The following is a 43,134-nucleotide window of genomic DNA, read 5'->3' as shown; positions in this document are numbered from 1 at the left end:
ACGCGTTCGTGGAGCAGTTCCTCGCCGGCGCCTCGCGCGGCCCGCTGGGGATGAACTGAGTCCTGGGGATCCGTCGTCGGGTGGTGTCGGGGCGCCGGTCGGCGCCCCGACGTCGTCCGGGGCCGGCGCCGACGACCGCGTCCCGTGCGCTCGTGCCCGGGTCGGGACGACGACCGCGTCGGCGGATGCGGGTCCCGCGCGGCCGGTGCCGCGCCCGCGTCGGACGACTAGGTCGTCGCGGCGATCCGCACGACCGGTGCGTGCAGGGCGTTCCACACAACGTCGGTGAAGCCCTCGACGAGGGCGTCGACCTCCGCCTCCTCGGTCACGCGGGCGAGGTGCTGATGGAAGACGCGCTCGGCCATCCAGACGAGCCAGGCGGCCGTCTGGTCGGGCAGGAGCGTCGCGTCGACCCAGCCCTCGCGCTGGCCGCGCCGGACGTGCTCGGCGACCGCGCTGCGGTGCGAGTCGATCACCGCGGTCACCTCGACGCGCAGCCGCTCGTCGTAGACCGTGGCGTCGTAGGCCGCGGCCGCGAGCGCGGCATGGGGGCGGTAGGCGAGCATCACGCGACGCAGCGCGTCGCGCAGCGCATCGCGCTCGAACGGGCCGTCCATCATCGTCCACGTCGCGGCGGCCGTCCGGGTCGCCGCGGCGATCTCGCGGGACCACTCCTGCAGCAGGTCGGACTTGTCGCTGAAGTAGGCGTAGAAGGTCGAGCGCGAGAGGTCCGACTCGGTCATGAGCCGCTCGATGCTGATCGACGGGTACGACTCGCCGGCGTCCAGCAGCCGCTCGACGGTCTCCCGCAGCCGCTCCGCGACGCGTGCGCGTCGGTCGCCCGACTCGCTCATCGCGTCGCCGCGTAGAGCACGTTCCACACGACGTCGGTCAGCGAGCGCATGAGCAGCTCGGTGTCCTGCGCGCTCGCCGGGGAGACGAGCTGCAGCAGGCCGCGCTCGGTCATCCACGTAAGCCACGTGGCGGCCTGCTCGGGGTCGACGGTCGGGTCGACGTAGCCGTGCTCCTGCCCGTGGCGGACGTGCTCGGCGACCGCATCGCGGGCGCGCTGCACCAGCGCGCCCAGCTGCTCGGCGATCTGGGCGTCGTACGCCGTGGCCTCGACGACCGCGGCCATCACCACGCGGTGCGTGCGGTACGTGTCGGCGATCCGCTCCATCGCCTCGCGCAGGTCGGCCTTCGTGGCGTCGGCGGGCAGCTGCCACCAGTAGCTCGCGGCCTCGATGACCGCGTCGATCACGTCCTCGGCGAGCGCGCCGAGGAGGTCCTCCTTGTCCTCGAAGTAGACGTAGAAGGTGGACCGGGCGATCCCCGCCTCGCGCACGAGCCGCTCGACGCTGAGCTCGGTGAAGCTCGTCGACTCCAGGCAGCGATCGACGGCCTGGAGCAGCTGGTGGCGGATCTCGATCCGGCGCCGGGCGCGTGAGGTCTGCGAGGTGCGGGTGATCGAGGCCATCGAGGACCGTTCGATCCTAAGCGACCCGCTGGACGAGGTCCATGTGTCCGGGCACCATGTCCGGACACGAGTACCGGCGGCGGCGTGCGGCGTGCGGCGCCGGAGGCCACGGCCACAATGTCTGGACATGCTGTGCGATACTCGTGGACCACCGTAGTTCCCGGACCCCTGAGGAAGCGACAGATGACGACCACCGTGCCGACGGACCCCGTCGACTGGGACGCGCTGATCGAGCACGATCGCGTCCACGGTTCCCTCTACACCGATCCCTCCATCTTCGACCTCGAGATGGAGCGCATCTGGTACCGCACGTGGGTCTTCGTGGGCCACGAGAGCGAGGTCCCCGAGCCCAACGACTACGTCGTCAAGGCGATCGGCCCGCAGCCGATCATCATGACCCGGGACAAGCAGGGCGAGATCCACCTCCTGCTGAACCGCTGCACGCACCGCGCGAACCTCGTCTGCGACGTCGCGAAGGGCAACTCGAGCGCCTTCCGCTGCCCGTACCACGGGTGGACGTTCTCCAACACCGGCAAGCTCCTGGGCTACCCGTTCAACTCCGGCTACGGCGGTCGCGAGAAGAAGAGCGAGCTCGGCCTGGGCCGGGTCGCCCGCGTCGCCTCCTACAAGGGCTTCGTCTTCGGCTCGTTCGCCGAGGAGGGCGAGACGCTGGAGGAGCACCTCGGCGCCGCGGCCGAGGCGATCGACCGCCTCGTGGAGCTCTCGCCGAGCGGCGAGATCCAGCTCTCCGCCGGCTGGCTGCAGCACGAGGCCAAGGCGAACTGGAAGATGCTCGTCGAGAACGAGACCGACGGCTACCACCCGCAGTTCGTCCACTCCTCGATCTTCACGGTCGCCGACTCGAAGATCGGCGAGCTCTACGGCGAGAAGTCGATCGCCGTCTGCCGGGACCTCGGCAAGGGGCACACCGAGAACGACCTGCGCCCGGAGTTCCGCCAGCGGGCAGAGCCGATGAGCTGGTTCGGCACGACCGCCGACCGCCTGCCGGACTACGTCGCCAACCTCGAGGCGGCACGGGGCAAGGAGCGGGCGCGCGAGATCATGATCGACGGCGCCCCGCACGTCATGATCTTCCCGAACCTCTTCATCGCGGAGATCCAGATCTTCGTGATCCAGCCGGTGGCGGTGGACAAGACCGTGCAGCACGTCACGGCGATCCAGTACAAGGGCGAGCCGCAGATCAACCGCCGGATGCTGCAGCAGACGATCGGCTCCGTCGGCCCCGCCGGCATGCTGCTCGCCGACGACACCGAGATGTACGAGCGCAACCAGCGCGGCGTGCACGCGAAGGACCCCGAGTGGCTCGTCATCGCCCGCGGCACGCACCGCGAGCGCCTGGACGAGGACGGCTTCACCGTCGGTGACGCCACCGACGAGGTCCCGCAGCGCGCGATCTGGCGCCACTACCGCGAGCTCATGGAGGCCGACGCGTGATGACCCCCGAGCCGATCGCGGCCACCGCGACCGACGACGCCGTCCCGACCGAGGAGTCCCAGCGGGTCCTCGTCGCCGGCGACGGCCACGGCGGCTACGCCGCCGGCGGCCCGCTCGACATCGAGCTGCTGCACCGGGTCGAGCAGTTCCTCTACCGCGAGGCGCGCCTGGCCGACGAGCACGAGTACGACGCGTGGGAGGCCCTCTGGGCCGACGACGGGGTCTACTGGGTGCCGGCCGGCCACGACGACATCGATCCGACCACGACGATGTCGGTGATCTTCGACAACCGCTCGCGGATCCGGCTGCGCATCCGCCAGTACCACACGGGCAAGCGTCACTCGCAGATCCCGCCGTCGTCGCTGCGGCGCACGATCTCCAACGTGGAGCTGCTCGGCGAGGACCCGGAGGACCCCGACCTGCTGCTCGTCGGCGCGAACTTCCACGTGTTCGAGTCGCGCGAGCGCGGGATCGTCCACTGGGTCGGCCGCTACGACTACAAGCTGCGCCGGCGCGGCGAGAGCTTCGAGATCGTCTTCAAGAAGGTCCGGATCGTGGCGAACGACCGGCCGCTGCACACCCTGGCCTTCCTCATCTGATGACCCAGCCCCGTGCGCGATCCCTCCCGCTGGGCGAGGGCGACGCGACGCCGGTCGAGCTCGTCAGCGAGTTCGCGGCGGTCTCGCTCGTGGTCGATCACCGGGGCAACGGCCCGCGGCTGCGGATCGAGGACCTGCGGACCGGCCAGGTCGGCTACCTCGATCCGCTCGAGCTCGAGACGCTCGCGTGGCTCCCCGAGGGGGCGCTGCACAAGTTCCTCGACCCGTCCTTCCACCGCTGGCGCGAGCGGCCGGACCTCCCCGAGGTCCCCGACTCGCCCGAGGGTCTCGACGCGGGCTGAGCCCGACGTCGGCAGCACGTGCGGCGCGCGGGCGGGCCCTGGCCTCGGACCCGCGGTGCGCCCCGAACGACCGAGGGCCCGGATCGACGATCCGGGCCCTCGGTCGTTCCGGGGTCCGGGGGCGGCGTCTCGCCGCCCCCGGAGGTCCCGGCGCTACTCCGCGTAGAGGGCCTCGATCGTCCCGGCGTACTTCGCGTCGATCGGCTTGCGCTTGAGCTTCATCGTCGGGGTGAGCTCCTCGCCGCCCGGCAGCCACTCGTCCGTCAGCAGCTCGAACTTCTTGATCTGCTCGACGCGGGCCAGGCGCTCGTTGGCCTGCTCGATCGCCTGGGCGATGTGGGCCTGGACGCCCGGATCGGCGGCGACGGCGGCGACCGTCGGCTCCAGGCCGTGCTTCTGCGCGTGGACCGCGGCGATGTCCGGATCGAGGACGAGCAGCGCGACGTTGTAGCGCCGGCCGTCGCCGATGACCGCGACCTGGCCGATCAGCGGGCTGGCGCCCTTGACGACCTGCTCGATGTTCGCCGGCGACATGTTCTTGCCGGCGGCGTTGATGATGATCTCCTTCTTGCGGTCGACGATCGCGAGGTAGCCCTGCTCGTCGAGCTTCGCGATGTCGCCGGTCGCCAGCCAGCCGTCGCCGTCGACGGCCTCGGCGGTCTTCCCGGGCTGGTTGCGGTAGCCCTTCATGACGATCGGGCCGCGGACGAGCAGCTCGCCGTCGTCGGCGATCCGCACCTCGGCACCGGGGATCGGCTTGCCCACGCGCCCGATCCGGAACTCCTCGGGCGCGGCGGAGGCGATGAGCACCGTCGACTCGGACATGCCGTAGCCCTCGGTGATCGGCAGGCCGATCGCCAGGAAGAACTCGGCGACGTCCTGCGAGAGCGGGGCCGCGCCGACGACGATCCACTTCGTGCGGTCGAGGCCGAGCTTCGCCCGCAGCTTCGAGAGGACGGCCTCGTCCATCGCGGCGTGCTTGGCGGCGAGCTCCTCGGGCACCGGCTGGCCCGCCTGCTCGAGGCGGACCTTCTCGATCCCGATCTGGATCGCGCCCTGCAGCCCCGCCCGGCGCTGCTCGTCGGGCTCGGCGGCGATCCCCGCCTCGAGGGCGGCCTTCAGCTTCTCGAGGACGCGCGGCACGCCGCCCCAGAGCGTCGGGCGCAGCGCCGGCAGGACGCCCGCGATCGTCTTCATGTCGGCGATCGAGGTGACCTGGACCCCGAGCGCGAGGTTGTTGTAGTGCGAGGACCAGCGATCGGCGGCGTGCGCCGAGGGCAGGTACGACGTGATCGTGTCGCCCGGCTCGATCGAGAGGACCGACGCCATCGCCTGCAGCGTGTGCAGCATGTTGGCGTGCGTCAGCTCGACGCCCTTCGACGGGCCCGTCGTGCCGGAGGTGTAGATGAGCGTCAGGACGTCGTCGGGGCCGACGGCGCGCCACGCCGCCTCGAAGTCGAGGTCCGGGTCGCCCTGCTCCTCGAGCTGCTCGAGGGTGATCGCGCCCTCGGCGGCGCCGTCGACGGTGACGATCGTCGTCGGGTTCGCGCGGCCCTGCGCGGCGGCCTTCGCGCGGTCCAGGAAGCCGACCTCGGTGACGAGGACGTCGCAGCCGGCGTTCTCGTAGAGGTGCGCGATCTGCTCGGGGGCGAGCGTGTTGTACATCGAGAACGGCGTCGCGCCCAGGTGGAAGGTCGCCGTGTCGACGAGGTGGAACTCGGGGCGGTTCGTCAGGAGGATGCCGACGGTCTGGCCCCGGCGGACGCCGAGCGCGTGGAGACCGCGGGCGATCCGCTCGACGCGCTCGGCGTACTGCCGGTACGTCAGCGAGACGGCGTCGTCCGGCGTGCGGAGGGCGACGGCGTCGCCGTGGGCCGCCACGGTGGCCTGGAACGCCTCGGCCAGGGAGCGGACGTTCGCCAGCGCCGCGACGGCGGACGACGGGGACGGGGCGGTGGTGGCCATGCGGTGATCTCCTCGTTCTCGCGACGGCGTCGATAGTGGACGCGCTGTCCGTTAGCGTATCCGGCGAGTCCGGGACCTGCCCCGGGCAGACTGCCCGGACACACTGTCTGGGCAGTGTAGACGGCCACGGCGTCGCGCGGGGGATTCCAACGCGCCCGATCTGTCCGAATGCGCCAGCTCGGCGCGAGCTCGCCCCGGAACGACGACGGGCCGCCCCGAGGGCGGCCCGTGCGGCACGCGGCCGGCGGACGCCGGCCGAGACCTCAGCCTTCGCGGGTCCCGGGCGTGAAGCGGATCGGCAGGCGGGTCAGCGAGTTGACCCACGGCGAGACGCGGCGCTCGGGCTCCCCGGCGATCTCGATGTCCTGCAGCCGCCGGAGCACCTCCTCGAAGATGATCCGCAGCTCGAGCCGCGCGAGCCCGGCGCCGAGGCAGAAGTGGCGACCACCCCCGCCGAAGGCCATGTGCGCGTGCTCGGGGCGCTCGATGTCGAACGTGCCGGGGTCCTCGTAGCGCTCCGGGTCGCGCGAGCCGGCGGTGTACCACATGACCAGCCGGTCGCCCTCCGCGATCTGCTGCCCGCCGACCTCGGCGTCCTTCGTCGCGGTGCGCACGAAGTACTGCACGACCGACGTCCACCGCAGCAGCTCCTCGACCGCCTGCGGCAGGAGCTCCGGGTTCGCGCGGAGCTTCTCGAGCTGCTCGGGGTGCTCGAGCAGCGCTCGCAGCCCCGACGAGGTCGTGTTGCGCGTCGTGTCGTTGCCCGCGAAGACGAGCAGCGCGAAGAACAGCATGATCTCCGGGTCGTCGAGCTTCTCGCCCTCGACCTCGGCGTTGCGCAGGCGCATCACGAGCGAGTCGTTGTTGCCCTCCGCGATCTGGCGCTCGACCTGCGCGTGCAGGTACCCGGCCATCGCCATGAACGTGTCGACCGCCTGCGCGGGCTCGTACGTGTTCGCGGAGTCCTCGATCGCGTTCGTCCACTCCAGCAGCTGCGGGACGTCCTCGTCCGGCAGGCCCATGAGGTCGGCGAGCACCATCAGCGGGATGCGGACGGCGAGGTCGCCGACCGCGTCGCACTCGCCCTGCTCGATGACGTCGTCGATCACGCGGGTCACGACCGCGCGGACGTCGTCCTCCATCTTGTTCACCGTCGCGGGGACGAAGGCGCTCTGGAGGATCTTGCGGTACTTCGTGTGGTCCGGCGGATCCTTGTAGAGGAGGACCGACCGCTGCAGCTCGAGCGGCGCGACGAGGTCGCGCACGGTGAACACGCCCTCCTGGGCCGAGGAGAACGTGCTGCTGTCCTTGCTGACGGCAGCGATGTCGGAGGCCCGCGTCAGCGACCAGAACTCGCCGAGCTCGGCGGTCGCGTTGCGGCGGACCGGGGCCTCCTCGCGCATGCGGGCGAAGAGCTCGTGCGGAGGGCCGTCCTCGAACCACTTCGGGTCGAGGATGTCGATGGTCGAGAGATCGACCTCGGCGGCGGTCGATGGCGTCACGGTGAGGGCCCTCCTCGGGATGCTTGCGGCGCGTCCGGACATCATGTCCGGACGCAGTGGCAACAGGCTACATCAGCGTCCCGGGCCGGTGGGCGCGAGATCGCGTCGACGCGCGCCGGGCGTCCGCGCGGACCGGGAACGCGAACCGCCGGCGAGGCGCCGGCGGAGCGGGTGCTGCTCGGGGGCGGGCGCGTGCCCGCCCGGCTCAGCCCTGGCGGGCGGGCGCGTAGAGCGTGTTCCAGACGATGTCGGTGTACGCCTCGATGAGCTTCTCGAGCTCGGCGGGGGAGGCGCGACGGACGAGCTGGTGGAAGCCGCGCTCGGCCATCCAGGTGAGCCAGCCGGAGGTCTGGGTCGGGATCAGCCCCTCGGCGACGAAGCCGCCCTTCTGGCCGGCGACGATGTGCCGGCGGAGGCCCGCGACGTTGTTGCGCATCATCGCCGTGACGAGCTCGCGGACGTTCGCGTCGTAGGCGGCGGCGTCGTACGTGGCGGCCATGAGGACCGTGTGAGGCTGGTACGTGCGCACGATGTTGTCGAGCACCCGCTGGACGTCGTCGCGCGTGGCCGAGGCGTCGAGCGTCCACCACTCCTTCGCGGCCTCCGTCAGCTCGGCGCGGATCTCCTCGAACCACGCCGTGAGCAGGTCGCCCTTGTCCTCGAAGTACACGTAGAACGTCGAGCGGGAGACGCCGGCCTCCGAGACCATGCGCTCGACGCTGATCTCGGTGAAGCTCTCGCCCTCCTCGAGCAGCCGCTCGATCACCGCCAGGAGCTTCTTGCGGATCTCCTCGCGCCGATCGGCGCGACTTCCCTGGCGCTTGCGCGTGACCGACGGCATGGCGCCAACCGTACCGGTCCGACGGGCCGGAACGGGCGCTCCGGGGCAGATCGGCGGCTCCTGCTACGTTCCGTCTGGACACCATGTGCAATCGTCGCGACGCTCAGGCCGCCCGGTGACCACGACCGGCATCCGCTCCTACGGCACGTACGTGCCGCGCTTCCGGCTCGACCACGCCGAGATCGGCGAGGCCCTGACCGGGAAGGGTCGCGGCGGGGGCCGGCGCCTCGTCGCGGGCTTCGACGAGGACGCCACGACGATGGGCGTCGAGGCCGCGCGCGCGGCCGGCGATCCGTCCGGGCTCGACGCCATCTGGCTGGCCACGAGCAGCCCCGCCTACGCCGACAAGACGAACGCCACCGCCATCCACGCGGCCCTCGGCCTGGGCCACGACGGCTTCGCCGTCGACGTCGCGGGCGCGCCGCGGGCGGCCGTCGGCGCCCTGCGGGCCGCGGCCGCGGACGGCGGTCTCGCGGTCCTCTCCGACCTGCGCACCGGCCGTCCGGGCTCCGCCGACGAGCGCGACGGCGCCGACGCGGCCGCCGCGTTCCGCTTCGGGCCGGCCGACGACGCCCTCGCGGTGCTCATCGGCCGCGGCTCGGCGACCGCCGAGTTCCTCGACCGCTGGCGCGCCCCGGGCGAGCTCGCCAGCCGCGGCTGGGAGGAGCGCTTCGGCGTCGAGCAGTACCTGCCCCTCGCCGACGCCGCCGTGCGGGCCGCGCTCGCCGACGCCGGGATCGAGGAGGTCGACCACGTCGTCGTCTCCTCGCCCCACGCCCGGGCCGCCGCGCAGCTGGCCAAGCGGTTCCCCGGCCGCACGCCCGCCGCGACGCCGGCCGTGGGCTACGCCGGTGCGGCCGACCCGGGCCTGAAGCTCGCCGACGTCCTCGATCGGGCCGGCGCGGACGAGACGATCCTGGTCCTCGTCGCCGCCGACGGCGCCGACGCGCTCGTCCTGCGCACGACCGGCGCGCTGCCCGCTCGCCGTCAGGCGGTCGCGCTCGCCGCGCAGCTGCAGGGCGGCCGATCGCTGCGCTACGCGACGTACCTCACGTGGCGCGGGCTGCTGGACCGCGAGCCGCCGCGCCGTCCGGAGCCGGATCGGCCCGCCGCCCCGCCGTCGGCGCGCTCGGAGGGCTGGAAGTTCGCGTTCGTCGGCACGCGCTGCCGCGCCTGCGGCATGGTCCACGTGCCGCCGGTCCGCGTCTGCAAGCGCTGCCACGCCGTCGACGAGATGGATCCGGCGCCGCTGGCCGACCGCGACGGGACCGTCGCGACGTTCACCGTCGATCGGCTGGCCTTCTCGCCCTCCCCGCCGCTGATCACCGTCGTCGTCGACTTCGACGGCGGCGGCCGCTACACGCTCGAGGTGGCCGATGCCGGTCCCGACGAGATCGCGATCGGCACGCGCGTGCAGCCGACCTTCCGCCGGCTCTACAGCGTCGAGGGCATCCACAACTACTTCTGGAAGGCGCGACCGGTGACCACCGGCGACGCGCAGGGCTGAGGGGACCACGATGGCCAGCAACGGGATCAAGGACCGGGTCGCGATCGTCGGCATGGGCTGCACGCCCTTCGGCGAGCACTGGGGCCGCTCGGCGGACGACCTCCTCGTCGACGCGGTGCAGGAGTGCTTCGCCTCGACCCCGGGCATCACCGCCGACGACGTCGACGCCTACTGGCTGGGCACCATGAGCTCGGGGCAGTCCGGGATGGTCCTGTCGAAGCCGCTGAGCCTCGACTACAAGCCCGTCACGCGGGTGGAGAACTTCTGCGCGACCGGCTCCGAGGCCGTGCGCAACGCCTGCTACGCCGTGGCCTCCGGCGCCTACGACGTCGTCATGGCGGTCGGCGTCGAGAAGCTCAAGGACTCCGGCTACTCCGGCCTCGTGCGCTCGAACGTCGCCGGCGACGGCACCGCGCCGGAGATGACGGTCACCGCCCCGGCCGCGTTCTCGCTCCTGGACCCGGCCTACTGCGAGCGCTACGACGTCGATCCGGACGCGATGCGCGACGCGATGACCCACGTCGCGTGGAAGAACCACGTCAACGGCGCGAAGAACTCGCGGGCGCAGTTCCGCAAGGAGGTGCCGAAGGAGAAGATCGCCGCCTCCCCGCTCGTCGCCGGCCGGCTCGGCGTCTTCGACTGCTCCGGCGTCTCCGACGGCGCCGCCTGCGCGCTCATCGTCCGGGCCGAGGACGCCCACAAGTACACCGACCGCCCGATCTACGTGAAGGCGCTCGCCTTCGCCGCGGGGCCGGCGAACGGCCCGATGGACCCCGACTACGACTACACGTCGTTCGAGGAGGTCGTGCGGACCGGTGCCGACGCCTACCGCCAGGCCGGCATCGAGGACCCCCGCACGCAGATCGACGTCGCGGAGGTCCACGACTGCTTCACGCCGACGGAGATCGTGCTGATGGAGGACCTCGGGTTCTCCGAGCGCGGACGGGCGTGGCAGGACGTGCTCGACGGCGCCTTCGACCTCGACGGCCGGATCGCGGTCAACGCCGACGGCGGCCTGAAGTCGTTCGGCCACCCCGTCGGCGCGAGCGGCCTGCGGATGCTCTTCGAGTGCTGGCTGCAGTTCCGCGGCGAGGCGGGCGACCGTCAGCTGGCGGACCCGAAGCTCGGCCTCACGCACAACCTCGGCGGCCGGCCGGGCACCTGCGTCTCGTTCGTCTCGATCGTCGGTCGCGACCTCGGCTGAGCCGCGGTCGCCCGCCCTCCCCGTCGCGCGCTGGACCCGCGCCGTCACGTCACCGACCCCGGAGCCCTCATGTCCGACACCCTGCGCCACGCCGTCATCTGCGAGCCGCTCCGCACGCCGGTCGGCCGGTACGGCGGCGCCTACCGGTCGCTCACGGCGACCGACCTCGCCGCGGTGGTCCTCCGCGAGCTCGTCTCCCGCGCAGGGCTCCAGGAGGGACAGGTCGACGACGTCCTGTTCGGCCAGTGCTACCCGTCGGGCGAGTCGCCGGCGATCGGGCGCGTCGCCGCCCTCGACGCCGGCCTCGGCATCGAGACGCCCGGCCTGCAGATCGATCGTCGCTGCGGGTCGAGCCTCCAGTGCGTCGTGACCGCCGCGATGCAGGTCCAGACCGGGGCCAGCGACGTCGTCATCGCCGGCGGCGCCGAGTCGATGAGCAACGTCGAGCACTACTCGACGCAGATGCGCTGGGGCGCCAAGGGCGACGGCATCCAGCTGCACGACCGCCTCGCCCGCGCGCGGGTCACGGCCGGCGGCCGGGACTTCCCGGTCCCGGGCGGCATGCTCGAGACCGCCGAGAACCTCCGCGAGGAGTACGAGATCCCGCGCGAGGAGCAGGACTGGCTCGCGCTGCGCTCCCACCAGAAGGCGGTCGCCGCCCACGAGGAGGGGCGCTTCGCCGACGAGCTCGTGCCGGTCAGCGTGCCGCAGCGCAAGGGCGACCCCGTCGTGGTGGATCGCGACGAGCACCCGCGGCCGGAGACGACGCCGGAGTCGCTGGCGAGGCTCCGCCCGGTGCGCGGCGCGATCGACCCGGCGTCGACGGTGACCGCCGGCAACGCGTCGGGCCAGAACGACGGCGCCTCGGCGTGCATCGTCACGACGCCGGAGAAGGCCGAGGAGCTCGGCCTGCGGCCGATCGCGCGCCTCGTCTCGTGGGCCGTCGCCGGCGTGCCGCCGCGCACGATGGGCATCGGCCCGGTGCCGTCGACGAAGAAGGCGCTGGACCGGATCGGGCTGACGCTCGCCGACATCGACCTCATCGAGCTCAACGAGGCGTTCGCGGCCCAGGTGCTCGCGTGCACCCGGACATGGGGCTTCGGCGAGGCGGACTTCGAGCGCTTCAACGTCAACGGCTCGGGGATCTCCCTCGGGCACCCGGTCGGCGCGACGGGCACCCGGATCCTCGCCACGCTCCTGCGCGAGCTCGACCGGCGCGAGGCGCGCTACGGCCTCGAGACGATGTGCATCGGCGGCGGTCAGGGCATGACCGCCGTGTTCGAGCGCGTCGCCTGACGACGAGGGACCGCGCCGCCCTGCGGGTTCCGGGCTGGACCCCCGCCGCGGGGTACGGCGCGGAACCTGTCGGGCGGCCGGACGTCAGCGGCCCCGCCAGACCGGATCGCGCTTCTCGGTGAACGCTCGGGCGCCCTCGCGGGCGTCCTCGGACTGCATGACCGGATCGGCGATCGCGGCCTGGCGGTCCCAGAACTCGTCGTCGCTCCACGACCACTGCTGCTGGACGATCTGCTTCGCGGCGATCAGCGCGAGCGGCCCGTTGGCGGCGATCCGGGCGGCGAGCTCGCGGGCGGCGGCGACGGTCTCGCCCGGCTCGGTCAGGCGGTTGATCGCGCCGAGCTCGTAGGCCCGATCGGCGGTGATGAGGTCGCCCGTCAGCGCGAGCTCGAGCGCCAGCGACGGCGGCAGCAGGCGGGGCAGGCGCCGCAGCGCGCCGCCGGCGGCGACGAGCGAGCGCTTCGCCTCGGGGATCCCGATCTTCGTGCCCTTCGCGGCGACGACGAGGTCGCAGGCGAGCGCGATCTCCAGGCCGCCGGCGACGGCGAAGCCCTCGATCGCGGCGATCAGCGGCTTGCGCGACGCCCGGCGCACGATCCCGGCGAAGCCGCGGTCCCCGGCCCACGGGCGCTTGCCGGTCTCCGCGAACGCCTTGAGGTCCATCCCGGCGCAGAACCCGCGCCCCGCGCCCGTGATGACGCCGACGGAGAGGTCGGGCGAGGCGTCGAGGTGATCGAGCGCCTCGGCCATCGCCTCGGCCAGCGGCAGGTCCACCGCGTTGCGGACGTCGGGGCGGTTGAGGGTCAGGAGCAGGACCCCGTCCTGCTCCTCGCGCAGCAGCGGCGCGGTCTCGGTCTCGGCGCTCATGACGGCCACGATAGCCGCCGGTCCGTCGGGAGCGACGATTCGTCAGGACAGACTGTCCGATCAGTGCGTATGATGGCGGAGCGGCCACGCCGGGCCTCAGGCGTGGCCGCCGTTCGTTCCCGGCCGGTCGCTCCGGCGGCGGTTCGCCCTCCGCCGCTCGTGCCGCGATCCTGCCGTCGACGGGACGCGCGCCGCAGGTCGCCGGCCGCGACCGCGAGGTCCCTCCGTGACCGCAGGATGCAGGAGCCCGCGATGACCAGCACCGAGTTCGAGTCGATCCGCGTCCACCGGCGCGACGCCGTGGCCACGATCGAGCTGCACCGGCCCGAGGCGCTCAACGCCTGGACGCCGGACATGGGGCGGGAGATCCTCGCCGCGGTGCACGGGGCCAGCGCGGATCCGGACGTCCGCGCGATCCTCTTCGTCGGGGCGGGCCGCGCCTTCTCGGCCGGCGCCGACGTGAAGGTGCCGCGCGAGCTGACGCCCGAGGGCGACCCCGACCTGCACACCCGCCTCGACGAGATCTACAACCCGATCGTCGCGGAGATCCGCCGGGCGCCGAAGCCGGTGATCGCCGCGGTCCAGGGCGCCTCGGCCGGCCTCGGGTTCTCGCTCGCCCTCGCCTGCGACCTCGTGATCGCCGCCGAGTCGGCGTACTTCCTGCTCGCGTTCGTCCACATCGCCGTGATGCCCGACGGCGGCGCGACGTTCAACCTGCCGGCGCGGATCGGGTATGGCCGCGCCGCCGAGCTCGCGATGCTCGGCGAGCGCCTCCCCGCGGCCAAGGCGCTCGACTGGGGCGTCGTCAACGCCGTCCATCCCGACGACGAGCTGCGCGCGGCCGCCGACGCCCTCGCGGACCGCCTCGCGGCGCTGCCGACCGTCGCGATCGCGTCGATGAAGGAGGCCCTCGGCGCCGCCGCGCTGCGCGGCCTCGACGACCACATGGCCCTCGAGGCCCGCCTCCAGCAGCGCCACGCCACGACCGCCGACTACGCCGAGGGCGTCACGGCGTTCAAGGAGAAGCGCAAGCCGCGCTTCCTCGGCCGCTGAGCAGGGTCAGCCGGGACGCCTGCAGGCCGTCGCGCCGGCGGAACCGTCGCGCCGCAGCTGCGCCTCCAGCGCGACGAGCGGCTGCGTCGCCGCGCCGGCCGCCGCGTCCGCTCGCCCTGGCGGAGCCGCCGCCCAGGCCTCCAGCGCGTCCTCGACGCGGCGCAGGGCGCCGTCGCGGCCGGACGCGCCCACGAGCAGCGCGAGGCACGCTCGCGGAATCGCGGCTCGCCGCAGGACCGCTCGGTCATCGCGGGCTGCAGCCCGCCAGCGACGGGCGGCCCGCAGGAGCGCGCGAGGCGGCTCCGCGGTACACGCGGACGAGCGGCACCCGCTGGTGTCGGTGGTGGCGGCGGTGAAGCTCGCGGCGGTGAAGCCCACCATCGCTCGGCAGGTCGCGTCCGCGGCCCGGAGGATCGGACCCGCGGTGCGGCGCTGACGGCAATCGCGGCGCAGGGCGGTCGCCGCTTGCGCGAGCCGCCGCCGGAGGTCCCCGATCCCGCCGATGTCCCCCGCGAAGAGCCGGTCGGTGGCGGTCCAGCGCTCGGTGGTGCGCACGGACCGCGCGAGTGCCCGCCGTTCCGCCGCCGACATCGTCACGCCCCGCAGGCTCGTCGTCGAGGTCGTCGAGGTCGTCGCGGCCGATGGCCGAGCGGTGCGCTCGGCGTCGCTCGCGCCGCCACCGCACCCGGCGGCGCACGCCGCGAGCAGGACGACGAGGAGCCGGATGGGCACGTGACGCATGACGTCACTGGATCATGCGGCGACGCGGTGGCGCGACCGACGTGGCCGGTCGTCCGGTCGGCCGACCGCCGCCGCGCCCTCGCGCTCAGCCGACGTGCCGCTTGCAGGGCCTCGGATCGAGGTCGGCGACGCTCGTCCGGCTCGGCTGCTCGAACAGGACGCCGAGCTGCTCGAGCGCCTGGCCGACCTGCTCCTCCGAGGCGCTCTCGTCACCGAGGAGCCGCACGACGCCGTCGAGGGAGCTGGCCATCTTCCGGCCCTCGTCGAGCATCTCGTCCGTCCCGTGCAGCGCCTCGCGGCACTTCGGCACGAAGCGCGTGTCGGCGAGCAGTGCACGCGAGTCCTCCATCTTGCGGACGCCGACGCGCATCGACGACGCGAGGTCGGCGAACGCCCTGCGCAGGCAGGCCTGGTCGGTGCATCCGACCATCGCGCTGAACGTCGCGCCGAGCTTCTCGAACTGTTCGGCGGCCGCACGGCACGACGGTGCCAGTGCGCGGAGCACCGCCCCGCCTCGCTCGTAGGCGGCGCAATCGCGATGGGCCGCGTCGCTCGCCCGCCCGAAGAGCGCCTGGACCTGCTGCGGTGCGGCGTCGTCGTCGAGCGCCTCCATCTGCCGCTCGACCGACCGCTGCGCGCGCCACGACCGGACGAGCACCTGGTAGTCGCTCTGGGTCAGCCGCGCGTCGGCCGAGAGCTTCGCCGCGGTCGTGGTCCCGCCGCGGTCGGGCTCGTCGTCCCCGCACGCCGCAAGCGACGCGACGCCGAGGGCCAGCACGACGAGGATGGCGCGCGCACGTGAACGTGGCATGGCGTCACCCTATGTCGGGCGTCGGCGTCTGTCCGGGGCCGTCGCGGACCTCCCCTGGCACCATTCCGATCCGTTCGACCGCCTGCGCGTCGCGCGGTCCGCGACCTCGATCACTCGCTCGTCAGCGCCGATGACGCGCCGCGTGCGTGCGACGTGAAGCTGCCCTGGGACGACGCCGACCTCACGGCCGAAGGGGCCGACGTCACCCGACGTCGTCCTTGCAGGCGGTCGGGCGGAGTCTCGCTGCGCGTGCCAATGCACGCTCCATGCGTCGGTCGGCGACGTCCGCGCGTCGGTCGATCTCGTCCTGGCTCGGGGCGTCCGCAAAGCCGCGGAAGGTGGCCGCCATCGCGGCGAACGCGGTGCCGAGCTGCCGCGGGCCGATGAGTGTGTCGCGGCAGCGCGGACCGAGAGGCGAGTCGCGGAACGCGCGGCGTGGCTGCAGGATGCTCTGCGCTGTGGCGTCGAATAGCTCGGCGAGCCGCTCGAGGTGGGCGGCGCATGCGTCCGCGTCGTCGCACTGGGCGCTCTCCCCGCGAGAGAGGGCGAGATCGATGTAGCTCTCGATCCCTTCGACGCCCGACGCGCACGAGGCGGCCAGCGAGCGCAGCACAGGACCGGCGCTTCGGTACTGCTGGCAGTCGTCTCGTGCGCGACGGAACGCTTTGTCCATCGCTGCGCGGACCGCCCCCCGGTCGGTCTCGTCGACGCCCTTCCAGATCGCCTCGACCGCGCGGTCGGACGCGACGAGCAGGTCATACTCACGTTTGCTCAGCGGGGAACGGACGCCCTCGGTCCGGGCGATCTCCTGCCAGCGCTGAGCGTCGGACCCGAGACCGCGCGAATCGCTCCCGGCCCCGCAGCCGACGAGGGCGAGCAGCAAAACGAGGAAGAGGCTTCGCAGGGTGGGGGACACCGCCGAAGAAGCTACGCCGCCGAGCGCCGAGACGCCAGACCGGTGGACGGGCGTCAGTTGTCCGAGGAGCTCAGGCGGAGCCGATGCCCATGCCGCCGGAGACGCCGATGTTCTCGCCGGTGACGAACGACGCCTGCTCCGAGGCGACGAACGCCGCGAGGGCGGCGACCTCCTCCGCCGTGCCGAGGCGCTTGAGCAGCGTGCCGGCCTCCATCGCGGCGACCATCTTCAGGCCGAGCTCGCCCTTCGCCCGGACCTGGTCCATCAGCGGGGTCTCGATCGGGCCGACCGCGAGGGTGTTCGCGGTGATGCCGAAGCGGGCGTTCTCGCGGGCGATCGACTTCGTGAAGGCGATGATGCCGCCCTTCGTCGCCGCGTAGACGGCGTTGCCGGACGAGCCGATCCGCCCGGCCTCGGAGCCGATGTTGATGATCCGGCCGTACCTCGCCTCCTGCATCGCGGGCAGGGCGGCCTTCGTTACGGCGAACATGCCGAGGAGGTTCACCCCGACGACGCGCTGCCAGCGCTCGGGCGTCGTGTCGGTGAACCAGCCGGGATCGTCGAAGCCGGCGTTGTTCACGAGGACGTCGAGCCGGCCGGCCTCGCGCACGACGCGGTCGGCCTGCTCGAGGTCGCCGATGTCGACCTGCACGGCCTCGCCGCCGATCTCGGCGGCGATCTCCTCCGCGACGTCGAGCGTCCGATTGGCGACGATCACGTGCGCGCCCTCGGCGGCCAGCCGACGGCTGATCCCCGCGCCGATCCCGCGCGCTCCGCCGGTGACCAGCGCCCGGCGTCCGTCCAGCATGCCCATGTCGTGCTCCTCGGTCCTCTGGTTCTCGGTCGGGCGTCAGCCCAGGTCGGCGCCGACGGCCAGGCGGCGGCGCAGCAGCGGGGCGACGCGGTAGCGCTCCTCGCCGAGCTCGCGATGCAGCGCGTCGAGGATCGCCACGACGTGCGGCAGGCCGAGCGCGGCCGACCAGGCGATCGGGCCGCGCGGGTGGTTCACGCCGAGCCGCATCCCGGCGTCGACGTCCTCCGGGGTGGCGTCGCCCTGGCCGATGAGGAACGCCGCCTCGTTGATGAGCTGCGCGACGACCCGACCGAGCGCCAGGCCGGGGGCGTCGGCCACCCGCTCGGCGTGGCGGCCGACGCCGGCGACGAGCCCCTCGAGCCGCTCCAGCGCCTCCGGGACGGTCGCCTCCGTCGCCGTCACCTCGATCAGGCGGGAGGCCTCGAGCGGCGCGACCGCATGGAACCCGGCGGCCTGGGGGTCCAGCGCGTGCAGCGAGCCGCGGGCCAGCAGCACGGCGCGCGGCCCGGCGGGCAGCGCGCCCTCGGCCTCGTCGAGCCGCAGGTCCAGCGTGAGCCACGGGTCGGTCGCGTCGGACCCGACGACCGCGAAGCCCGCGCCGGCGGCCGCGTCCCGCAGCTCGTCGGCGAGGGGGATCGACCCGACGATCGCGACCGTCCGCCCGTCGCCCCCGCCGGCCTCCGGCGCCGGGGCGTCGTCGGGCCGGTGCGGCTGCCCGTCGGCGTAGGCGTACCAGCCGCGGCCGGTCTTGCGGCCGAGGTGCCCGGCCTGGATCTTGCGCGCCTGGAGCGGGGAGGGCTGGAAGCGCGGCTCCCCGAACGTCTGGCGGTAGAAGCCCTCGGCGACGGCGTGGTTCGTCTCGATGCCGATGAGGTCCATGAGCTCGAACGGGCCCATCCGGAACCCGGCGCCGCGGCGCATGATCCGGTCGAGCTGCTCGACCGTCCCGATCCGTGCCTGGAGCAGGCGCAGCGACTCCAGCGAGTACGGGCGGTTCACCCGGTTCACGAGGAACCCGGCGACGTCGGCGGCGTCGACGACGTGCTTGCCCATCGCCTCGCCGGTCGCGCGGGCGATCGCGAGCGCCTGCTCCGAGGACCCCTCGCCGGCGACGACCTCGACGAGCTTCATCACCGGCGCCGGGTTGAAGAAGTGGAAGCCGACGACCCGCTCCGTGCCGGGCGTCGACGCGGCGATCTCGGTGACCGAGAGCGAGGAGGTGTTCGTCGCCAGCACCGCGTCCGGCGCGACGATCCCCGCGAGCTTGCCGAACAGGTCGAGCTTGATCTCGAGCCGCTCGGGCGCAGCCTCGATCACGAGCCCGGCCGGCGCGAGGTCCTCGAGCGTCGCCGCCGCCTCGATCCGGCCGGTGATCTCCTCGACCTCCTCGGCGGTTCGCTTGCCCTTCGCGACGAGGCGGTCGAGTCCCTTGCCGATGCCGGCGATGCCGCGCTCCAGCGCCTCGGGGACCGGATCGTGCAGGAGCGTCCGCGCGCCAGCCTGCGCGGCGAGCTGCGCGATCCCGGCCCCCATCGTGCCGGCGCCGATGACGGCGATCGTGTCGGGGACGCGCGCGCTCATGGGCGGGAGCGTACCGGCGGATCGCGGTCCTGCGCGGCTTGCCCACACACCATGTCCAGACGACGCGTTGCGATCCGGATACGATCAGCGGCGATGTCGAGCGCCGAGAGCACCGCACCGTCGAACGAGGCCGCCCCGCCGGTCGTGCTCGCCGAGCGCGACGGCGCGATCGGGCGGATCACCCTGAACCGGCCCGAGGCGCGCAACGCGATCACCACCGAGGTCGGGCAGGAGCTCGAGCGCGCGCTGCGCGAGCTCGGCGGCGACGAGACGATCGCGGTGATCGTCATCCGCGGCGCGGACGGCTGCTTCTCCGTCGGCGGCGACTTCCACCACCTCGAGGCGCTGCGGACCGCCGACGACGCGCGCGAGGCCCTGCGGGGGCTCTTCGTCGCCTTCCGGCGCGCCTGCGACCTCATCGCCGAGCTGCCCGTGCCGGTCGTCGCCGCGGTCGAGGGCTACGCGATGGCGGGGGGCTTCGAGCTCATCCAGTCCTCGGACATCGCCATCGTGCGCGAGGACGCGAAGCTCGCCGACAACCACTCGAACTTCGGTCAGGTGCCGGGCGGCGGCTCGTCGCAGCGGCTCGCCCGCCTCGTCGGCCGCCCCCGCGCGCTCGGCCACATCCTCACCGGCGACCGGCTGAGCGGGAGGCAGGCCGCCGAGTGGGGGCTCGTCTACCGGGCCGTCCCGGCGGAGGAGTTCGACGCCGCCGTCGAGGCGCTGCTCGAGCAGCTCGCCGGCAAGGACCGCGCCGCGATCGCCCGCACGAAGGGCCTCGTCCGCGGGGGCCTCGACGGCACCCTCGCCGACGGCCTGGACCGCGAGCTGGAGACGGTGCTCGACCACCTCTCCGGCGAGGAGGCCGCGGCCGGCATCGGCCGCTTCACCAACCGCTGACGGCCGGCGCCGATCCGTGGCGACGCCCCGCGTCCGCCCGGTCCGGCACGCGGCCCGACCCGATCCCGACGACGCGCAGGAGTCGCCCCCGATGAGCACCACGACCGACGAGATCACCACCGAGGCGCTGATCGCCGACGCCGCCGTCCTGCTCGACCTCGAGTCGACGGGCGTCGCGCGGATCCGGCTGAACCGCCCCGACGCCGCCAACGGCATGAGCGTCCCGTTCCTCGAGGCGCTGAACGCCGCGATCCTCCGCTGCCTCGAGGACCAGCGGGTCCGCGCCGTGCTGATGACGGGCGAGGGCAAGCACTTCTGCGCCGGGGGCGACATCCGCGACTTCGCCTCGAAGGGCGAGGGGCTGCCGGACTACCTGCGCGTGGCGACGACCCTCCTGCAGACGGCCGCCTCCGGCCTCATGCGCCTGCAGGCGCCGGTGATCGCGGCCGTCCACGGCTTCGCGGCCGGCGGCGGCGGGCTCGGTCTCGTCTGCGCGGCGGACCTCGTCTACGCCGGCGAGTCGACGAAGTTCATGTCGGCCGCCACGCGTGCCGGGATGGCGCCGGACGCCGGCACCTCGGTGACGCTGTCGCGGATCGTCGGCTTCCGTCGAGCGATGGAGATCGTCCTGGCCGACCGCGTCCTCACCGCGCAGGAGGCGCTCGAGGACGGCCTGATCAACTGGGTCGTCCCGGACGATCGCCTCGTCGAGGAGGCGCTGGCCTTCGCGCGCCGGATCGCCGCCGGCCCGACGCTCGCCTACGGCGAGGCGAAGCGCCTCATGTGGGAGGGCCTGGACGGGACCGCCGAGGCGCGGATGCCCGACGAGGCCCGCACGGTCTCGCGACTCTCGGGGACCCACGACGCCCGCGAGGGGCTGGCGGCCGTCATCGAGCGGCGCGAGCCGCGCTACGAGGGCCGGTAGCCGGCGCCCGCTCCCGCGTTCGATCTGGCACGGTACCGTGCCAGATCTGGCACGGATCGCCCGCGACCGGCGCTGGACGAACGGCCGTTCGCCCTGGACATGCTGACCGGATAGCATGTCCGTCGGTCTCGGGAATCGCTTGGAGGAGCACTCATGGCCACGAAGCAGCAGATCACCGGCTCCCGCGTGGTCGCCATCACCGGAGCCGCGCGCGGCATCGGCCTGGCGACCGCCAAGGCGCTGCACGCCGCCGGCTGCAAGGTCGCGCTCGGCGACATCGACGCCGAAGAGGCCCGCCGGCAGGCCGAGGGCCTCGGCGAGCGCGCCGTCGGCCTCGCCGTCGACGTCACCGACCCGGCGTCGTTCGCGAGCTTCCTCGCCGACGCGGAGCAGGCCCTCGGGCCGATCGACGTCCTGCACAACAACGCCGGCATCATGCCGATCGGGCCGTTCCTCGACGAGTCGCCGGAGACCGCCGAGCGCGTCCTGCGCATCAACGTGCAGGGCTGCCTCAACGGGATGAAGGCCGCGCTGCCGGGCATGCTCGCCCGCGGCCGCGGGCACATCATCAACACGGCCTCCGTCGCGGGCAAGTCGCCCGTTCCGGGCGGCCTCACGTACGCCGCGTCGAAGGCCGCCGTCGTGTCGGCGACGGAGACGGCGCGGGTCGAGTACGCCGGCCGTGGCCTGCACTTCACCTGCGTCATGCCGTCGTTCACGAACACCGACCTCGTGAACGGGACGAGCGGCACGCGGTTCGTGAAGAACGTCGAGCCGGAGGACGTCGCCGAGGCGATCGTCGACGTCGTGCGGCGCCCGCGGCCGGACGTCGTGGTGCCGAGGATCCTCACCGGCGTGCTGAAGACGCAGCCGCTGCTCGGCCGTCGCCTGCGCGACACGATGAACCACCTGATCAAGGCCGATCGCGCGTTCCTCGAGATCGACCAGCAGGCGCGCGCCGGCTACGAGCAGCGGATCGGCACGACGCCGGCGCGGGCACCGCTCACCGCCGCGCCCGCCGACGAGCCGGCGGTCGAGGTCGACCCCGACGAGGTCCTCGACCAGACCCGATGACCGGCCGGGACGGACGCCCCGACCCGACGGGGTCGGGCGCCCGACCTGCCACCCTCGACGGCATGACCACCGTCCCGCCCGCCGAGCGCGTCCACGCCGTCCCGGGCACGGCGAACTTCCGCGACGTCGGCGGCTACGCCGCGCGCGACGGGGCGCGGGTGGCCCGGGGGCGCCTCTTCCGGGCCGACGGCATCGACGCGCTCGGCGACGCCGGGCGCGCCGTCCTGCGCGAGCTCGGGTTGCGCACGGTCATCGACCTGCGCCAGGCGATCGAGTCCGAGCAGCACCCCGACGACCTCGCCGGGCTCGAGCTCGAGCACGTGCTGATCCCCGTCATGGGCGAGCTGAGCACGGGACGGATCACCGACCTCGGCCGGCTCTACCTGCTGCTGCTCCAGCAGCGCGGCGAGCGCCTGACCGAGGCCGTCCGCCGGCTCGCCGTGCCCGGCGCGCTGCCCGCGCTCTACCACTGCGCCGCGGGCAAGGACCGGACCGGCCTCGTGACCGCGCTCGTGCTCGGCCTCCTCGGGGTCGACGAGGAGGAGATCGTCGCCGACTACGCGCTCACCGGCGAGCTGCTGCGCGGGCCGAAGCTCGACCGCATCCGCCGCCACGCCGTCGAGGCCGGCCTCGACGAGCAGACGATCGCGGTGGCGCTCGACGCCCCGGCGGAGGCGATGCGGCTCGTGCTGGACCACCTCCGCGAGCAGCACGGGGGTGCCCGCGACTACCTGCTCGCCCACGGGGCGGCGGAGCACGAGCTCGAGGCCCTCGCCGACGCCCTGCTCGAGCGGTAGCGACGCGACGCGCGTCGTCCGGTGAAGCCATGGTCGAGGGCCTTCCGCACGACGCGGACCTCGGGGCCGGTCGGACCCCGACGGACCGGGGGAGCGGCTCGGACGGTCTGTCCGCACGGACCGTCCGGGGTGTAGCGTGACCGGCATGCCCTCGCCGTCGTCCCCGGAGCGCCCGTGACGACCCGGATCGCGGTCCCACCGGCACCCTACTTCGAGGATCTCGAGGTCGGTGCGACGGTCGAGGACGCGCCGGTGGTCACCCTCACGGAGGGGACGGCCGCGGTGCACCAGTCGATCCTCGGCTGGCGCCTGCGGCTCGCGCTCGATCGGGGTCTCGCGCGCGCCGTGACCGGCGAGGACGGTCTCCTGGCTCACCCGTCGCTCGTCTGCGACGTCGCCATCGGCCAGTCGACGGCCGTGACCCAGCGGGTCCGCGCCAACCTCTTCTACCGCGGCCTCGTCCTGCTGCGTCCGGTCCGGATCGGCGACGCGCTGCGCACGACGACGACGGTCGAGGCGCTGCGCGAGAACCGTCGTCGCGAGGGCCGCCCGGCGACCGGCTTGGCGGAGCTGCACATGCGGACGGTCGACCAGCACGACCGGCCGGTGCTCGACTTCCGGCGCTGCGCGATGCTGCCGCTGCGACCCGACGCGCCGCCGACCGGCCGCCAGGACGCCGTCGACGCGGTGCCGGAGGACCTCGACGAGGCGGCGCTGCGGGCGGTGACGACCGGCTGGGACCTCGCGGCCTTCCGCGCCGCATCGCCGCACGGCGCGCACGCGGCGGATCTGCGCGAGGGGGAGCGGATCGAGGTCGTCGGCGGGGACGTCGTGAGCTCGGCGCCCGAGCTGGCCCGCCTCGGGATGAACGTCGCCCTCGTGCACCACGACCGCCGGGGCACGGGCGCGCGTCCGCCGCGCCGACTCGTCTACGGCGGCCACACGATCGGCCTGGCCGGCGCGCAGCTGGGCCGGGCGCTGCCGAACCTCGTGACGATCGTGGGCTGGCGCCGCTGCGACCACGTCGGCCCGGTCTTCGAGGACGACACGCTGCGCAGCGTCGTGACGATCGGCGCGTCGACGCCCCTGGCGGACGGCGGCGCGCTCGTCGAGCTGCACGTCGACGTCACGGCTGATCCGCTCGACGACGACGCGGGCGGCGAGCCGCGACACGTACTGGCCTGGGACCTGATCGGAGTGATGGCATGACGAACCAGCACGGCATCCTCGCCGGCATGCGCGTGATCGAGGGCTCGGCCTTCGTCGCGGCGCCGCTCGGGGGCATGACGCTCGCGCAGCTCGGCGCGGACGTCATCCGCTTCGACCAGATCGGCGGGGGACTCGACCACGCTCGGTGGCCGGTCGCCGAGGGCGGCCAGAGCCTCTTCTGGGCGGGGCTGAACAAGGGCAAGCGCTCGATCCAGATCGACCTCCGCCGCCCGGAGGGCCGCGAGCTCGTCGGCCAGCTCGTCGGCGCGCCGGGACCCGACTCCGGGCTCTTCCTCACGAACTTCCCGGCGCGCGGCTGGCTCGCCTACGACGAGCTGCGCAAGCGCCGGGAGGACCTCGTCATGGTCGCGCTGACCGGCAACCCGGACGGCACGAGCGAGGTCGACTACACCGTGAACCCGGCGACCGGCTTCCCGTGGGCGACGGGCCCGCGGAACCTCGCCGAGCCGCTCAACAGCGTGCTGCCGGCCTGGGACATCGCGATGGGCGAGCTCGCCGCCGTCGGGCTGCTCGCCGCAGAGCGCCGCCGGTCGCGCACCGGCCTGGGCACGCTCATCAGCCTCGCGCTCTCCGACGTCGCCTTCGCGATGGTCGGGAACCTCGGGCGGATCGCGGAGGCGCAGCTCGAGGCGCGCGACAGCGCGAAGGACGGCAACTACCTCTACGGCGCGTTCGGGCACGACTTCGAGACCCGCGACGGTCGCCGCGTGATGGTCGTTGCGCTGACCGGACGTCAGTGGAGCGCCCTGAAGGACGCGACGAACCTCCACGAGGCCTGCGCGAAGATCGAGGAGGGCACCGGCTTCGACCTCTCGACCGAGGCCGGGCGGTTCCAGGGCCGCGACTTCATCGCGGCGCTGCTGCGGCCGTGGTTCGCGCGACGCGACCTCGCCGACGTCCGCGAGGCGTTCGCCGGCACGTCGGTCTCGTGGGGGCCCTACCAGACGTTCCGCCAGCTCGTGGAGGAGGACCCGCGCTGCTCGAGCGACAACCCGATGTTCGCCGAGGTCGACCAGCCGGGCGCGGGGCGCTACCTGTCGCCGGCCTCGCCGCTGGAGTTCTCGGCGGTCCCGCGGGTGCCCGTGGCGCCGGCGCCGGTCCTCGGGGCGGACACGGAGCAGGTCCTGGCCGACGTCCTCGGCCTGGCGGAGCACGAGATCGGCCGGCTGCACGACGACGGCATCGTCGCGGGTGCCGCGGCCGACGCGCCTCGCGCGGCCACGACCGCCTGAGCCCCGCCGGGTCAGCCGCCGATCGCGCTCATCGAGCGCGCCGGCGGCCGGAAGCCGGGCCGGTGGATCTCGTGGCCCCACTGCTTCGCCGCGACGGCCTCGCGCACCACGCGGGCCAGCGCGGCGTCGTCGGCGCCCGCGCGCAGGGGCCCGCGCAGGTCGGTCTCGCCGTGGGCGAAGAGGCAGGTCCGCAGCTGGCCGTCGGCCGTCAGGCGCAGCCGGTCGCAGTCCGCGCAGAACGGCTCGCTCACGGACGCGATGAAGCCGACCTCGCCGCCGCCGTCGGCGAAGCGCAGGAGGCGGGCGGTCGACGAGGGCTCCCGCTCGAGCGGCTCGAGCGGCCAGCGCCGGGCGATGATCGCCCGCAGCTGCTCGGCGGTCAGCACGTCGGTGGGTTTCCAGTTGCCCGCGGCGTCCAGCGGCATGACCTCGATGAAGCGCAGCTGCAGGTCGTGCGCGCGGGCGAAGGCCACGAGGTCGAGCGCCTCGTGCTCCGTGACCCCGCGCAGGGCGACGGCGTTGAGCTTCACCTGGCGGATGCCCGGATGCCGGCGCGCCGCTTCGATCCCCTCGAGCACCCGCGGGAGCAGGTCCCGGCGCGTCAGCGCGTCGAAGCGCTCGCGATCGACGCTGTCCAGCGAGACGTTGATCCGGCTGATGCCGGCGTCGGCCAGCGCGGCGACGTGCCGCGCGAGCAGCACGCCGTTCGTCGTCAGGGCGAGCTCGTCGATGCCCTCGATCGCCGCGAGGCGCTCGACGAGCCGGGCGAGACCGGGTCGGGCCAGCGGCTCGCCGCCCGTGACCCGGACGGTCCGGACCCCGAGCGCGGCCAGGAGGGTGACGAGACGCACCGTCTCGTCGTCGTCGAGACGCTCGTCGCGCGGGAGCCACGCGACGCGCTCGTCCGGCAGGCAGTAGCGGCAGCGGAGGTTGCAGACGTCGGTGACCGACAGCCGCAGGTCACGGGCGACCCGGCCGTAGCCGTCGGTCAGGACCGGGGCGGTGCGCGCGGCGGTCGGGGTCGCGTCCACCCCCAGAACGGTAGCGAGCCGCGACGGGGCCCCACGACCCCCGGGGAGGGGTCCGCGCGGGCGTCCCGCCGTCAGGCGTAGTGCGCGGCGTTCTTCTGGATGTAGGACTGCAGGTCGTCGGGGACCTGGTCCTCGCTGAAGATCGCGTCCACCGGGCAGGACTCGGCGCACGCGTCGCAGTCGATGCACTCCTCCGGATCGATGTACAGCTGGTCGGCCTGGTCGTACCCGTCCTCGTCCGGCGTGGGATGGATGCAGTCGACCGGGCAGACCTCGGTGCAGCTGGCGTCCTTCGTGCCGATGCACGACTCCGTGATGACGTAGGTCACTGGTCGTCCTCCTCGAGTTTGCTCTGACGTTGTGTCTGGACAGTATGTCCTGTCAGGCGCTGCTGCGCGAGCGCGGATCTTCGCACCGTGGAACGGGTGGTTGTCGGCTGCCGTGTCGTTGACGCCGTGTCCAGCCATCCCGTACGGTGCGCGGCGCACGCCGGTCAGCAGCAACGCGAGGAGCATGGTGCGACGACTCAACGCCTTCGACGCGCAGTTCCTTGCTGCGGAGTCGGGCAACACCTACGGCCACTACTGCGGCTTGATCGTCTGCGGTCCCCGCGAGGACGGGTCGTCCGTCAGCCGGGAGGACGTCGTCGCGCTCGTGACCGAGCGGATCGACCGCCTGCCCGTGCTGCGATGGCGCCTCGCCCCGGCCCCGCTGGGCATCGCGCACCCGGTGGTGGTGGACGGCCCGGTCGAGATCGACGAGCACGTCACGGAGGAGCGGGTCGACGCCCCGGGCGACGGCCGCGCCATCGCCGGCGTGATCGAGCGGATGCTCGTCGAGCGGATGGACCGCTCGCGACCGCTCTGGGAGCTCCGGGTCGTGCACGGCCTGGCCGAGGGCCGGACGGCGATCGTCGCGGCGCTGCATCACGCGGTGGCCGACGGGCTCTCGGCCGGCTACGTCTTCGCGACGCTGCAGGATCCCGCGCCCGACGCGCCGTCGGGCGAGGTCGTCCCCCGCGCGGCCCCGGGGCGGCCGGCGCTGCTGGCCGGTGCGGTGGCGTCCGCCGTGGCCCACCCGGTCGGCGCGCTGCGGCGGGCGCGGCGGACGCTGGCCAACCTCGACCAGACCCCGACCCTGCGCAGCTTCCCGGGCGTCCGCGCGCTGAGCCTCGGCGCCCGGCGCCGCGCCGGCCGCGACGGCGCGAGCAGCGAGTACGTCCAGGCTCCGCGCACGCGGCTCAACGGCCCGCTGAGCCCCGAGCGGCGGGTCGCGTTCGAGACCTTCCCGTTCGCCGAGGTCCGACGGATCAAGACCGCGCACGGGGTGACGATCAACGACGTCGTCGTGGCGCTCATCGCCGGCGCCCTGCGGCGGCGCCTGTCGGCCACCGGCGACCTGCCCGACGAGCCGCTCGTGGCGTTCATCCCCGTGTCCGTCCGCCCGGTGCAGGAGCTCACCGCGTTCGGCAACCAGTTCTCGTCGTTCATCGTGCCGCTGCCGACGGACCGCGCGACCCCCCTGGAGCGCCTGCGCGGCGCGCACGAGGCGATGGCGCAGGCGAAGGCCCGCCACCGCGACGTCCCCGACACGCTGCTCCCGGACGCCAACGGCCTGATCCCGCCGGTCCTCTTCGGGCCGGTGTCCTCCGCGGCCGTCCGCCTGCTCGGCTCGGGTGCGCTCGCGCCACCGATGAACCTCCTGCTCTCGAACGTCCCGGGTCCGCCGATGCCGCTCACCATGGCCGGCGCGCCCGTCGTCGCCCAGCTGCCCATGAGCCTCGTCCTCGACGGCGTCGGGCTGAACATCACGGCGGTGAGCTACGCCCAGGACCTCGCCGTCGGCGCGGTCGCCGACGCCGAGGCGCTGCCCGACGCGTGGGACCTCATGACGGACCTGCAGGCGGAGCTCGACGAGCTGTCGGCGACCGTCGACGCGGTGGGCGGCTGAGCGACGGGCCGCCCGGCGCGGCCCGGGCTCAGGCCACCGCGTCGAGCGACTCGAGGTCGACCATCGCCTGGCCGGTGCGGCGGATGAGCGTCCGCACGTGGTCCTCGGGCTGCAGCGCGTTGACCTTGCCCACGAGCAGGGTGTAGGTCCAGAAGATGAAGCCGTGGAGCATCTGCTGGCGGTAGGCCCGCCACGCATCGTCGAACGACGGCGCGGGCGCGCCGCGCGCGGCGAGCTCCTCGAGGTAGAGGGCGAGGAGCTCGCGCTCCCAGGCGCGGCGGTCCTCGACCTCCAGTCCCGCGCTGAGCGCGTAGGCGACGTCGAGGGCCCAGTTGCCCATCGCGCAGCTCTGCCAGTCGTAGAGGTTCAGCGAGCCGTCCGCCAGGCGGAACCAGTTCCCCGGGTGGACGTCCTGGTGCAGGAGCGTCCGCGGACCGGCCGCGTTGATCTCGAGCGAGCGCATGAGGGCGCCGCGGATCTCGCCCTTGCGAGCCGCCAGCTCGGCCGGCACCTCGTCGCGCGCGAAGCGAAGCGCGAGGATCGCCCCGCGGTCGAACCCGGTCTTGTCGTTGAAGTTCCGCTGCCAGGCGTGGGTGTCGGGCAGGGCCCACTCGCCCGCCAGCCGCGGGTCCTCCCAGAGGGCCCCGTGGTAGCGGGCCATCTCGCGCACCATGCTCTCGGCGCCCGCGCGGTCCACGTACGTCGCGGCGTTGCCGAACGTCGCCCCGCGCGTGGCGACGATGTCCTCGATGAGGACCATCGAGCGGCACGTGCGCGGGTCCCAGGCCCCGAAGTACCCGGCGGGCGCACCGAGCTCGAGCTGCGGACGGATCCGGTCGTAGAAGAGCGCCTCGGCGCCCGCGGCGCCGGTCACCCCGATGAGCAGCCGGTTCACGAGGCTGGGCGTCGACTTCGAGTAGATCGCGGTCGGCAGGCCCGCGGCCACGCCGGCGTCGTCGTACGTCACGGAGATCGCCCGCCGCGAGCTCGTGCCGTCGGAGCCCGAGCCCAGCTCGAAGGCGGTGACGTGCGCCTCCGGGTGGTCGCGGCAGAGGGCGGAGGTGAGCCACGCCGTCGTGAGCTGGTCGACCGTCGGCGGGACGTCGCCGGGCCGGGCCGGTCGCCGTCCGCGCACGCGCTCGCCGGCGACGGTCGCGGTCACGCGGCCGATCGCCGCCGCGAACGCCAGTTGCTGTCCCAGACCCATCGCTCCTCCACGAGCATTCGCCGTCGAACGAATCCCAATTCTAGACAGCTTGTTCGGTTATGGTGTTCGGAGGGACAATCCGAACAGGCCGAGCGGTCGACGCCGCGCGGCACCCGCGAGGAGGAACGCGCCATGGCACCAGTCGACACCCTGGGGATCGACACCCCGGTCAACGAGACCGGGCAGATCATCTCGACGGTCCTCACGTTCTCGCTCGCGCTCGCGACGATCGCCTACGTCGTGGTCCTCTGGCGCCGCGAGGGGATCGTCTGGCCGATGTTCGTCGTCGCGGCCGGCACCCTCACCTGCCTCATGGAGCCGGCGTTCGACCACCTCTACGGCCTCTGGTTCCGGGAGGAGGGGGCCTGGGCGCTCTACGAGACGTTCGGCAGCCACCAGCCGGTCTGGGTGCCGGCGGCCTACACGTTCTTCTACGGCGGAGCCGCCGTGGTCGTCGCCCGGACGCTGCAGCGCAGCCCGACGATGCGGACGGTCTGGCGGCTGTACTTCGGGATCGCGGCGATGGCGATCGCCGCCGAGATGGCCTACGTCTCGATCCTCGGCGTCTACGAGTACCAGGACAGCCAGCCGTTCGTGATCGCCGGCTACCCCGTCTTCCTCGGCTTCACGAACGCGATGTCCGCGCTCGTGGCGGGCATGATCGCGTCGCGCCTGGCGCCGAGGCTGCGCGGCGCGAACCTCCTCGCGCTGCTGACGATCACGCCTGCGGCCTTCGCGGCCGGCCTGTTCGGCACCGGGATCCTCTACCTCTCCGTGCGGCACTCGGTCGACGACCCGTCGATGGTCCTCGTCTCCCTGGCCGCGCTCACCGTCGTCGGCGGGATCGCCTCCACGGTCCGGCTGCTCGGGAAGTACGTCGTCGTCGGCGAGCCGCTTCCCGCGCCGGCGGAGGCGCCGCCCGTGGCCCGCGCCGCGCCGGCGCCGGCCGCGGCGCCGGAGCGCGAGCGCGCGGTCGTCTAGACCCGGCCGGCCGTCGGCGGGGACGGTCGCCGCTCCACGTCCGCTCCTCCTCGGCCGTCAGCGCGGACGGCCGAGCAGGCGGGCGACCGCCTCGGCGCGGTTCGACACCCCGAGCTTGCGCAGGATGCTCGACACGTGGCTCTTCACCGTCTCGGGGGAGAGGATGAGCGCATCGGCGATCTCGCGGTTCGCCCGACCCTGGACGAGGAGCTCGGCGACGCGCCGCTCACGCGTCGTCAGCGGCCACTCCTCGGCGTCGGCGAGCACCGGCTGGCCGGCCTCGGGGAACGTCCAGCCGAAGCCGTGGTCCTCGGGCAGCGAGACCGGGGCGTCGGCGATCTCCTGCGCGAGGGCGAGCAGCGTCGTCGAGCTGCGGCGCATCTCCGCCCGCATCTCGGCCGCGCGCATCCGGATGACGACGATCTCCATCGCCGCCCCGATCGCCATCCCGTAGGCGACCAGGAGACGCTGCTCGTCGAGTGTCAGCGGGCGGTCGCGCAGGCCCACCAGGAGGGCGACGGCGCGCTCCTCGGGCGCCAGCGGCGCCACCGCGCAGCCGGCGGAGCCGGCGGCGTCCCCGAGCGCGCTGGGCAGCTCGAGCACCCGCGGGTGGAGCGCCGTCTCCGGCCGACGCACGGCCTCCGCCTCGCGCGAGCCGGGGCGCAGGCGCAGGCCGTCGGCGAACCGGCGGCGCAGGCGCTCGCTCTCGGCGTGCTGGAGGACCCCGGTCGCGCTCGTCGTGATCCGGTCGCCGTCCACCCGCAGGGCGAGGCAGGCGTCGAGGCCCATCCGGACGCGGACCTCCTCGACCGATCGCACGAGCATCTCCGAGACGTCCGTGGCCGTCTTGACCCGCCGGTGCACCTGGACGATCGCCGTCAGGACGTCGATCGGCTCGCTCGGCGCGGACATGCGCGGGCATCCTCACACACGGACCGCCGGGGGTGTCGTACGCGTTGTCTGGACTCTCCGTACGAAAATGGTTAGGCTGGCGACCGCCCACCGGTCCGTGACCCCCTGCCACGCCGACCGGAGCCCCCGCGCGTACGGTGCACGCCGTCGCGGAAGAGGAGCGCACCATGACCCCAGAGCTCGTGTCCCGGGACCTTCCAGCCACCGCCATCGTCGCCCGCCTCCGCGCGGCGCTCGCCGACGCCGTGTCGGAGCGCAGCCCGACCGTCGAGCGTCTCGCGCACGCCCGCACGAGCGTCGCCTTCCGCGTCGCGGGCGCGCCCGACGCGGTGACGCTCGACCTCGGTCGGGACCCGGTCCTCGTCGAGGACGGCGACCACGCGGAGATCGTCCTCGACCTCCGTCCGCAGGACGCGCTCGCGTTCACCGACGGCGCGCTGGCGCTGGCCGGCTCGATCATCACGGGCGACGTCGGGCACCGGGGGCCGGTGCGGGAGTACATGGAGGTCGACCCGATCCTCCGCGAGCTGCTGCGCCGCGGCAGCGGCCACGAGGGCGAGGACGCCCGGCGCTCGTCGTGCCCGGCGCGGATCGCGCCGGAGCTCCTGGCGATCGAGAGCCGCGGACTGCAGAAGAGCTTCGGGCGCAACCGCGTCCTCGCCGGCCTCGACGTCCAGATCCCCGAGGGGATGATCTCGGTCGTGCTCGGCCCGTCGGGCACCGGCAAGAGCGTCCTGCTGCAGCACGTCCTCGGCCTGCTGCGGCCCGACGCGGGCGAGGTGCTCATCCGCGGGCGCGCGCTCAGCGGCATGAGCCGGTCCGAGATCATGGCGCTGCGCCGCGAGATCGGCGTGATGTTCCAGGACGGCGCGCTCTTCAGCGCGATGAACATCTACGACAACGCGGCGTTCCCGTTGCGCCAGCACACCGATCTCACCGAGCCGGAGATCGAGGAGATCGTCATGCACCACCTGACGAGCGTCGGGCTGGGCGGGGCGATCGACCGCATGCCGAACGAGCTGTCGGGCGGCATGCGCAAGCGCGCCGGCCTCGCCCGTGCCCTCGTCCTGAACGCCGGCATCGTCCTCTGCGACGAGCCGGACTCGGGACTCGATCCGGTCCGCACGGCGCTGCTCGGGGAGCTGCTCGTCGAGCAGCACGCCGAGCACGGGGGCACGATGGTCGTCGTGACCCACAACATCATGCTGGCGCGGCTCTTGGCCGACCACATGACGATCGTCTGGCGCGGGCGCGTCCTGGAGAGCGGCCTGGCCCAGGACGTCCTGGAGTCCGACACGCCGTTCGTGCAGCAGTTCCTCGCCGGTGCCTCCGAGGGCCCGCTCGGGATGGACGCCTGACCGGCGCAGCGCGCTCGCGCACCCTTCCCGTGGGCGCCCCGTGCGCACGGGTCCCCTCGTCGATCGCGCCGGGCACCGCCCGGCGCTCGCCGTTCCGGCCCCCGGCGGGGCACGACGCGGCTCGCAGTGCGAGCTGATCGGACGCATGGTCGAGAGATTCACCTGTCCGGGGGATGTCTTTCCCCCATCACAACGATGCGGTGGTCACACTGTCCGGCCACGATGTGCACGTGGAGGGAGGAGTCCAGTCGGGCCCGCGCCGCCGTGCGCCATCGGGCGAACCAGCCTTGACCCCGGTCGAGGCCTTCGCGGGATCGGGGGTCTACGAGTCGCTGAAGACCGCGCGCGACACGTTCCTGCTCGCGCCGCGGACGCTGCGCCTGGCGGCGAAGCTCCCGATCCGGTGGGTGCCGGACGCGATCGTCGAGGCGAACGTCAACATCCGTCGCTGCCTCATCCCGCTGACGATCTCGCAGGCGATCTGGATCGCCGGCTTCGGCATCCTGAACTTCGGCGAGGTCGCCTACACGCTGGGCGTCGCGGACCGCGCGCCGGGCGGCGTGTTCGTCGGCTTCACCCGCGAGGTGTCGACCTGGATCACGATGATGATCCTCGCCGGCATCGCCGGATCCGCCCTGGCGGCCGACATCGGCGCGCGGAAGATCCGCGAGGAGCTCGACGCGATGGCCGTGCTCGGCGTGGACACGATGCGCACGCTCATCGTCCCGCGCGTCATGGGGATGGTCTACGCCGCGCTCGTGCTCGGGCTCATCGGCCTGCTCGTCCCGATCGCGACGTACTACGTCTTCACGCCGGCCTTCCTCGAGTACACGCCGTCGGTCTACCGCGAGTCCTGGTACCTGAACATCCAGGCGCTCGACCTGCTCTCGACGTTCTTCAAGCACGCGCTGATGGGCTTCTTCATCGCCATGGTGGCGTGCCACCGCGGGCTCGCGACGAAGGGCGGCGCGGAGGGCGTCGGCGTCGCGGTGACGCAGACCGTCGTCGTCTCGTTCTTCGGGATCTGGATGTTCAACTCGGTGTTCAACATCGGGTTCCTCACGATCTTCCCCGACCTCCTCGTCCTCAAGGGCTGATGGCCGCTCCGCCCCCCACCGTCGCCGCCCCGGCCGGGACCGGCCAGGGCGAGCCCGAGCTCGTCCCACCGCGCAAGAGCCACAGCGGCTTCTTCCACGAGGTCGGCGAGCTCACCGTCTTCTCCGCGCGGGCGATGGTCGCCGCCGCGCTGACGCCGCGCTACTTCTCCGAGGTCCTCGGGCTCACCGCGCGGATCATCAAGCGCACGAGCTTCCTGCTCCTCGCGATGAACGTCTTCCTCGGCTTCAGCGTCGCGAGCTTCGGGTTCTTCTTCCTGCGGACGATCGGGGCCGGCGACTTCGTCGGCGTCTTCACCGGGCTGCTGACCCAGCGCCAGGTCCCGATGACGATGTACGGCTACGTCCTCAGCGCGAGCATCTGCTGCGCGATGACCGCCGAGATCGGCGCGGCGAAGATCCAGCAGGAGATCGACGCCTACGAGTCCACCGGCGTCGACCCGATGCAGCTCATCGTCGGCGTCCGGGTGCTCGCGGCGATGCTCTTCGTGCCGCTGGCGACCGTCATCAGCCTCATCGGCCAGAACCTCGGCAACTACCTCGACATCGTCGTGGTCCTGCAGGGCAACGGGTCGCGGCAGTTCCTGGACGTGACCTTCTCCGTCCAGAGCATGCTCGGGCAGTTCTACACGCTCATCACGTTCTTCTTCATGACGCTCCCGTGCGTCCTCGTGGCGACCTTCTACGGGATGCGCGCCAGCGGGGGACCCGCGGACGTCGGCCGGGCGGTCGCGAAGTCGCTGATGATCAACCTCGTCCTCGTCCACGTGATCTCGGCCTTCTTCGGGGTCTTCTTCTACGGGCGCAACCTCAACATCCCGATCGGCGACTGATGGTCCCTCGTCGCGTCATGCGGATCCTCGCGACGGCCGCGGTCCTCGCCGCCGTCGCGGTCGTCGCCGTCATCGTCCTCGGCGGGGACGACGACCGGGGGCACCTCCTGAGCGCCACCGTCCCCGAGGCCGCCAACGTCATCGAGGGCCAGGAGGTCCGGGCCGGCGGGAAGGTCATCGGCACCGTCGACGGCATGACCGCGGTCGACCGCGGCCGCGCCGCCCGGGTCGTCCTGCGGATCACGGACGAGGACGTGTGGCCGCTGCCGCGCGGCACGACGTTCACCGTCCGCTGGGGCGGCACCGCGACGTTCTACAACCGCCACGTGCTCGTGAAGCCCGGGCCGCGCGGCGCCGGCGTGCTCGCCGACGGCGGCACGATCCCGAAGGGCGACTTCCGGGTCCCGGTCGAGTTCGACCAGCTGCTGTCGAACTTCGACACCGGGGTGCGCCGGGACGTCAAGTCCCTCGTCGACCGCTCCGGTCCGGCGCTGCAAGCGTCGGCCGGCGGCCTCCGACGCACGCTGCGGCGGGCACCCGGCACGCTCGAGCAGGGCCAGCTGCTCCTGAACGAGCTGACCGCCGAGCGCGGGTCGCTCGACGCGACGATCCGCAGCACCGACCGGGTCATCGACGCCGTGAAGCGGGCGAACCCGGGCGTCTCGCCGCTCATCGAGGGGGCCGCGTCGACCTTCGCCGCGATCGCCGACCGCTCCTCCGAGCTCGAGCGCACCGTCTCCGGCCTGCCGCCGGCGCTGCGCCAGGTGCGCGACACCCTGCCGCGGGCCGACCGCACGCTGACGAAGGTCCGCGAGCTGACGGCCGACCTGCGCCCCGGCGTGCGGGAGCTGCGGGCGGTCGCTCGACCGATCGACCGGACGCTCGCGGCGCTGCAGCAGGTCACGCCCGACGCGCGGCGGACCCTGCGGACGGTGCGGACCGACGGCGACGGCATCACGCGCTTCGCGGAGCGCCTGACGACGCTCGCGCCGCAGCTGTCGCGGACCGCCGACGTCGGCATCCAGACGGTCAAGTGCGTCCGGCCTTGGACGCCGGAGATCGTCGCCCTCGCCATGACCTGGGGCGACTTCCTCTCCTGGAGCGACGGCAAGGACAAGATCCTGCGCGCCCAGATCCAGAACTACCTCCCGGCCCCGATGAACTCCATGACGTACACGCCGGCCGAGGCGAAGAGGACCTTCCCGCAGCTGCGCTACGGCTTCCCGCGGCCGCCGGGCTACAACGCCGGTCAGCCGTGGTTCATCGACGAGTGCGGCGCGGGCAAGGACGCCATCGACCCGTCGAAGGACCAGGAGGCGCGCGCGCCGATCACCGCGAAGGGCAAGGGGGTGACCCCGTGAGGCCCGGGACGCTCCTGCGCCTCGCGCTCGCCGCGGTCGTCGCGCTCGTCGCGGCCATCGTCCTGACGGGCGGCGAGGACCCCTACGTCATCGACGTCCGGATGGCGAACGCCAACGGGCTCAAGGACGGCTCGCCGGTCACGATCGGCGGGGTCAAGATCGGCAAGGTCGAGATGGAGGTCGATCCGCGTCGCGACGACGTGATCGCCCACCTGCGGATCGATCGCGACAAGGGCCCCGTCGGCCGGGACGTCAAGGCCGTCATCGCGGCGCAGAACCTGCTCGGCCAGAAGCAGATCGAGCTGCAGGCCGGTGATCGCTCGAACCCCGCGCCCGACGGCTACGTCATCACGGAGCGGCGCGTCACGCAGGCGACCGACCTCGACCGGGTGCTCAGCGTCCTGGACGGCAACACCCGCGCGCGGCTGGCGATCTTCGTCAACGAGCTCGGTGCGGCGGTGACCGGGCGCAAGGCCGACTTCCAGCGGATCCTCGAGGAGCTGCGTCCGGCGATCGCCCGCGGCACGAACCTCGTGGCGGAGCTCGCCGACGACAACGCCGAGCTCGGGCGCCTGCTGGACTCCAGCGATCGCTTCGTCGCCGAGGCCACCGACCGTCGCGCGGACATCACGCGCGCCATCGACCGCTTCGGCCAGGCGGCCACCGCCGGCGCGGAGCGACGCGTGGCCCTCCGCGGGACGCTCGCCTCGGCGCCGACGTCGCTCGCGACCCTCCAGCGCTTCCTCGGCGAGCTCGAGCGGACCACCGAGCCGCTGCGCGGCGCCGCCCAGCAGGTCCGCCGCTCGGCGCGGCCCCTGCGCGGGGTGCTGGCCCAGCTCGAGCCGTTCCGCCGCAGCGCGTCGCCGGCGCTGGCCACCGCCAGCGACATCGCGCCCGACCTGACGAAGGTCGCCGAGCGGTCCACGCCGGTGCTCGCCGAGGCCCGCGCGACCGCCGGGCTGCTCGAGCGGACGAGCAGCCAGGACCTTCCCGTCGTGTCGGAGATCGCCGACCGCGCGATCGACAACACGCTCGCGGTCGTCGGCAACTGGGCGGGGGCGATCCAGTACCGCGACCAGCTGTCGCACATCTTCCGCGGCGAGGCGTCCGTCGGGCTCGACACGGTCGTCAGCCTCCTCGAGCGCGTCGAGCGGGGCGCAGGCTCGTCCCCGGCGAAGGCCCGCGCCTCGGCCCGGCGGGCCGCGAGGGCGCTGACCCGGCGGCGGACCGTCGCAGCGGACGCCGCCCGACAGGCGGCCGGAGCGTCCACCTCGGCGGACGCGACGTCGCCGGCGCCCTCCGCCGGCGCCGGGAACCCGGTCGCCGACGGCGTCCGGCAGACGGTCGACGGCGTGCAGGGATTCGTCGACGGTCTCGTCGGCCAGCTCTCCGGCGGCCGCGATCGCCCGGCCCCCGGCCGATCGCCGAACGCCCTCCTCGACCTCCTCCTCGGCCCATGACCACCCGCTCGCCGTTCTCCCGTCGTCGCCGCGGGCGCAAGCCCGAGCCGTCCGTCCCGCGGGTGGCGATCGGGGGCCTCTTGGTCTTCGCGGCGATCGCCGTCTTCGTCTGGCAGGCGATCAAGATCTACGACGGCGTCCCCGGACGCGCCTACTCGACGGTCTACGTCTCGACCCCGCAGGTCGGCAACCTCCTGAACCACGACCCGGTGCGGATCGCCGGCGCGCGGGTGGGCCAGGTCGCGGCCCGCGACATCGGCGATGACGGGCGCCCCCGCCTGGAGCTCCAGATCGAGCCCGGCGTCGAGATCCCGAAGGACACGAAGGTCGCGGCTCGCGGAGCCGGTCTGCTCGGCGCCCGCTACATCGAGCTCATCCCGGGCCAGAGCGCGGAGAACCTCGCCGACGGCGGCCTCATCCGCGGCGACGACGAGAGCTTCACCTTCGGCCTGCCGGAGGCCCTGGACACCTTCGACCGCCAGACCCGCGGCGCCCTCGGTGCCTCGGTCGGCGCGCTCGGACAGGGCGTCCTCGGGCACGGGGAGGCGCTGAACGACGCGATCCGCGCCGTCGCGACCCGCGGCAAGCCGTTCGGCGAGTTCGCCGCGACGGTCCTCGAGCGCGACGGCGCCGCCGGTCGCCTCGTTCCCGCGCTGGAGTCCGCCGTCCGGCCGCTGGACCGCGAGCGCCGCGACCTGACCGCGCTCCTGCGCGAGGGCGCGGACGCCGTCGAGCCGTTCGTGACGAAGCGCGACGAGCTCCAGGAGACGCTCGACGTCGCGCCCGGCGCGCTGTCGGCGATGACCGCCGGACTGCCCTCCGGCACGCGGCTCGTCGCGAGCCTGCGCCGCGCCGCCGGCGCCGCCGAGACGACCCTCCGACCGGCGCCGGCGGCGCTGACGGGCCTCCGCTCGTTCCTCGCGCAGAGCCGGACGCCGCTGCAGCGCACCGACGCGCTGCTGCGCGCCGCGCGGCCGGCGCTGCCCGGGATCACGCGGATCACCGACGGGCTCCAGCCGGCGCTGAAGCCCGCCAACGAGCTGCTCGAGGACGTCCACCCGATCGCGCAGCGAACGAAGCCCTACATCTGCGACGTCGTGACGTTCGGGACGTCGATGCGCAGCATGACCGGGTTCATGCAGCCCGGAGACGGCCCCTACGGCCCGTCCCAGGCCTTCCGCCTGCAGCTCTCGCTGCCGACGTCGGGCGCGGTGATCGGGGTCAAGGATCCGGGTGAGCTGTCGGACCGCGAGTCGTTCGGCAACGCCTGCAAGTACCCCTCGCGGGACTACCCGCAGTTCGTCCCCGGGAGCGACCGATGAGCGCCCTCCGCCGCCTCCACGACCGCTTCGGCCTCGCCCCGCTGGGCGCGGTCGTCATGGCGCTGATCCTCTTCGTCTCCGCGTTCTACTACTTCGGGTGGGCCCAGAAGGTCTTCTACGACAAGGGGGAGGAGCTGCGGATCGAGTTCTCGGCGACGCCGCAGCTCCAGCCGGGCGACCTCGTGAAGGTCGACGGTCGCGACGAGGGCCGGGTCCAGGAGATCGAGGGTCGGCCCGACGGGCGCGGGTCGATCGTCACCGTCGACATCCAGGAGGACGCGGGGCCGCTCTATCGCGACGCGCGCGCCGAGGTCCGCTGGAAGCACCTGCTCGGCGGCTCGTTCTACGTGAAGGTCGACCGCGGCACCCCGTCCGCGGGCCCGCTCGACGACCGCTTCATCGCCCAGGACCGCACGATCAAGCAGGTCGAGGTCGACGACGTCACGAGCATCTTCGACGGGCGCGCCCGTCAGGGCCTCGTGACGCTGCCCGGCGAGCTGCGCGAGACGCTGCGCGATCCGCAGGTCCCCGCGCGGCTGTTCGACACGGTGGCCACCGAGGCGCCGTCGCTCGAGCGCGGGCTGCGCGCCGTCCGCGGGCAGGACCCCGGCCGCGACCTGCAGCGCGTGCTGGACGGGGCGACGCGCACGATGCGCGCCCTCGACGCGCCGAACGACGAGCTGCGCCGGCTCGTGTCGGGCGCCGCCGCGACGCTGCAGACGACCGCCGCGCGCGGGAACGACCTGCGCGCGACGCTCGCCGACGGTCCGGCGACGACCCAGCTCGTCCGCGCGACCCTCGCGCGGCTGAACACGACGCTCTCGGGCGCCGACCGGCTCGTGGACCGCCTCGACGACGCGGCCGGCGACGTGGCGCCGACGCTCGCGGAGCTGCGTCCGACGCTCGGACGCACGAGCGGCCTGCTCGGCGACGCTCGTCCCCTCGTGCGGCACCTGCGGCCGGCGGTCTCGTCGCTGGCGCAGCTGAGTGCCGGCGGCGTCCCGCTGCTCGACGCGATCCAGCCGAGCATCGACCGACTCGAGCAGAAGATCCTCCCGTACCTCAACGAGAAGGACCCCGAGACCGGCAAGCCGACGAGCTCGATGATCGGCGGCACGGCCGCCGGCTTCGGCGGTGCGGCCTCCCAGCAGGACGAGAACGGGCACTTCATCCGCTTCCCGGCCTCGGCCGGCACCGGCTCGCCGTCCGTCCACATCCCCTGCCAGACGGTGATCGTCGACCCGAGCGTCAAGCAGCTGCTCGCGTGCCAGAGCCTCGACCAGATGCTCGGGACGTACCTCCAGTACCTGCCCGGCGGCGACAGCGAGCGACCGAAGGACCCGGACTACCCCGGCACCGACCCCCGGTTCCCCGAGAGCGCGAAGGAGGGCTCGCGATGAAGGACCCCCGCGATCGGATGACCCACGGGGTGACCCGGGGTCGGCTCCTCCTCGAGCTGCGGCGCTCCACGCGCGCCATCCCGGTGCTGCTCATCGGCGCGGTGCTCACCGTCGTCGGCGCAGCCCTCATCCTCAGCCAGCTGACGAACACGCTGTTCAAGTCCACCCGCGAGGCGCGCTTCGCGGTCAGCGACGCCTACGGCGTGCTCGAGGGCGTGGACGACGTGCGCTACCGCGGCGTGCCGGCCGGCACGATCCAGGAGATCGAGCGGGTGGGAGAGCAGCCCGTCCTGCGGATCAAGCTGCGCGACGACTACCCGGTCTACCGCGACGCGCGCGCCGAGCTGCGCCCGGAGACGCCGCTGAACGACCAGTACCTCGACATCATCGATCCGGGAACGCCGAAGGCCGGCCGCCTGCCCGACGACGAGGTCGTCCCCGCGTCGCGCACCGCGGTGAACGTCAAGATCAACGACGTTCTCAACACGCTGCAGGCGAACGAGCGGACCCGGCTGGCGGCGCTGCTGGACAACCTCGGCAACGGCCTGCAGGACGGCGGCGCGGAGCTGCGCAGGACGCTCGACATCTTCACCCCGTTCGTCCGCGAGGCCGGCACCATCACCGACGAGCTCGCCAAGCGGGAGACGCTCGTCAAGCGGCTGATCGGCAACGTCGGCACGCTGACCGCGTCGCTCGGGGACCGGGAGCAGCAGATCCGGTACCTCCTGCGCGACGGCAGCGCGGTGCTCGGGACCCTCCAGGAAGGCTCCGCGGACCTCGATCGGACGATCCGCGCGCTGCCCGGGACGACGGGCGCGATCAACGCGAGCCTCCGCGCGGTGGACGGCGTGCTCGGCGACGTCGACGGCGCCATCGGCGACCTCACGCCGATCGCGGACGGCCTCCCGGCCAACCTGCGGACCGTGCGCGATCTGCGGGCGGTGCTCGATCCCGCGGTGCGCAAGCTCGCCGAGCCCGTCGAGCGACTCGTGCCGCTCGCGCGGACGCTCGATCCGCTGGCGACCGACATCGACGCGGCGGTCGCAGCCCTCCGGCCCCAGACCGACTCGCTGAACAAGGTCACCGACAGCCTCGTGAAGTGCGAGAAGGACGTCCGCGGGTTCTTCCAGTGGAACGCCTCGCTGTCGAAGTTCGGCGACGCTCGTGGGCCGATCCCGCGCGGCAACCTCGCCGTCGGCATCCCGGACGTCGGGCTGCCCGGCGTCCCCCGCCGGCCGGCCGCCAAGAACTGCGCCGGTGGCAAGACGATCGGCGGGCGCGCCGCCAGGAAGGCGGACGAGGGCTGATGCCGCGCACGACGTTCCCCCGGCACCTGCTCAGCCTCGCGGCGGTCACCGCTGTCGCGCTGGCGTGGGCGCTGTTCATCTTCGCCAAGGGCGACGCGCTGCCGAAGCTCGGCGGCGGGGACGAGTACGAGGTCTCGGTCGTGACCCCGACCGGCGCCGCGATGGCGGTCGGCTCGCGCGTCACGGTCGCCGGCGTGAAGGTCGGGCGGGTGACGTCCGTCTCGCGGCTCGGGATCGGCGCGAAGATGGAGCTCCTCATCACCGACCCCGACGTCACCCCGCTGCCGCGCGACTCCCGCGTGCAGGTCCGTCAGCACACCCCGGTCGGCGAGAACTACGTCGCGATCAAGGTCGGCCGCTCTCGCGAGACGATCGCCGACGGCGGTGGCCTCTCGGTGCAGCAGACCGACGAGTTCGTCGACGTCGACCGCCTGCTCAGCGTCCTGAAGGGCGGCACCCGCGAGCGCGCCCGGGACACGATCCGCAGCCTCGGTGCGGCGGTCGGGACCGAGGGCGAGGAGCTCAACGGCACGGTCGGCGGCGCCACGAAGTTCCTCAAGGCCGCCGGCGACCCGGGTGGGCTCGTCGACGTGCTGCGCCGCAATCGCGACCAGACGGCGCGGCTCGTCCAGCAGCTCGGCGACGTCACGGCGTCGATCGGGCAGCGGGACCAGGCGATCACGACGCTCGCCGACCGCGGCCTGACCGCGCTCACCGCGCTGCGGCGCAGCGACCGGGCGCTGGAGGCGACGATCGACGAGCTGCCCGGCACGCTGCGCGACGTGCAGCGCACGTCGGGCGTGGTGCGGTCGACCTCGAGCGTGGCGACGCCGGTCGTCGACGAGGCGTCGAAGGCGCTCGTCGCGCTGCGCCCCACGGTCGGGCGACTGCCGGCCGCCACCGCCGACGGTCGAGCCCTCATGCGCGAGCTGTCGCCGGCGGCTCCGGTCCTCGAGCGGACGCTGCAGCAGGTCGACGCGCTGTCGGGCCCGTTGGCCGAGAGCCTGCCGAAGCTGCGCAAGACTATCTGCGAGCTGACGCCGGTGACGCGCTACGCCGAGCCGTACTTCCCGGAGGTGCTCAGCATCGTCCAGGGCCTCGGGTCCTCGTCCAACAGCTACGACGCGACCGGCCACCTCATCCGGCTGGCGCCGATCGTCACGCCCGACAACTTCCCGTCCGGCCTGCCCGACGTCATCTCGAAGGGCCTGGCCGACTTCGTCCACCGGATCCCCGGCATGGCGTTGAACTTCGACCCCTACCCGAAGCCCGGCTCCGTCGGGCGGACGCGGGCGAAGGGCACCACGCCGCTCGGCCCCGACGAGGTGCCCAAGTCGGGGTACACGTACCCGCGGATCACCGCCGACTGCTGATCGGCACGCGCCGGCTCCCGCCGGCGCGTGGCCATCGACGCGCCCGCGCCGCGCCCGGAACCCGGGCGCACGCGGGCGCTTCGTCGTGGACGGGTCGACCGCCGAAGCGCCAGAACTCTCTGTACGAACACATTGTTCGAACACAGCGTGTGATTTCGGCTATGCTGCCCGCGTGCTTGGGGACGGAGCCCGTCCGATCGGTGCCTGCGGGCGCCCATCGGGCCTCTTGAGCAACGGGTGGGGAGCCCGCTGATGGCCGGCGGCGCGTCGACCGCTCGCAGCCTCTCGCTGCCCGCTCCGCCGCGGGTGGTGGTGGAGATCGGTGGGATGTTCCACCTGGCGTGGATGGTCCTCGTCCGCTCGCTGCGGCCGCCGTTCTCCTACGGCCCGGAGTTCGTGGCGCAGTTCCGGTTCGCGGTCCAGATCGCGATCGTG

The 43,134-nt window shown here is 73.4% G+C and carries 39 protein-coding genes and 1 pseudogene; 25 read left to right on the top strand and 15 right to left on the bottom strand.

Features of this window, described 5'->3' with window-relative positions; genetic code table 11:
- Positions 1-227: 227 nt before the first annotated feature.
- The gene (locus SK069_RS19330) at positions 228-854 is read right to left on the bottom strand and encodes a TetR/AcrR family transcriptional regulator (protein ID WP_319955905.1); all 627 of its coding nucleotides are present in this window, start codon (positions 852-854) and stop codon (positions 228-230) included.
- Entirely contained in the window at positions 851-1,477 is a 627-nt protein-coding gene (locus SK069_RS19325) for a TetR/AcrR family transcriptional regulator (protein WP_319955904.1), read from the bottom strand. Before SK069_RS19325 ends, SK069_RS19330 begins: the two co-directional genes overlap by 4 nt.
- A 183-nt stretch (positions 1,478-1,660) precedes the next feature.
- On the opposite strand from SK069_RS19325, the gene SK069_RS19320 reads away from it, so the two are divergent.
- Genes SK069_RS19320 through SK069_RS19310 form a run of 3 tightly spaced genes read left to right on the top strand, consistent with a single transcriptional unit; the run spans position 1,661 to position 3,833 of the window.
- Positions 1,661-2,932 (top strand): aromatic ring-hydroxylating oxygenase subunit alpha, encoded by a 1,272-nt coding sequence (locus SK069_RS19320; RefSeq protein WP_319955903.1) that lies wholly within the window; start codon positions 1,661-1,663, stop codon positions 2,930-2,932.
- A complete protein-coding gene (locus SK069_RS19315) occupies positions 2,932-3,531 on the top strand; it encodes an aromatic-ring-hydroxylating dioxygenase subunit beta (RefSeq protein ID WP_319955902.1) in 600 nt (199 codons plus the stop codon). The genes SK069_RS19320 and SK069_RS19315 overlap by 1 nt, the downstream gene beginning before the upstream one ends.
- Positions 3,531-3,833 carry a hypothetical protein gene (locus tag SK069_RS19310; protein ID WP_319955901.1) on the top strand — a complete coding sequence of 101 codons (303 nt, stop codon included), beginning with the start codon at positions 3,531-3,533 and terminating at the stop codon, positions 3,831-3,833. Before SK069_RS19315 ends, SK069_RS19310 begins: the two co-directional genes overlap by 1 nt.
- Before the next feature lie 153 nt (positions 3,834-3,986).
- On the opposite strand, the gene SK069_RS19305 is transcribed toward SK069_RS19310, so the two are convergent.
- From SK069_RS19305 to SK069_RS19295, 3 genes are all read right to left on the bottom strand, one after another.
- Entirely contained in the window at positions 3,987-5,798 is a 1,812-nt protein-coding gene (locus tag SK069_RS19305) for an AMP-dependent synthetase/ligase (RefSeq protein ID WP_319955900.1), read from the bottom strand.
- A gap of 263 nt (positions 5,799-6,061) precedes the next feature.
- Complete coding sequence (locus tag SK069_RS19300; RefSeq protein WP_319955899.1) at positions 6,062-7,300, bottom strand: cytochrome P450; 1,239 nt, start codon at positions 7,298-7,300, stop codon at positions 6,062-6,064.
- 205 nt (positions 7,301-7,505) lie between these two features.
- Positions 7,506-8,141, bottom strand: a complete 636-nt coding sequence (locus tag SK069_RS19295) for a TetR/AcrR family transcriptional regulator (RefSeq protein ID WP_319955898.1) — start codon at positions 8,139-8,141, stop codon at positions 7,506-7,508.
- 115 nt (positions 8,142-8,256) lie between these two features.
- Between SK069_RS19295 and SK069_RS19290 the strand changes: the two genes are divergently transcribed.
- The 3 genes from SK069_RS19290 (at position 8,257) to SK069_RS19280 (ending at position 12,148) form a co-directional block, all read left to right on the top strand.
- Positions 8,257-9,648: an OB-fold domain-containing protein gene (locus SK069_RS19290; protein WP_319955897.1), complete on the top strand. Its 1,392-nt coding sequence runs from the start codon at positions 8,257-8,259 to the stop codon at positions 9,646-9,648.
- A 10-nt stretch (positions 9,649-9,658) separates the two neighbouring features.
- Positions 9,659-10,852: an acetyl-CoA acetyltransferase gene (locus tag SK069_RS19285; RefSeq protein WP_319955896.1), complete on the top strand. Its 1,194-nt coding sequence runs from the start codon at positions 9,659-9,661 to the stop codon at positions 10,850-10,852.
- 69 nt (positions 10,853-10,921) lie between these two features.
- Positions 10,922-12,148: an acetyl-CoA C-acetyltransferase gene (locus tag SK069_RS19280; RefSeq protein WP_319955895.1), complete on the top strand. Its 1,227-nt coding sequence runs from the start codon at positions 10,922-10,924 to the stop codon at positions 12,146-12,148.
- An 84-nt stretch (positions 12,149-12,232) separates the two neighbouring features.
- Here SK069_RS19280 and SK069_RS19275 read toward each other — a convergent pair whose 3' ends face one another.
- Positions 12,233-13,015, bottom strand: coding sequence for a crotonase/enoyl-CoA hydratase family protein (locus tag SK069_RS19275; protein ID WP_319955894.1), 783 nt, complete (start codon positions 13,013-13,015; stop codon positions 12,233-12,235).
- A 252-nt stretch (positions 13,016-13,267) separates the two neighbouring features.
- On the opposite strand from SK069_RS19275, the gene SK069_RS19270 reads away from it, so the two are divergent.
- Complete coding sequence (locus tag SK069_RS19270) at positions 13,268-14,068, top strand: enoyl-CoA hydratase-related protein (RefSeq protein WP_319955893.1); 801 nt, start codon at positions 13,268-13,270, stop codon at positions 14,066-14,068.
- Between the two features lie 6 nt (positions 14,069-14,074).
- Here the strand turns inward: SK069_RS19270 and SK069_RS19265 are convergent, their stop codons facing one another.
- The 5 genes from SK069_RS19265 to SK069_RS19245 form a co-directional block, all read right to left on the bottom strand.
- Positions 14,075-14,809 carry a hypothetical protein gene (locus tag SK069_RS19265; protein WP_319955892.1) on the bottom strand — a complete coding sequence of 245 codons (735 nt, stop codon included), beginning with the start codon at positions 14,807-14,809 and terminating at the stop codon, positions 14,075-14,077.
- Positions 14,810-14,894: 85 nt separating this feature from the next.
- On the bottom strand, positions 14,895-15,620 hold the full coding sequence (locus tag SK069_RS19260; protein WP_319955891.1) for a hypothetical protein: 726 nt from the start codon (positions 15,618-15,620) through the stop codon (positions 14,895-14,897).
- A 202-nt stretch (positions 15,621-15,822) separates the two neighbouring features.
- Complete coding sequence (locus SK069_RS19255) at positions 15,823-16,536, bottom strand: hypothetical protein (RefSeq protein ID WP_319955890.1); 714 nt, start codon at positions 16,534-16,536, stop codon at positions 15,823-15,825.
- 70 nt (positions 16,537-16,606) lie between these two features.
- Positions 16,607-17,350: an SDR family NAD(P)-dependent oxidoreductase gene (locus SK069_RS19250; protein WP_319955889.1), complete on the bottom strand. Its 744-nt coding sequence runs from the start codon at positions 17,348-17,350 to the stop codon at positions 16,607-16,609.
- 36 nt (positions 17,351-17,386) lie between these two features.
- Positions 17,387-18,931, bottom strand: a complete 1,545-nt coding sequence (locus SK069_RS19245; RefSeq protein WP_319955888.1) for a 3-hydroxyacyl-CoA dehydrogenase NAD-binding domain-containing protein — start codon at positions 18,929-18,931, stop codon at positions 17,387-17,389.
- A gap of 93 nt (positions 18,932-19,024) precedes the next feature.
- Here SK069_RS19245 and SK069_RS19240 point away from each other — a divergent pair, with 93 nt between their 5' ends.
- The 6 genes from SK069_RS19240 to SK069_RS19215 all read left to right on the top strand — a co-directional run bounded on the left by SK069_RS19240 (position 19,025) and on the right by SK069_RS19215 (position 25,089).
- Positions 19,025-19,831 carry an enoyl-CoA hydratase/isomerase family protein gene (locus SK069_RS19240; RefSeq protein ID WP_319955887.1) on the top strand — a complete coding sequence of 269 codons (807 nt, stop codon included), beginning with the start codon at positions 19,025-19,027 and terminating at the stop codon, positions 19,829-19,831.
- 91 nt (positions 19,832-19,922) lie between these two features.
- A complete protein-coding gene (locus tag SK069_RS19235; RefSeq protein ID WP_319955886.1) occupies positions 19,923-20,756 on the top strand; it encodes an enoyl-CoA hydratase/isomerase family protein in 834 nt (277 codons plus the stop codon).
- 153 nt (positions 20,757-20,909) lie between these two features.
- On the top strand, positions 20,910-21,830 hold the full coding sequence (locus SK069_RS19230) for an SDR family oxidoreductase (RefSeq protein ID WP_319955885.1): 921 nt from the start codon (positions 20,910-20,912) through the stop codon (positions 21,828-21,830).
- A 62-nt stretch (positions 21,831-21,892) separates the two neighbouring features.
- Positions 21,893-22,627, top strand: coding sequence for a tyrosine-protein phosphatase (locus tag SK069_RS19225; protein ID WP_319955884.1), 735 nt, complete (start codon positions 21,893-21,895; stop codon positions 22,625-22,627).
- Between the two features lie 174 nt (positions 22,628-22,801).
- Complete coding sequence (locus SK069_RS19220) at positions 22,802-23,836, top strand: MaoC family dehydratase (protein ID WP_319955883.1); 1,035 nt, start codon at positions 22,802-22,804, stop codon at positions 23,834-23,836.
- Positions 23,833-25,089 carry a CoA transferase gene (locus tag SK069_RS19215; protein WP_319955882.1) on the top strand — a complete coding sequence of 419 codons (1,257 nt, stop codon included), beginning with the start codon at positions 23,833-23,835 and terminating at the stop codon, positions 25,087-25,089. The genes SK069_RS19220 and SK069_RS19215 overlap by 4 nt, the downstream gene beginning before the upstream one ends.
- 11 nt (positions 25,090-25,100) lie before the next feature.
- Here the strand turns inward: SK069_RS19215 and moaA are convergent, their stop codons facing one another.
- Both moaA and SK069_RS19205 read right to left on the bottom strand, forming a co-directional pair.
- Positions 25,101-26,120 carry a GTP 3',8-cyclase MoaA gene (gene moaA / locus SK069_RS19210; protein ID WP_319955881.1) on the bottom strand — a complete coding sequence of 340 codons (1,020 nt, stop codon included), beginning with the start codon at positions 26,118-26,120 and terminating at the stop codon, positions 25,101-25,103.
- A 71-nt stretch (positions 26,121-26,191) separates the two neighbouring features.
- Entirely contained in the window at positions 26,192-26,449 is a 258-nt protein-coding gene (locus tag SK069_RS19205; RefSeq protein WP_319955880.1) for a 4Fe-4S dicluster domain-containing protein, read from the bottom strand.
- A 184-nt stretch (positions 26,450-26,633) separates the two neighbouring features.
- Between SK069_RS19205 and SK069_RS19200 the strand changes: the two genes are divergently transcribed.
- Positions 26,634-28,070 carry a wax ester/triacylglycerol synthase family O-acyltransferase gene (locus tag SK069_RS19200; RefSeq protein ID WP_319955879.1) on the top strand — a complete coding sequence of 479 codons (1,437 nt, stop codon included), beginning with the start codon at positions 26,634-26,636 and terminating at the stop codon, positions 28,068-28,070.
- Positions 28,071-28,098: 28 nt separating this feature from the next.
- Here the strand turns inward: SK069_RS19200 and SK069_RS19195 are convergent, their stop codons facing one another.
- Positions 28,099-29,277, bottom strand: a complete 1,179-nt coding sequence (locus SK069_RS19195; protein ID WP_319955878.1) for a phosphotransferase family protein — start codon at positions 29,275-29,277, stop codon at positions 28,099-28,101.
- 132 nt (positions 29,278-29,409) lie between these two features.
- On the opposite strand from SK069_RS19195, the gene SK069_RS19190 reads away from it, so the two are divergent.
- Positions 29,410-30,258, top strand: coding sequence for a hypothetical protein (locus tag SK069_RS19190; RefSeq protein WP_319955877.1), 849 nt, complete (start codon positions 29,410-29,412; stop codon positions 30,256-30,258).
- Between the two features lie 57 nt (positions 30,259-30,315).
- Here SK069_RS19190 and SK069_RS19185 read toward each other — a convergent pair whose 3' ends face one another.
- Positions 30,316-31,170, bottom strand: a complete 855-nt coding sequence (locus SK069_RS19185; RefSeq protein ID WP_319955876.1) for a LuxR C-terminal-related transcriptional regulator — start codon at positions 31,168-31,170, stop codon at positions 30,316-30,318.
- A 167-nt stretch (positions 31,171-31,337) separates the two neighbouring features.
- Between SK069_RS19185 and SK069_RS19180 the strand changes: the two genes are divergently transcribed.
- The 10 genes and pseudogenes from SK069_RS19180 to SK069_RS19135 all read left to right on the top strand — a co-directional run.
- Positions 31,338-32,528: an ABC transporter ATP-binding protein gene (locus SK069_RS19180; protein ID WP_319955875.1), complete on the top strand. Its 1,191-nt coding sequence runs from the start codon at positions 31,338-31,340 to the stop codon at positions 32,526-32,528.
- Between the two features lie 287 nt (positions 32,529-32,815).
- Positions 32,816-33,625, top strand: coding sequence for an ABC transporter permease (locus tag SK069_RS19175; RefSeq protein WP_319955874.1), 810 nt, complete (start codon positions 32,816-32,818; stop codon positions 33,623-33,625).
- Positions 33,625-34,476: an MlaE family ABC transporter permease gene (locus tag SK069_RS19170; protein WP_319955873.1), complete on the top strand. Its 852-nt coding sequence runs from the start codon at positions 33,625-33,627 to the stop codon at positions 34,474-34,476. Before SK069_RS19175 ends, SK069_RS19170 begins: the two co-directional genes overlap by 1 nt.
- The gene (locus SK069_RS19165) at positions 34,476-35,837 is read left to right on the top strand and encodes an MlaD family protein (protein ID WP_319955872.1); all 1,362 of its coding nucleotides are present in this window, start codon (positions 34,476-34,478) and stop codon (positions 35,835-35,837) included. Before SK069_RS19170 ends, SK069_RS19165 begins: the two co-directional genes overlap by 1 nt.
- Complete coding sequence (locus tag SK069_RS19160; protein WP_319955871.1) at positions 35,834-37,297, top strand: MlaD family protein; 1,464 nt, start codon at positions 35,834-35,836, stop codon at positions 37,295-37,297. The genes SK069_RS19165 and SK069_RS19160 overlap by 4 nt, the downstream gene beginning before the upstream one ends.
- Positions 37,294-38,619, top strand: a complete 1,326-nt coding sequence (locus tag SK069_RS19155; protein WP_319955870.1) for an MlaD family protein — start codon at positions 37,294-37,296, stop codon at positions 38,617-38,619. Before SK069_RS19160 ends, SK069_RS19155 begins: the two co-directional genes overlap by 4 nt.
- Complete coding sequence (locus tag SK069_RS19150) at positions 38,616-40,019, top strand: MlaD family protein (RefSeq protein WP_319955869.1); 1,404 nt, start codon at positions 38,616-38,618, stop codon at positions 40,017-40,019. The genes SK069_RS19155 and SK069_RS19150 overlap by 4 nt, the downstream gene beginning before the upstream one ends.
- Positions 40,016-41,326 carry an MlaD family protein gene (locus SK069_RS19145; protein ID WP_319955868.1) on the top strand — a complete coding sequence of 437 codons (1,311 nt, stop codon included), beginning with the start codon at positions 40,016-40,018 and terminating at the stop codon, positions 41,324-41,326. The genes SK069_RS19150 and SK069_RS19145 overlap by 4 nt, the downstream gene beginning before the upstream one ends.
- The gene (locus tag SK069_RS19140; RefSeq protein ID WP_319955867.1) at positions 41,326-42,699 is read left to right on the top strand and encodes an MlaD family protein; all 1,374 of its coding nucleotides are present in this window, start codon (positions 41,326-41,328) and stop codon (positions 42,697-42,699) included. Before SK069_RS19145 ends, SK069_RS19140 begins: the two co-directional genes overlap by 1 nt.
- Before the next feature lie 252 nt (positions 42,700-42,951).
- Positions 42,952-43,134, top strand: a pseudogene (locus SK069_RS19135) (hypothetical protein); the annotation flags it as partial.

Origin of the sequence: Patulibacter brassicae (genome assembly GCF_033949425.1) — a bacterium.
GTDB classification, from domain to species: Bacteria; Actinomycetota; Thermoleophilia; order Solirubrobacterales; family Solirubrobacteraceae; genus Patulibacter; species Patulibacter brassicae.
This window is presented reverse-complemented; position numbering and strand designations above follow the sequence as displayed.

What these genes read in the sequence shown, in the direction of transcription:
- SK069_RS19330 (WP_319955905.1), bottom strand. Translation starts at nt 854, where the DNA reads ATGAGCGAGTCGGGCGACCGACGCGCACGCGTCGCGGAGCGGCTGCGG.
- SK069_RS19325 (WP_319955904.1), bottom strand. Translation starts at nt 1,477, where the DNA reads ATGGCCTCGATCACCCGCACCTCGCAGACCTCACGCGCCCGGCGCCGG.
- SK069_RS19320 (WP_319955903.1), top strand. Translation starts at nt 1,661, where the DNA reads ATGACGACCACCGTGCCGACGGACCCCGTCGACTGGGACGCGCTGATC.
- SK069_RS19315 (WP_319955902.1), top strand. Translation starts at nt 2,932, where the DNA reads ATGACCCCCGAGCCGATCGCGGCCACCGCGACCGACGACGCCGTCCCG.
- SK069_RS19310 (WP_319955901.1), top strand. Translation starts at nt 3,531, where the DNA reads ATGACCCAGCCCCGTGCGCGATCCCTCCCGCTGGGCGAGGGCGACGCG.
- SK069_RS19305 (WP_319955900.1), bottom strand. Translation starts at nt 5,798, where the DNA reads ATGGCCACCACCGCCCCGTCCCCGTCGTCCGCCGTCGCGGCGCTGGCG.
- SK069_RS19295 (WP_319955898.1), bottom strand. Translation starts at nt 8,141, where the DNA reads ATGCCGTCGGTCACGCGCAAGCGCCAGGGAAGTCGCGCCGATCGGCGC.
- SK069_RS19285 (WP_319955896.1), top strand. Translation starts at nt 9,659, where the DNA reads ATGGCCAGCAACGGGATCAAGGACCGGGTCGCGATCGTCGGCATGGGC.
- SK069_RS19280 (WP_319955895.1), top strand. Translation starts at nt 10,922, where the DNA reads ATGTCCGACACCCTGCGCCACGCCGTCATCTGCGAGCCGCTCCGCACG.
- SK069_RS19275 (WP_319955894.1), bottom strand. Translation starts at nt 13,015, where the DNA reads ATGAGCGCCGAGACCGAGACCGCGCCGCTGCTGCGCGAGGAGCAGGAC.
- SK069_RS19270 (WP_319955893.1), top strand. Translation starts at nt 13,268, where the DNA reads ATGACCAGCACCGAGTTCGAGTCGATCCGCGTCCACCGGCGCGACGCC.
- SK069_RS19265 (WP_319955892.1), bottom strand. Translation starts at nt 14,809, where the DNA reads ATGCGTCACGTGCCCATCCGGCTCCTCGTCGTCCTGCTCGCGGCGTGC.
- SK069_RS19260 (WP_319955891.1), bottom strand. Translation starts at nt 15,620, where the DNA reads ATGCCACGTTCACGTGCGCGCGCCATCCTCGTCGTGCTGGCCCTCGGC.
- SK069_RS19250 (WP_319955889.1), bottom strand. Translation starts at nt 17,350, where the DNA reads ATGGGCATGCTGGACGGACGCCGGGCGCTGGTCACCGGCGGAGCGCGC.
- SK069_RS19245 (WP_319955888.1), bottom strand. Translation starts at nt 18,931, where the DNA reads ATGAGCGCGCGCGTCCCCGACACGATCGCCGTCATCGGCGCCGGCACG.
- SK069_RS19240 (WP_319955887.1), top strand. Translation starts at nt 19,025, where the DNA reads ATGTCGAGCGCCGAGAGCACCGCACCGTCGAACGAGGCCGCCCCGCCG.
- SK069_RS19235 (WP_319955886.1), top strand. Translation starts at nt 19,923, where the DNA reads ATGAGCACCACGACCGACGAGATCACCACCGAGGCGCTGATCGCCGAC.
- SK069_RS19230 (WP_319955885.1), top strand. Translation starts at nt 20,910, where the DNA reads ATGGCCACGAAGCAGCAGATCACCGGCTCCCGCGTGGTCGCCATCACC.
- SK069_RS19225 (WP_319955884.1), top strand. Translation starts at nt 21,893, where the DNA reads ATGACCACCGTCCCGCCCGCCGAGCGCGTCCACGCCGTCCCGGGCACG.
- SK069_RS19215 (WP_319955882.1), top strand. Translation starts at nt 23,833, where the DNA reads ATGACGAACCAGCACGGCATCCTCGCCGGCATGCGCGTGATCGAGGGC.
- SK069_RS19200 (WP_319955879.1), top strand. Translation starts at nt 26,634, where the DNA reads ATGGTGCGACGACTCAACGCCTTCGACGCGCAGTTCCTTGCTGCGGAG.
- SK069_RS19195 (WP_319955878.1), bottom strand. Translation starts at nt 29,277, where the DNA reads ATGGGTCTGGGACAGCAACTGGCGTTCGCGGCGGCGATCGGCCGCGTG.
- SK069_RS19190 (WP_319955877.1), top strand. Translation starts at nt 29,410, where the DNA reads ATGGCACCAGTCGACACCCTGGGGATCGACACCCCGGTCAACGAGACC.
- SK069_RS19185 (WP_319955876.1), bottom strand. Translation starts at nt 31,170, where the DNA reads ATGTCCGCGCCGAGCGAGCCGATCGACGTCCTGACGGCGATCGTCCAG.
- SK069_RS19180 (WP_319955875.1), top strand. Translation starts at nt 31,338, where the DNA reads ATGACCCCAGAGCTCGTGTCCCGGGACCTTCCAGCCACCGCCATCGTC.
- SK069_RS19170 (WP_319955873.1), top strand. Translation starts at nt 33,625, where the DNA reads ATGGCCGCTCCGCCCCCCACCGTCGCCGCCCCGGCCGGGACCGGCCAG.
- SK069_RS19165 (WP_319955872.1), top strand. Translation starts at nt 34,476, where the DNA reads ATGGTCCCTCGTCGCGTCATGCGGATCCTCGCGACGGCCGCGGTCCTC.
- SK069_RS19155 (WP_319955870.1), top strand. Translation starts at nt 37,294, where the DNA reads ATGACCACCCGCTCGCCGTTCTCCCGTCGTCGCCGCGGGCGCAAGCCC.
- SK069_RS19150 (WP_319955869.1), top strand. Translation starts at nt 38,616, where the DNA reads ATGAGCGCCCTCCGCCGCCTCCACGACCGCTTCGGCCTCGCCCCGCTG.
- SK069_RS19145 (WP_319955868.1), top strand. Translation starts at nt 40,016, where the DNA reads ATGAAGGACCCCCGCGATCGGATGACCCACGGGGTGACCCGGGGTCGG.
- SK069_RS19140 (WP_319955867.1), top strand. Translation starts at nt 41,326, where the DNA reads ATGCCGCGCACGACGTTCCCCCGGCACCTGCTCAGCCTCGCGGCGGTC.